Consider the following 57421-nt stretch of genomic DNA (forward strand, 5'->3'; position numbering starts at 1 on the left):
GCTGCGTGCCACCCATGCACCAGATCACTGTGCCGGGGCGATTGTTCACCAAAGTGCGCGCTACGCGCTTCAGTTGTGAACCGGGTACACCCGTCACGCGCTCGGTTTCTTCTGGCGTCCAGTTGGCGACCTCTTCGCGGATCTGGTCCATTCCCCAGACACGGGTGCGGATGAACTCTTTGTCCTCCCAACCGTTGTCGAAGATGTGCCACAGCATTCCCCAGATCAGGGCAACATCTGTGCCGGGACGGAACCGGACATACTCATCCGCATGCGCCGCGGTGCGCGTAAAGCGCGGGTCACAAACAATCAGCGGTGCGTTGTTCTGCTCTTTCGCGCGCAGAACATGCAGCAGCGAGACGGGGTGCGCCTCGGCCGGGTTGCCGCCGATGATGAAGATCGCCTTTGAGTTATGGATGTCGTTGTAGCTGTTGGTCATGGCGCCGTAGCCCCATGTATTCGCAACACCCGCAACCGTGGTTGAGTGGCAAATCCGGGCCTGGTGGTCCACGTTGTTCGTGCCCCAATAAGCGGCGAACTTGCGGAACAGATAGGCCTGTTCATTGTTGTGCTTTGCAGACCCCAACCAGTACACGCTGTCTGGTCCGGATTCCTGGCGGATGTTCATCATGCCGTCGCCGATCTCGTTGATCGCCTCTTCCCAGCTGATGCGTTTCCACTCTCCGCCTTCTTTTTTCATCGGGTATTTCAGGCGGCGCTCGCCGTGGGCGTGTTCGCGAACCGAGGCCCCCTTGGCGCAGTGCGCACCCAAATTGAACGGGCTGTCCCAGCCCGGCTCCTGACCGATCCATACGCCGTTCGACACTTCGGCAACCACGGTGCAACCGACAGAACAATGCGTGCAAACCGATTTCACTAGGTTGACCGCGCCGGTGGCTGTGGCGGCGGCATTGGCCTGTGTCACGGTTCCACCCGTGGCGCTGATCGCGGCAAGGCCGCCAATCGTCAGGCCCGAGCCACGCAGGAATGCGCGGCGATCGACGGTTTTCTCGCCGATTTGGGACAGGATACTTGTCCGCTGGGGGCGTCTCGCAACCCCGTTGGTCTTTTTCCTAAGCATTTTTCTCCTCCCTTGCTGGCCATGACCTGCATGGCTGGCTTGGTGCTGTTGATGCCGACGTCAGGGCCAATCGCAACCGTCTGCCGGGTGTGACAACGTCCGGGTCAGAACCGGGCGCTGTCGAGGTATGCGCGCGTGTGCGCGGTGTCCTGCATCCGGGTTTCGTCCGTAGGCAGTTCGGCTGCTTCGGCCTGTCCGGTCAGGCTGGCGGCGGCAACGGCAGCGGGTGCTGCGGTTCCGGCCAGTTTGAGGAAGTCGCGGCGCGTGGCGCCTTCTTCCTTGGTCTTGCTCATGGGCATCTCCTTTCCCATTTGCAGTTTGACGCCCAAAAAGGCGCCGGCGAATGACAGCGGTTCAGGCTGTCGTCATTCGAAACGCCTCGCGCTCGATCTCCATGAACACCCGACCGGCCGTGCCGACAGATGCGTAAAGAACCGATGCTTCGGCTGCTTCCAGATCCGCATAGAAATGCGTGGCCCACGGGCCGATATGTTTGTTCCAGAACGCCTTTTGATCAGCCAATGTGGCAGGCACACCAAAGCGGCCAACGATCATGCCCGCCATCATCTCCATCAATGAGGCGATATTGTCCTCTGGCTCGAACACGTTTTGGGCCCGCGTGATACTGCGTGCGGCCATGTCCTTGCGCAGCTGCGCCAAGGGTTTTTCGTTCAGAAAGCCGGTCAGGTAAAAGCTGGCATAGGGCAACAGCTCGCCACGTCCCAGTCCAATGAACAGCGCGTTGAACTCACGTTCCGCAGCGGCGGGTTTGGTGACTTTTGCCACACGCGCCATGGCCTGAATGGCCTGCCCCAGATCAGTATCGTCACCAGTCAGGCCAGCGACCTGATCCAGCAGCATCTGATCCGGCGGGGCAGCCAGAAGAAGTCCAAGAAAGTTGTAGAAATCCGCGCGCAGGCGATCCTCGGATGAGACATCAAGTTGTTGCGCGTTGTTTGCGGTCATAAGGCTATCCTTCAAACTCGAATTTCATGCGACGTGGGGTAGGGGCCAGTTCAACCTCTTCGGTGTCCTCAGCCACAGCGACAACAACGGGCGTCGGGCTGGGCTCTTCCAGCAACTCGGGGTCCGCGTCCGGCTCGGCTGTGTCTTCTTCCGGCTGTTCTTCTTCAGCTTGCGCCGCTAGCGCTTCGATATGGGCCAGCATGCCTTTGCCGACCTGATAGGCCGTAGAGATATTTTCGATCACGCACGCAGCGTCGGTATAATCTTCGCCGTAATCGACCAGCCCGTCGACATTGGCCAGAACCGGGTTCAGCCGCCACAAACGCCGCAGTGCGCGGCGGCGCAGGCGGTCCGGCACAGCCTTGGCCATAAAGCCCGAGACGTCATCCCCGGCTTGCAACTGATCGGGATCGGGCAGGTTGAACTTAGCCAATATCTCGGCGTCGCTTTTTTCCTCAAACTCGGCCTGTTGTGCGGCAATGGCTTGGTCTTCGGCCGCGATCACTTCGGCTTCGGCCTCGGCCTGAACGGCGGCCTTGCGGCGGGACCAGAAGTCGTGGGCTTGGGTCATTGCGCGATCCTCCGAGGAGCGCGGTAAACGTCTGAGGCCTGCCGGATACGGGCGTCCCCCTTGCCATCTTCCACAAGATCGGTTCGTTTTTTGTCACGGCGGCGTTTGACGAAAACTTCGTCTCGGTGATGTTCCAGCGCAAAATCCCTGACCCAGGCGATCAGGCCGTCGGTCATCGGGATTTTCTCGACTATCTCTTCCCCGGTATCGGCATAGTCCTGCCCTTCGAACGGGGATGCCGTAACAAGGACCGCATCCATCGGACGTTCACCATCCAGCGCGTCGCGCAGAACCAGATAGATTGAGGGTTTGCCGTCAGAGAGGTTGACCATATAGGCTTCGGTTTCATCCGCCCAAAGTGTCAGGGGCAGGGTGGCGGCATGGTATTCCACCGCGTCACCTTCACGGCGTAATTCACGCCAGTCTGCCGGTCCGGCGCCCGGTAATACCGCTACGGCACGCCAGTTCCATTTGGCCCAGCGGGTGACACCAGGTGTTTTGCGCACGACGACGCCGATTGGCATTTCGATCTGGCTTGCGGCCTTGGCCACTGGCTCCTCCCCGAAAGGCTCTCCCCTGCCTTCCCTTGCGTCCACTATGGTACACAATTCGGCTTTGTGCCAAGCATGAATTCTTTTGAAACATAATATTTTAATGTCTGTTCCTTACTTCAATTGTCGGGAACTGGTTTCGTAATTCACAAATTCATCAATGAATGATGCCAAGCGGATTGCCTGAGTGCCAATACGGTTTAATGTGCAAAGCATAGGGAATGTGTCCGGGGGAGGAAATGGGTACCAAACTATTGCTTTGTGATTGCGCAGGCAGTCAAACCGTAGACGGCGACCGGATTGCAGGTTCCTGCGATGTTGAATGCTCCAAACTGCATACGGCACTATGCACCGATCAGCTGGGGTTAGTGTCACAAGCCTTGCAAGAGGAAGAGCAAGTTCTTATCGCCTGCGGTCAGGAGCAAGATGTGTTCCGCACCCTTGCCAACGAACTGGAAGTCGACCCGCCAGCCTTTGTGGATCTGCGCGACCGTGCCGGGTGGTCTGAGCAGGACAGCGCAGCAGCCCCCAAGATGGCCGCCCTGACTGCCGAGGCATTGCTGCCTCAGCCAATCACGCGCAGCGTTGATGTTGTAAGCGAAGGCACCTGCTTTATTGTTGGCCCCGGTGAACCGGCCTTTGAACTAGCCAAGAGGCTGTCTGATACGCTGGCCGTTACAGTGCTGGTGACTGACAATGCACAGCCGATCACGCGCAACTTTGATGTGGTGCGAGGGCAGTTGCGGTCAGTGAGCGGTGCGCTGGGTGGGTTCTCATTGCGTTTTGATGGATTGCAGCAGCTTGAACCGGGCGGTCGCGGGGCCTTCGGCTGGTCGGAACCGCGCGATGGCGCGCTTTCCTCCTGCGACATGGTTCTTGACCTGACCGGTGGCACTCCGTTCGTTCAGGCCCCCGCCAAGCGCGAGGGGTATTTGCGCGCCGATCCAAAAGATTTGGTCGCGGTCGAGCGTCTTGCGTTCCAGGCGGTCCAACTGGTCGGCACGTTCGAAAAGCCGCTTTACGTTCGGTTGGAAGAGACGTTCTGCGCGCATTCCCGTGCCGAACAAGTTGCCTGCACCAATTGCCTGGATATTTGCCCGACGGGTGCAATCACCCCGGCGGGTGAGCACGTGTCGATCGACCCTATGGTGTGCGCCGGATGCGGAGCCTGCGCGGCACTGTGCCCCTCAACTGCTATCACCTACGAAGACCCGCCCGTTTCCGCCGTTCTGTCGCGGATGCATATTTTGGCACGCACGTATCGGCGCGCAGGGGGCGAAGCGCCTCGGTTGCTGGTGCATGATGCACACGGGGCCGAGATGATCCGGCTTGTCGCACGGTTTGGGCGCGGCCTGCCGGCAGACGTCATCCCGTTGGAGCTGAGCGTGATCTCGGGATTTGGTCACGCCGAAATGCTGGCCGCGCTGGCCCACGGCTTTGCACGTGTCGACATTCTGTTGGCCCCGACCACTGAACGCGACGCGCTGAACCAAGAGCTGGCGCTTGCGCAGGCGATTGCAGGACCGTACGGGATAGGGCTGATTGATGAGGCCGACCCGGATGCAATGTCAGAATTGTTGTATGCGCAGGACGTACCACTACCCTTGGCCGATCCAGTCTTGCCGTTGGGCAATCGCCGACAAATCACGCGGCTGTCGGCGCAGGCGCTGAACCCTCAGGCAGATGCGCCCTTGCCGCTGCCAGAAAACGCGCCCTATGGAGCCATTTCGGTAGATACCGATGCCTGCACGCTGTGCCTGAGCTGTGTCTCGCTGTGCCCATCCGGCGCGTTGATAGACAACCCGGACAAACCGCAACTGAACTTTCAGCAGGATGCCTGTCTGCAATGTGGTTTGTGCAAGGGCATCTGTCCCGAGGATGCGATCTCTTTAGTTCCGCAACTGGATCTCAGCGACGCCGCATTGTCGCAGCAGGTTCTGAACGAGGAGGAACCTTTTGCCTGCGTGGAATGCGGTGCCCTGTTCGGGGTGAAGTCCACGATCGAGCGGATCATGGAAAAGCTGTCGGGCACGCATCCGATGTTCGCCACCTCAGAACAAGCGCGGATGATCCAGATGTGCGACAACTGCCGCGTGAAAGTGCAGTTCCAGCACGACGACAACCCGTTTCAATCAAAACCGAAGCCCAAGGTCGTCACGACCGAAGACTACTTCTCAGACAGAAAGGATCACTGAAGCTGTAGCGGGGCACCGAGTTCAGCCGCCTTGATAACCGACACAAAAGCCAGAATCGCCTCAAGCTCTTCCAAGGTCATTTGGACCGGATGGATGGGTGAGGGGCGCTCGGGGTCGAAAGGCGGCGTCAACCCGTCGATCTGCGTAAAGGCGGGGTGGGGGTTAAGGGCAAAGAAGGCTTCAAACCGTTCGGACCAATCCGGCATCGCGCGCAGCACTGCGAAAGAGGGGGTTGAGCCCAGCCCGTTCATCCGGTTCCTTGGGCCTATCACGTGACACCGTCCGCAATGGGCCATCGACAATTCCTCACCCCGGAGTGCATCGCCATCGATAGCGGTTTCCTGCTGGGTCGCTGCGACTTCGAAGCTGGCAGAGAAGGGTGCGCCTTTTTCCGGCGCAAAGCTTTCAACCGTATTCTTGCCGATATCGGACAACAGCCAATCGCGGAATCTCTCATGCCGGGCGTCACTTTCAATCCGCAGGTGATAGACCACACCGGCGCGTGCAAAGACCGGATCACCCGGAGGAGCCGTTTCCAACACCAAAACACCCGCATCATCCGCAATAACGCGTATCCCGGTCTTGAGCGAGAAGCGTGGAAGAATATGTTGCAACAGACCGGACTCTTTCACCTCAGCCGGGGCGGCAAGCCCCAGTGCCTCTTGCGACAAAGAGGGGGTGGCAGAGAGCGTCAGGGTCAGGCACAAAAGGACAAAGCGCATGGCCTAATCTAGCGGCCCGGCCCCAAATGCGTCAATTGAACAGAAAAAGACGGAGACACATGCAATGAAAATCAGCCACAAGGTTGGGCAGACGAACGGGGTAAAGGCATGAGTGTTCGGGACACGGTTCTGGCAAACCTGAAAAAGATCACCGATCCTGTCTCTGGTCAGGATATCGTCAGTGCGGGTGTTGTACGTGCGTTGAACGTGGACGGCGGCACCGTGCGGTTTGTGCTGGAGATCGACCCGAAACAGGCCGAGCGTATGGAACCCGTACGGGCCGCTGCGGAACAAGCCGCGCAGATGGTTGAAGGCGTGGCCAACGTCTCCGCGATGATGACTGCGCATTCCGACAAGGCACCGCCGGATTTGAAACCCAAACCAAAACCTTCGCAAACCGGACCGCAGGCTGTGCCGGGTGTTGATCGGATTATTGCTGTTGCGTCGGGCAAGGGCGGCGTTGGTAAGTCGACCGTCTCGGCCAACCTTGCCTGCGCCTTGGCGGCCGAAGGACGGCGCGTCGGTCTGTTGGACGCGGATGTTTATGGCCCGTCGCAGCCTCGTATGCTTGGGGTCTCGGGCCGTCCGGCCAGCCCTGATGGCAAGACGATACTACCGCTGCGTAATCATGGCGTGACGATGATGTCGATGGGCCTGATGACCAACGAAGGGCAGGCGGTAGTCTGGCGTGGCCCAATGCTGATGGGTGCGCTGCAACAGATGATGAAGCAGGTACAATGGGGCGCGCTGGATGTGCTGATCGTGGACCTGCCGCCCGGTACTGGTGATGTCCAGTTGACGTTGAGCCAGAAATTCAAGGTGGATGGCGCCATTGTCGTTTCAACCCCGCAGGACGTGGCCCTGATCGACGCCCGCAAAGGGATCGACATGTTCAACCAGCTGAAAACGCCGATTGTTGGAATGATCGAAAACATGTCGACCCATATCTGTTCGAACTGCGGGCATGAAGAGCATATCTTTGGTCACGGAGGCGTTGCGTCCGAAGCTGAGGCGCTGGGCGTTCCATTGTTGGGGGAAATTCCGCTGCATTTGGACATTCGTCTGGCCGCCGACGGAGGTGCCCCCATCGTGGTCACAAAGCCCGACAGCCCGCAGGCCGAGGCATTCCGTAAAATCGCCCGCGATCTGATTGCCAAGGGCAACGCATGAACAAACCGGTCTTTCCTCCCTTGTTGATGGGCCATCCCGCGCAGGGTGGAGAGGACCCGTTCGAGCGTGCGCAGGCCATGGCGGCGCTTGGCTGCGATGGCGGTACAGTTGTCTATAACATTCAGGCCGACCACCTCCGCGCCGCCATCGTCTTTGCGCCCGAAGTGCCTTTGCAGGACGCCATGGTGATGTTGCCGCTATGTGCCGTTGGTTTTCAGAACGCACTGGGTGCATTGGCGCCACCCGAGGTTGCCGTACATCTGGGGTGGGATGGTCTGATCTATGTGAACGGTGCGAAATGTGGGATGTTCCACGTCGCCGCGTCGACCACCGATCCTCAGATCGAGCCTGATTGGCTGGTCGTCGGCTGGGAGCTGGCATTGCTGCAAACAGGCGGAGATCCGGGGAAAACGCCCGATGTGACAGCACTTTACGACGAAGGCTGTGCCGATGTCTCTGCTGTGCAGTTGGTCGAAAGCTGGTCGCGCCATATGCTGACTTGGCTCAACCGCTGGCAAGAGGATGGCAATGCCCCATTGCATGGCGAATGGATGGGGCTGTTGCAGGGTGTGGGTGAACCGTATGAGGGGGGCGTCTTCCTCGGTACGGACGAACGGTTCGGAATGTTGATCCGTGACGGTTCACAGACCAGACTGCGGCCACTGACCGAATTGTTGGAGAACTGATGATGAAACTGGCCCGAGCGATCCATTTCGACGAAAGCGATATGAACGTGTTTCACTCTCCGGCGCGAACCGGCGAGTGGTGCATCTCGGGCGGGTTCGAGTTCTCGAATTGGGGGCAGGCCGATCTGGAAGGTAAAGCGCGACAGGCCTTTTCGAATGGCTGGCTTGGTGTCGAAACCTTCGGACGTGTAACATTTGTCGCGGTTACGCAGATTGAAGAGGCCGAACTGGATCAGGTCACGAAAAACCTTGCCGAGCACTTTGTGCAATTCTACGGCGCGCCCTCAGTGGAGGCCGCGTTAGGAGTTGCACAGGCGGAAGTGGCGCAAATGTGCGATCTGTGTGAGGAACACGCGCCGAACACGTTGCTGACCGTGGCGCGGGAGCTCTCCGAAACCGGCGTTCATGAGGCATTCCGGATCATCACACCGCAAGAAACCCAGCTTGAGGCGCTGGCCGTTCACGGCTCGGCCGATGAGTGAGGGTTAAATCTGGTCCGCGAACCCGCCGAACTGGCCGCGTTTGAAAATCAGGCCTTTGCCCTTGCGGTACATCACGCGTTCCACCTCACCAATAATGATCAGGTGATCACCGGCCTCGTGTTTGGCGTGTAGCTTGCAGTCAAACCGCGCGAGGCATTCGGTCAATTGCGGACGCCCTTTGTGATCCAACGCCCAATCCATATGCGAGAAGTCCAGCCCATCGCGGGCGAACTGTAGTGCCTGTTCTTGCTGATCCTCGGCCATCACGTGAATTGAATAGTGCTGACACGCGTTGAAAGAGTTAAAGCGATGGGAATCCTTGGCCAAGCACCACAATACCAATGGCGGGTCCAGCGACACCGACGAAAAAGAGTTCACGGTAATCGCGCGTGGCCCATTCCCCGTATCCGTCGTAATTACCGTAACGCCGGTTCCGAAGCACCCCAGAGCCTCGCGATAAGAGCTGACTTGATCCGGTGTGGGGGTGAAGTTTTTTTCTGTCATTTTACGCTCTTGCAGTCGTCGTGACTCAGGTGCCACGACTTGCGAAGTTTGTCCATGAAAAGCTGACAACACAGTTGAATGTGTCGATGTCTAATTCATGTCTTCCAGCAGGCGGCCATGCTGGCGGGTCGCTTCGACGACGGCTCCAAAGGTCGCCATGCCGCGGGCTTGCAGCATTGGCAGCATCTTGACCAGGGCTTGCGCCGTCGCAACAGCATCACCCAGCGCCGTATGCCGCAACTCATTCGGAATGGTGATCTCAAGCCGAGCGCATAAGGCATCCAATGTGTGTTTATCGCTGGCCCCAAAAAGAACCGCAGACAACAGAACCGTGTCCAGAATGGGGTGATCCCATTCGACCTCCATCCGCTTGGCGTGGCGCCGCAAAAAGGCCATGTCGAATGGTGCGTTATGAGCGACGATCACCGCATCCCGGGCGAACTGATGGAAGGTACGACCTGCCTCGACAATATCCGGCGCACCCTGAACCATATGGTCGCTGACTTTATGGACTTTGGTCGAGGCTGGCGGGATCGGCATACCGGGATCGACCAGCATGTCTAAATGTTCGCCTTCGACAATGCGCCCATTGACGACCCGAACCGCTCCGATCTGGACAATCTCATCCTTGTGCGGCAGCAGCCCTGTGGTTTCAGTGTCGAACACCACAAAGCACAGTTCCTGCAACGCGAGGGATTCGAACTGGCCTCCGTCCGTGCTGTTCAACAGGTCAAAGTCGTAAACTAGCGGCCGCGCTTCTTCGGGTGAGATATTCACCGCGCTCTCGTCAAATATCAGCAAGTAACCGGGCGCATCGCCCAACGGCTTCATCCGCGCGGAATAGGTCTGCGCACCGTCGACGCTGGTGAGCGTACAGTCGACTTCAAACCCAGACTTCGACAGTTTCTTGTGGGCCTGCTCCAATGGTCCGCGCTGCAAGTATTCGAACAAAGACGCGTTCAGACGAGGATGCGCGATCTGGGCCAGAACACCGGCGGCCTGCCCGTCATAAAGGACGATCCTATGCGTCGGACTGGCGAGAACCATCGCCACAGGTATCTCGGTCAGCAGCGCCGTCAGTCTCTTTTTTTCGGCTGTCAGATAGGCGGTTTCGGCTGCAACGGCTTGGGCGACATCTAGGGTTTTACCAGAAAGTTGCTCGGCCAACCCCGCCGCAGCAGGCGCAAGATCGCCCAGATAGCGTGCGGCTTGCGTATCGACATCCGTGCTGACACCAGCATGAGCACGCGCGCGCAATTGTGCTGACAAGCGTTCGATGGGTTTCGCAACATTGTCGTCAAACAGAAGCCAAACAGCGATAATCAGGGCGATGAACCCAAATCCCATCAGGATTTCGGCCATGATGAACGCATTGACAAGGGATGGGTCAGCGACGCGCAGGTAACTGATCCAAAGTGCAACAGAACTAACGGCAAGCGCACCTACGGCCAAAAGGCAGAAGAACAGAAAAATGCGTACGCGCAGGCTTAACCGGTTTAGCATGTTACACTCCGCAGGTGACCTCGATGATTGGGTCGTGGGCACTGACACTCAGCCAGTCGGCGTTCACTATCCCGCCATCGTCGCCGAATTCTGCCCCGTCCGCCAGACTGGCGCGGCTATTTGTGGCGCAGTTAACAGCAATCGGAAGTTTCTCGACAGGCGCCCAACGACCAAAAAAGTACATGTCCACAAGCCTTTGTTCCGGAACTTGTTCATTGGTCTGAACAGACACCGTGTCGACTGCAGCGAAGCGATTGACGAAAGGCACCGCATAGGTCCAAGGGCGATAGAAGGCTTTGCTTTCGACCTCCTGCACAATTTCCATACCTTCGGGCAGGGCCTCGACTGTTCTGTCGTACCAGGAATACTCACTGGCGATCGTCACTCCGATCATGCCCAACCCCGCGGCGACAGGCGCTGACCAGCGGGGCAGGCGACCGCCCGTCAGTTTGTTCACCAGCATGGCCACTCCGGCAAAGGCAAAGCCCGCAAAGATTGTGCCGATCAGTTCCAGAAACATATATCTCTCCGAGTTACGGGCGATTACACCCGTTTATTTTCTTGCCTAGCCCAGCATACCTTTGCCATGGCCCACGGCAGATTGCATCGTTTTTACAACAACGAAAGCGTCGCGTAGATGACTTCGCTCAAAGTCCGACAAAGCGGATGGCGGAAGATAGTTGTTGGGTTTTTCACCGGACTTTACCAGCCTCACCTGATGTTCCAGCCGTGTTTCTGCTATCAGATCATAAGCATCCAGCAGATCGCGCGCACCGGACGGGCTGAGGACATTTGCCGCTTCGGCAGCTTTCAAACGGGCGCGCGTATTGGCCTCGGTCAGTTGTCCCTGCAGGCTGTAGACGCGGGCTAGATCGACGACAGGCACAACGCCATTGTGCTTGAGGTCCAGCGTGTTGCGATGCTCACCCGACCGGATAGTTGCGAACCCGCGCAGCAGGCCAAGTGGCGGAGTATGCTTCAACGAGTTTGAAATCATGTGCGCCACGAAGATCGAGTTCGCATTGGCCGCCGCCAGCGTGTCGGCCTGAAGGTCTTCGAACAGTTCGAACGCGCCACCGATTGGACGCAGATCGAACATCACCGACGCCAGCATCTGAGCTTCGGGATTGGGTTTCGCGATCCAGCCGCTGAAATAGTCGCGCCAAACGCGTAGTGGCTGGCACCAACGCGGATTGGTCGCCATCATGTCTCCGGGACAGTAAAAATATCCGCAAGTGTCCAACCCGTCGGAAACAAATTTCGCCAGATCCGTGAAATAGGCCATGTCGCCTTCGGTCACGCTGTCATCCAGCATCAGGCAGTTGTCCTGATCCGAGACTCCGGTCTGTTCCTGCCGTCCTTGTGAGCCGCAAGCCAGCCAAAGATACGGCACCGGCGGCGGGCCAAGTTTCTGTTCAGCCAAGGCAAGCAGACGGCGGGTGGCGGTATCCGCGATGTCGGTAATCAGGCGAGTGACGATTTCGTGCCGGTTCCCGCCAGCGACCAGTTGTACCAACAGCTGCGGAATCTCTGCAGTAACCTGCGCCATTTCATCCGCCGAATTTGCATGTGCGATCCGGCGCACCAACTCGGCCGAGTTCACAGCTTGATAATGCGTCAGGTCAGTCTGCGTCACGATCCCAATCAGCTTGCCGCCCTCACAGATCGGTATGTGACCAATCCCACGCTCCATCATCACGTGCAGAACGTCCGAGCCGATATCAGACGGAGATAGCGTGATAGGGTTTGGCGTCATGATTTCCGAAACCGGAGTACCCGCAGGCATCCCATCCGCCACGTATTTTCCTGATATGTCACGCAGGGTTGCTATACCCAGCAGGCCATCGCTTTCGGTCACGCATAGTGACGAGATATGGCGGTCGCGCATCAGTCGCGCGGCCTCGTTTACAGGCAAAGAAGGCGGGCAGGTGGCCGGGTTATGCGCCATCAGCACGTCGATCGAACTGGTTGCAAGGCTTTGGGGGCTGACCCGGTCGCCTCGTGTTCGGTTGAAAAACTTGGCGACGACGTCATGGTCGTCGATTAACCCGCGCACCACATTGGGGGGCAGCACCATCAGCACAGATGGCGTGTGCGCATGTGCGTGGGTGGCGGCTTTGCCGTCTTTCATCAGGCCGCGCTCGCCAAAGGAATTTCGCAGGCCCAGTTGCGAAACAACAGCGCCGTTTTCATCCGTGATCTGCACCTGTCCTTCGTAAATCACAAACAGGCCGGGCAGAGTGTTGCCAAGCTCGTAGACAGGGAAACCTTCGTCGACCTCCCACACCTCGACCTGTTTTGCCAGATCGTCCAGCGTTTCGGGCGGCAGGGCGTCGTACGGGTGTACGGATTTCAGAAACCGGGTGATCTGGTCATGGGACAAAGGCATCAGTCGATCCTTGGCTTCTGGTGGAAAAATCCCGCCCGGTGGAATGCCGGGCGGGAAAAGTTGGTCGAAAAACGCGGCACTTGGAGGTTATCCATATGCCGCATCATGCTCATTTATTCTGAGCTGCACCCGCGCCACGGGGAATACGGACGCTTTCGACCAGTTCCTTGATCTCCTGCGGAGTCTCTTTGGTCATACCGGCGACAACATATGCGACTGCAAAGTTGATCATCGCACCGATAGCGCCGAACGAGGTCGACTTGATCGGACCCAGCAGTGGGTCAGCATCGGTGAACGAGTTGGTGTCCGGAATGAACAACCAGCCTTTGTGCAGGAAGATGTAGACCAGGGTCACGACCAGACCAGCCAGCATACCGCAGACCGCACCGGTGTTGTTGATGCGGGTCGAGAAGATCCCCATCATCAGCGCCGGGAAGATCGAGGCAGCCGCCAGACCGAAGGCCAAGGCCACTGTTTGCGCCGCAAAGCCCGGTGGGTTCAGACCCAGGTAGGTTGCGACAACGATTGCCACGGCCATCGCGATACGAGCGGCCAGAAGCTCTCCCTTTTCCGAGATCTGCGGGTTGATCGCACCTTTGACAAGGTCGTGCGACACAGCCGACGAAATCGCCAGCAACAGGCCCGCAGCGGTTGACAGAGCAGCCGCAAGACCACCAGCAGCGACCAGACCGATCACCCAACCGGGAAGGTTGGCAATCTCGGGGTTGGCCAGAACCAGAATATCACGGTTGAAATTGGTCAGCTCGTTTCCGGCCCAACCTTTCTCTTCAGCGATCGCCTGCAGGTCGGCATTCTGATCGTTGTAGTACTGGATTTTGCCGTCGCCGTTCTTGTCTTCCCAGTCGAGCAGACCGGTTTTCTGCCACGTCTTCATCCAGTCGTAACGCGGATCATTGTCGATATCTTCGACAGCAACCGCACCACCTTCAATGCCGCCGTTGGGCCACATCATGTCGGTGATGTTCAAACGGGCCATTGCGCCAACCGCAGGGGCGGTCAGGTACAGCAGCGCGATGAAAACCAGCGTCCAGCCAGCGGACCAGCGGGCGTCAGACACTTTCGGCACGGTGAAGAAGCGCATGATCACGTGCGGCAGACCGGCCGTACCGATCATCAGCGACAGCGTGAACAGAACCATGTTCAGCGTGTTTGCGTGGTGTGCTGTGTATTCCGCAAAGCCCAGCTCGGTCACGATCGCGTCCAGCTTGGTCAGCAAAGGCTCACCACTGGCCGTGTCGCTGAACAGGCCAAGCGCCGGAACAGGCGTGCCGGTCAGTTGCAGCGAGATGAAGATCGCCGGGATGGTGTAGGCTGTGATCAGCACGCAGTACTGAGCGACCTGAGTATAGGTCACGCCTTTCATCCCGCCGAACACCGCGTAGGCAAACACCACACAGGCACCGATCAGCAGTCCGGATGTGTTGGACACCTCAAGGAAGCGGCCAAAGGCCACGCCCACACCGGTCATCTGACCGATAACGTAGGTCACCGACGCGACGATCAGACAGACTACCGCAACGATACGTGCGGTCTGGCTGTAAAAACGGTCGCCGATGAATTCCGAGACGGTGTATTTGCCAAACTTACGCAGGTAAGGCGCAAGCAGCAGAGCCAGCAGCACGTAGCCGCCGGTCCAACCCATCAGGAAGGTTGAGTTGTCATAGCCGGTAAAGGCGATCAAGCCCGCCATCGAGATGAACGAGGCCGCAGACATCCAGTCCGCCGCTGTCGCCATACCGTTTGTGACGGGATGAACGCCGCGACCGGCGGCGTAGAATTCCGATGTGGAACCCGCGCGGGCCCAGATCGCAATGCCGATGTATAACGCAAAGGATGCGCCAACAAACAGCAGGTTGATGGTAAACTGGTCCATTGGGTTTACTCCTCATCCACGCCGTGTTCGGCGTCCAGCTTGTTCATGCGCCAGGCGTAGTTGAAGATCAGCACCAGAAAGACCAGGATTGATCCTTGCTGAGCGAACCAAAAGCCCAGATCAGTACCGCCTATGGCGATGCCCGATAGCAACGGACGCAGCAGGATGCCGAATCCAAACGACACCAGCGCCCAGATCGCGAGGCTGATGTAGATGAGACGCAGGTTGGCCTGCCAATAGCCCTTGTCGGCCTCGGCAGTCTGCGCGGAGTTTGTTGATTGATCCGCCATTGCGGGTTCCTCCTTGTTCTCGTTTGGCAGTCCTTGCCCAACTCCTCCAGTGCGTCGGACCGCTTCTCGAATGTGCCAAACGCCCCGTGACGTCAGGCAAAACTTCTCTGGTCCGCCAAGGCGGGTCCATTGAAGTATTCTGTTGTTGGAGCAGAGCCTTGCGGCTCGTCTCCTCCCCTTAGGTCATAACCTCGCGCACAACCCCTTGCAGGTCGCGGGCGATGTCATCGATCTGGCCCATGGCATCAATGCCTTTCAGAACGCCTTGGGCTTTGTAATAGTCAATCAGCGGAGCGGTCTGTGCGTGATACGCGGTCAGTCGGGATGCGACTGTCTCTGCGTTATCATCCGCACGGCGCTTGAATTCGGTGTGGCCGCACTTGTCGCACTTGCCGTCTTCCACCGGCAGCTTGAACTTGTCATGATATCCTTCACCGCAGCCGGCGCAGGTATAGCGACCCGAGATGCGGATCACCATTTCCGCATCTTCAACCTCGAGGCTGATGGCAGAGTTGATTTTTTGACCGGACGAAGCCAGCAGGTCGTCCAGCGCCTCGGCCTGTACGGTGGTGCGCGGGAATCCATCCAGAATGACGCCTTTTGCACAATCCGGCTGGGCCATACGGTCGCGCAGGATGGCGATGACGATCTCATCACTGACAAGTTCACCGGCCTCCATCACGGCCTTGGCGGCTTTGCCAGCTTCGGTCTTTGCCGCGACAGCTTCGCGCAGCAAATCGCCGGTGCTGAGTTGAACCAGTCCGAACTTGTCTTCAAGCATCCGAGCTTGCGTGCCCTTCCCGGCACCCGGAGGGCCGAGAAGGATCAGAACGGCAGGAGATATGGTCGTGGCAGCGTCCATCACATCCTCACTTGTTCGCACGGTTTTCGATCAGATCTTCGACCACCGAAGGATCGGCCAGTGTCGACGTGTCACCCAGGGCGCCAAAGTCGTTTTCAGCAATCTTGCGCAGAATACGACGCATGATTTTGCCGGAACGGGTCTTGGGCAGGCCGGGGGCCCATTGGATCACGTCCGGGCTGGCAATCGGGCCAATTTCCGTCCGAACCCAGGTGCGTAGCTCTTTCACAAGGTCGTCCGAAGGTTCACGGTCATTCATCAAGGTGACGTAGCAATATATACCTTGCCCCTTGATTTCGTGCGGGTATCCGACAACGGCGGCCTCGGCCACGGCGGCATGCGCCACAAGTGCGCTTTCCACTTCGGCGGTTCCCATACGGTGGCCTGAGACGTTGATCACGTCATCCACGCGCCCGGTGATCCAATAGTCGCCATCCTCGTCACGGCGGCATCCGTCACCCGTGAAGTAGTAACCTTTGTAATCCGAGAAATAGGTCTTTTCGAACCGCTCATGATCACCCCAAACAGTTCGCATCTGACCGGGCCAACTGTCTTTGATGCACAGAACGCCCTCAACCCCGTTGCCTTCGATTTCGACACCTGATTGCGGGTCAAGAACGACTGGCTCAATGCCAAAGAATGGCTTCATCGCGGCACCCGGCTTCATCGCGTGTGCGCCGGGCAGGGGGGTCATCAGGTGACCGCCGGTTTCTGTTTGCCACCACGTGTCGACGATGGGGCATTTGCCTTTGCCGATAACCTCGTTGTACCAAGTCCAGGCTTCGGGGTTTATCGGCTCACCCACGGTGCCAAGCGTGCGCAGATCGCTCAGATCACATTTCTCGGCGAATTCATTACCCTGACCCATAAGCGCGCGGATCGCAGTCGGCGCGGTGTAGAACTGGTTCACGTTGTGCTTTTCGCAGACCTGCCAGAAGCGCGAGGCATCCGGATATGTCGGGACGCCTTCGAACATCACCGTGGTCGCACCGTTCGCCAGCGGACCATAGACGATGTAGCTGTGCCCAGTGACCCAGCCGACATCCGCAGTGCACCAATAAACGTCACCGTCATGATAGTCGAAGGTGATCTCGTGCGTCATGGCGGCATAAACAAGATACCCGCCTGTGGAATGCACGACACCCTTCGGCTGACCGGTCGAGCCCGAGGTATAAAGAATAAACAGGGGATCTTCGGCGTTCATCTCGGCAGGTGCGCTGTAGTCATCCGCCTCAAGCGCCATTTCGTTGTAGTCGTAGTCGCGACCGTCGACCCACGTTGTCTGACCGCCAGTACGCTTGACCACCAAACACTTTACGGTGTCTTTGCAGTGCAACAAAGCCGCGTCCGCGTTGGATTTCAGCGGTGTCTTGCGGCCACCGCGCGGGGCTTCATCTGCGGTGATGACAACCTTGGCATCACAACCATTCACACGAGCGGCCAGCGCATCCGGGGAAAAGCCGGCGAAAACGATGGAGTGAATTGCGCCAATCCGAGCGCAGGCCAACATCGCGTACGCGGCCTCGGGGATCATCGGAAGGTATATGATAACCCGGTCACCTTTACGCACGCCAAGGGACTCAAGGATGTTCGCCATCCGGCAGGTGCGACGGTGAAGCTCGGCATAGGTAATGTGCTGGGCTTCGTCATTTGGGTCATCCGGCTCCCAGATGATCGCGGTCTGATCGCCGCGTGTTTCCAAGTGACGATCCAGGCAGTTGGCGGACACATTCAGCGTACCATCGGCGTACCAATTGATACCGACCGAACCAAATTCGTAGCTGACATCCTTTACCTGGTTGTAGGGCTTGATCCAATCTACCCGCTTGCCTTGTTCACCCCAGAACGCAATAGGGTCTTCGATTGAGGCCTTGTACATTTCACTGTACTTTTCAGCATCTACATGGGCGCGTGCAGCGGTTTCGGCGGATGGCGGATACACTTTAGAATCTGCCTGGGCAGCGGTTGTCATACTGAGGCTCCTCCCTCTTGACTTCATTTCACTGGGCCGAATCTTGCCCGCGGAACGGGCGATGTCGACCCGTATCCTCCCCGACGAGGATAATAAGCAGTTCTGAAAACAATGAAATAAATTACCGATATCCTTGGTTTTATTTGTAAAGAAATTTTATCCCACTGTAAAAAAGTGTAAACTAATTTCTAAATAGGTTAAAAAAATAATAAAAAACAATCACATGGATGTTATGCTTCCAAGTGCGAATTTGGCAACCTTAAGCTTGGATTTTTTACATCCCTGACTCATCTTTTGGTTGTTAGCGCTGGCAGACACCCTGCTTGGACATCCTTGTCTGGGGTTGGCAGGTTTCGATGTTGGCGCTAGCCTTATCCCAAGCGTTTATGTAAGAAGCGCAAAAAAGGGAGAAATCATGATGAACAAATTGTTCAGCGGTGCTGCTGTCGCCGCCGTAAGCGTTGCATTCGTGTCCGAGGCCGCGGCAACCGAATGGAATGCATCGGTCTGGGGTAAGCGGCGCGCATTTACCGAGCATGTCGAAAAGCTGGCGGAACTGGTCAGTGAAAAAACCAATGGCGATTTTACAATCAACGTCAGCTATGGCGGCCTGTCGAAGCCGCGCGAGAACCTTGACGGGATTGAGATTGGCGCTTTCGAAATGGCGCAATTCTGCGCTGGGTATCATCGCGACAAGAACCGCGCGATCACCGTGCTTGAGCTGCCGTTTCTGGGCGTAAACACCCTGGAAGAGGAAGTGGCGGTCAGCCATGCGGTTTATGACCACCCAGCGGTTAAGGATGAAATGGCGCAGTGGAATGCGCGCATCATTATGACCTCGCCGATGCCGCAGTATAACTTGGTGGGCACCGGCGAACCCCGTGATGAACTGGCAGAGTTCGAAGGAATGCGGGTTCGCGCCACGGGTGGTCTGGGCCAGGCATTTGAAGCGGTCGGCGGCGTGCCGACCTCGGTCCCTGCAACCGAAGCTTTCAACGCGATGGAATCGGGCGTCGTCGATACAGTTGCTTTTGCGCAGCACGCTCACCTGTCATTCGGCACCATCAACGAGGCCGATTGGTGGACCGCCAACCTGAACCCCGGCACGGTTAATTGTCCGGTCGTTGTGAATATCGATGCGTATGAGTCGCTACCGGCTGAGCATCGTGAAGCACTTGATAGTTCCATTGACGAAGCGATTGACCACTATCTTGCCAATTATGGTGGCTTGCTTGAACAGTGGGACGGCGTTCTGACCGAAAAAGGCGTGAAGAAGGTGGAAATCGACGAGGCCGTACTGCAAGAGTTCCGGACCAAGGCAGCCGACCCGATCCGCGAGCAGTGGATCGCGGAAATGTCCGCACAGGGACTTCCGGCGCAGGATCTGTACGATCTTGTACAAACCACGCTAAAGCAGCAACGCGGCGGAAACTGATAGCCGGCTTCGGGTGCCTGACCGGGCACCCGAACACCAATACAAAATAGGGGATCACCGGAATGGCAGGACAGGCCACGGTGCTTGAAGACGACAGCCTCCTCAGTCGGCTGGATCGTCACTTGTTGAAGTTAGAGCAGTTTTTGGCATTGATCAGCGGTCTGGCCGTTTTTGGCCTGATGGTGCTTGCCGTTGTTTCCGTCAGCGGGCGTAATGCGATCAATGCACCTTTACCCGGCTATGTGGACTGGATTGAACAGGCCATGCCGTTGATAGCCTTTCTGGGTATTTCTTATGTACAGCGCAGCGGTGGGCATATCCGCATGGACATCATGATCGCGCGTTTGCACGGCCGCGCGCTTTGGCTGTTCGAACTGATCTCGGTGATCTTGATCCTTGTGCTCATGCTGGCGCTGGTCTGGGGCAGTTGGTCCCACTTCGACCGGTCGTTCGACTTTGGCGCCCCCATGTGGAGTCGCGACAGTTCAATCGACATCGGTATCCCACTCTGGCCTGCCAAGCTGCTGGCGCCGGTGGCGTTTTCGGTTCTGTGCGCGCGCCTCATGCTGCAGATCTGGGGTTATGGCCGCGCCTTTGTGTTGGGTCTGGAGAACCCGGTGGCCGTACCACTGATCCAGGATGCGGTGGCGCAAGCCGCTGCCGAGGCAGAACAATTCGAAGGGCAGGACTAACGCATGGACACGATAGACATTGGCCTGTGGGTCACAGGCGGTCTTCTGGTTTTGGTTGTCACGGGCATGCGGGTGGCTTTTGCAGCTGGTCTTGCCGGACTTATTGGGCTGATCTGGATATTTTGGGCCAAGTTCGGATACGAGCCGGATCGCTTCGGCAAGGCTCTGACAGTCGCTGTCAAAACGGCGGGGCAGGTGCCGCATTCGAAAGTAGCCGCCCATACGCTCAGCCTCATCCCGACCTTTATCCTGATTGGGTACCTAGCCTATTACGCAGGTCTCACCCGCGCGCTATTCGAGGCCGCAAAACGCTGGGTGGCGTGGGTGCCGGGGGGATTAGCTGTATCGACCGTGTTCGCAACGGCCGGGTTTGCCGCGGTATCCGGCGCGTCGGTGGCAACTTCGGCCGTCTTTGCCCGGATCGCTATCCCGGAAATGCTCAAGGTCGGGTATAACAAGCAATTCGCAGCCGGGGTCGTTGCTGCCGGTGGGACGCTGGCCTCGCTAATCCCGCCTTCGGCCATTCTTGTGATTTATGCCATCATTGTTGAGCAGGATGTAGGAAAGCTTTTGTTGGCGGGCTTCATTCCCGGAGCGTTTTCGGCAGTTATCTACGGGCTGCTGATCGTTGGCATCGCGGTCTTTTTCAAAACTGTTGGCCCTCCGGTCACAGGCTTTACATGGAAACAGCGCTTTGCCTCGTTGCCCGGTGCATTGCCGATCGTTGCCGTTATCCTGATCATCATCTGCTTTGTCTACAACCCGTTCGGTGAAAAAGCGTGGGGTACCCCAACAGAAGGCGGCGCAATCGGTGCTTTTATTGTCTTCTGCTTTGCCGTTTTCCACGGAATGCGCTGGACCGAGTTGAAATCCGCCCTGCTGGAAACTGCTAAGCTGACCGCGATGATCTTTTCGATCATCTGGGGCGTGCTGATCTATGTGCGCTTTCTGGGCTTTGCTGATTTGCCGGGGGCCTTTTCGGACTGGATCACGTCATTGGAAATGGCGCCAATGTTGATCCTGATCTGCATACTTCTGGCCTATGCAGTGCTGGGTATGTTCATGGACGCTATCGGAATGCTGCTGCTGACGCTGCCCGTTGTCTATCCGGCAGTTATGGCCCTGAACGGAGGCGAGACAGTCAGCGCCGCAGAAAGCACTTTTGGTATGTCAGGCCCGATGTGTGCGATCTGGTTCGGCATTCTGGTTGTGAAGATGGCCGAGTTCTGTTTGATCACGCCGCCCATCGGTCTGAACTGCTTCGTAGTTGCCGGCGTTCGCCCGGATCTGAGCGTTCAAGACGTGTTCAAAGGTGTGACACCGTTCTTTATCGCGGATGGTGTCACCATTGCTTTGCTTGTGGCGTTCCCTGGCATCGTTCTTTACCTGCCGTCATTGGCCGGATAGAAAAAGCCCCCGGCGATGGGCCGGGGGCTAAGTACTGCCATTTGCGGGTCTTTTCAGCTTGCCCGCATCAGCATCCCATACAGGTCGCGTGGATCGTCGGGGTCGGCCAGCATGTCCAATGGCTCATAAAAATCAGTGCCTTCGATTGCGGACTTGATGTAACGAAGGGCCGAAAAATCCTCGATCGCAAAGCCGACGCTGTCGAAAAGGGTGATTTGGCGATCATCGCGACGCCCTTCGGCTTGACCGGTCATGACCTTCCACATCTCGGTCACCGGGTGATCGTCATCTAATGCCTGAATCTCGCCTTCGATCCGTGTCTGTTCTGGATATTCGACAAAGATGTCCGACCGCAGAAGGATATCCTTGTGCAACTCAGTCTTGCCCGGACAGTCGCCGCCGATGGCGTTGATGTGCACCCCGGGGCCAACCATGTTGTCGGTCAGGATCGTTGCGTATTTTTTGTCAGCCGTGCAGGTTGAGATGATATGCGCGCCCTCAATCGCCTCTTCCGGGGTTGAGCAGGAGACGACGGTCAGCCCCGTTCCCTGAAGGTTTGCGGCGCATTTCTTGGTCGCGTTGCTGTCAGTGTCGTACAGGCGCACCGTTTTGATCCCGCACATTGCTTTGAAGGCGAGACACTGAAACTCTGACTGGGCACCGTTGCCGATCATCGCCATGACCGTTGAGGACTTGGGCGCCAGATAGCTTCCGACCAGCGCCGATGTCGCGGCTGTGCGCAGTGCGGTCAGCATGGTCATTTCGGTCAGAAGGGTGGGATAGCCGGTATAAACATCAGCCAGCAGGCCAAATGCGGTCACGGTCTGCAAACCTTCGGACGTGTTCTTCGGATGGCCGTTGACGTATTTGAAACCATAGGCTTCGCCGTCTGACGTGGGCATAAGCTCGATCACGCCGTGCGGCGAATGCGCAGGGATACGCGGAGTTTTGTCAAAGCTTTCCCACCGCTTAAAGTCGGATTCGATCTGGGCGGCGATCTGGGTGATCATCTGTTCGACCCCAACGTGATGCACAAGCCGCATCATGTTATCGACGGATACAAAAGGCACAAGCGCCTTGTCGGAAGGTTGCATCGGGGTCTCCTATCGGCGGGACAGGTGGAGATCAGCAATCATGCAGCGCATGGTTCCACCGTTCGTTTCAAGTGTTGGAACCGCCAGTGGCGGCGGAGTGGGGTGGTCGTGTTTTTCAAAACCTGCATGACGGTCCGCGGGGGGATGCATCAGAAGCTCCGGGTTGGGCGGTCAAAGATGCGGCGACCCAGTAACGAGGCCGCAAGATCAACCATCAGCCTTGCGGTGCGGCCGCGTTCGTCAAGGAACGGATTCAGCTCCACAAGGTCCAGCGCGCAGACGAGGCCACTTTCGTGTAACAGTTCCATGACCAGATGCGCCTCACGCTCGGTTGCACCGCCTGGTACGGTTGTTCCGACGGCGGGGGCGATAGAGGGATCCAGAAAATCGACATCCAGCGAGACATGCAAAAGGCCATTCGCTGCACGGACTCGGTCAAGGAAAGCGATCAGGGGGGCTTTGATACCGTGTTCATCAATGCTGCGCATGTCGGCCAGCATTGCGTGATCTTTCTCAAGCCGCGCACGCTCAGCGGGATCGACCGAACGCAAACCGATCATGCCCACGCGATCAGTCGGGACTGGATTGGTCACCGGGGGAAACGCGTCAAAACCGGGCTGGCCCGTGAAATACGCCACCGGGGTTCCGTGAAGGTTGCCGCTGCCGGTACTGTCGGGTGTGTGAAAGTCGCTATGGGCGTCAAGCCACAGCACGAATAGCGGGCGGCAAAGCTTTTTGGCGTGGGCGGCCATACCGGAAACAGTACCCATGGATAATGCGTGATCGCCGCCCATGAATATGGGTAGCCCTTTCGCAGCAGAGTCTTGCGCCGCGCGGCTCAGCGCGCGGGTCCAGCCGATGACTTCGGGCAGGGCAAACAGGTGATCGTGTACAGGCACATCTGTTTTGTCGGGTGAAACATTGCCGATGTCTGAAACCTGGTGTCCCAGATCAATCAAGGCCTGATCCAGACCGGCCACCCGATAGGCGTCTGGCCCCATCCGGCAGCCCTGACGGCGCTTTCCCGCATCCATCGGAGCGCCGACCAATATAACGTGTTTGTTGTCCATATGTTTGTTTAAACATTCAGTACGGGTTGCGAAAAGAGGTCAAAGTGTTCAAAAAGAAACCGATGCATTCAAAATGAGAAGGCACCATGGACGGTTTGGACAGTAAGCTGCTGAATGCTTTGCATCGGGATGCGCGGGCATCGCTCTCAGAATTGGCGGATACGCTTGGTGTGACGCGGACAACAGTACGCAGCCGCTTGCAGCGCCTGAAGCAATCTGGCGAGATCGTGGGCTTTACCGTGCTTACCCGGCAGGATGTTGCGGAAAGCCCTGTGCGTGGCCTGATGATGCTTGAGATCGAAGGCCGCGGGACCGAGCGAACGATGGCACGCATTGCCGCCCTGCGCCAGGTTCGTGCCGTGCATACAACCAACGGCAGTTGGGACCTGATCGCCGAGATCGGCACCGAGACGTTGGCGGAACTCGACGAAGTTCTTTTCCTGATCCGACGGATGGAGGGGATCACCCGGTCCGAGACCAATCTGTTTTTATCCACGCGAAAAGGCCGGGTCTGAACCTTCGCAGTGTTTTGAGCTTTAAGGAATTTGTGCAACAGTTGCTCCGCGTCGCCCATCCGCGCGCGGGATCGTTGCAGTGCCTCAGAGCAGAGGAAAACTATGACCACGCAGGAGATTGACAAAGAGCTGTGGGCAGTGCGTCTTGCAGAGCGCGCGGCTGGGTTTCTCGAAAAACCCGCAGTACGGATTGCGGTCCCGATACTGGTTACACTTATCGCGCTGGTCGTTCTGCATGAACTGTCCGAGCATGTGAAATGGGCCGACGTTCAGGCGGATGTGGCGAATACGCATTGGACAATCTTGGCAATCGCTTTGGGCTGGACCTGCTTCAGCTTCTTGTCGCTGTCCATGTACGATGTTTTCGCCGTGCAAAGCGTGGCGAAGGGAGAGGTGCCTCTGACAGTTGCTGGGATGGCCGGGGCAAGCGGGTATGCCGTGTCCAACTGCCTTGGGTTCTCGTACATCACCGGAACAGCGATCCGCTATCGCATCTATGCCTCGCTTGGGCTGGACCTTAGCCGTGTTGCGGGTGTCATTGCGACGTCATGGATTGCGTTTTGGTCAGGGCTGGTGCTTTTGCTGGGCATTTTGTTCACTCTGCATCCGGATGGCATATCAAAGATTTTGCCGATCAGCGATACGACCGAGACTGTGATCGGGCTGTGCTTGCTTGCCGCACTTGCGGCGCTGTTCATCTGGCTTGCAAAGGGCGGGCGTAAGCTGGCCTATGGCGGATTCGGATTCAGCCTGCCGGGCGGCAAGCTCGCAGGTCTGCTGACCCTGGCCGCAATCGGAGACCTGTTTGGCGCTTCGATGGTGCTGTACACCCTGTTGCCCAATGATCTGGGGGTCGGGTATCCCTATTTCTTTACGATTTTCATAGGCGCGATTGCGATCGGCATTCTCAGTCACGCGCCCGGTGGAATTGGCGCGTTCGAGGCGACGTTGATCGCAGGTCTGGGTGCCTCTGGCCGGTCTGACGTGATCGCGGCCTTGCTGCTGTATCGGTTGGTCTACACGTTTTTACCCTTTGTTGTAGCCAGCCTTGCGATTGCAGTGGCCTCGGCACTTACACACCGCCATCACATCAGCGGTGCAGCAACATGGATCTACCGTGCGATACGGCCGATCGTTCCTATGGTTGCTGCAGGTGTGACTGCCGTGGCGGGGATCATTCTGCTGGTTTCGGGGGCCTTGCCGTCCAGTAGCCAGAGCCTTGGCGTGCTGCGTGACGTGCTGCCGCTGTCCTTTGTCGAGGCGTCTCATCTGGCGGGCAGCACTATCGGCGTGTTGTTGATCCTGGTCTCACGCGGGTTGTTCCGCAAACTTTATCGCGCGTGGGTCGTTGCGATCCTGCTGATGGTGGCTGGATGTGTTGCCTCTTTGACCAAGGGGCTGGATACGCATGAAGCCATCGGCATGTTGGTCTCAACCGCCGTGCTCGCCACGTTTCGCGATGCGTTCTATCGTGTCAGCGGTGCTTCGATTTTCCGACTGAACATTCCGTGGCTGGTCAGCGTGATCGCCTTGTTAGCGGTCATCTTCTGGATCGGGTTATTTGCCTATTCGCATGTCGAGTACCAGAACGCATTATGGTGGGAATTCGCCTGGAATGGTGACGCCTCGCGCTTCTTGCGCTCTAGCCTGGTGGTCGCGATGATTGTTGGGGTTATTGCTGTGAACTCTCTGTTCGGGCGGGAAATACCTCAGCCAGTACGGACTGAAATACCACCAGTGGTGGAACGTTTGGCGTTAGAAAGCGAAGACACCGAGGCGCAGATTTCGCTGACCGGAGACAAACAGTTCCTGATCGCGCCAGACGATAGCGCGTTCCTGGCCTACGCTGACACCGGAAATGCCTTGATCAGCAAGGGCGAACCGGTAGGCGACGAAAAGACAGGTAAGCAGTTGATCTGGCAGCTTCGCGATTTGGCGGACCGGGAAGGTAAGCTTTGCGCATTCTACAGTGTTTCCACCAAATACCTGCCGACCTTCCTGGACCTTGGCCTGTCTATTCTGAAAATCGGTGAGGTCGCGCGGGTGCCGTTGAAAGACTTTTCGCTTGATGGGAAATCCCGCAAACGGTTCCGACAGGCAAAGAACCGGGCCGAGCGGGAGGGGTATGTGTTTGAAATCATCCCGAAAGAAAAACTGGCCGCGATTCTGCCCGAACTGCGCAAGGTGTCAGACGACTGGCTTGAAAACAAGGCGGGCGCAGAGAAAGGTTTTGCCCTTGGCGGCTTTGATGATGAATACCTGTCGTATTTTGATCATGCTGTGCTGCGCAATGGGGATACGGGTCAGATAATTGCCTTTGCCAATCTGTTTCAAGGCGGTCACAAATCCGAACTGTCACTGGACCTGATGCGGTATGAGCCCGACAGTCCCAGCTTTGTCATGGATGCCTTGTTTGCTGAAATGATGTCATGGGGGGCCGAGCAGGGGTTTCAGTGGTTTTCACTGGGGGCTGCACCGTTTTCCGGGATCGAGAACCGGCAGCTTGCCTCATTCTGGAACCGCGTCGGCGGTTTTGTTTATGAACATGGCGAACAGTTCTATCATTTTGAGGGGTTGCGGTCTTTCAAACAGAAATTCGACCCGGAATGGAGCCCGAACTATCTGGCCAGCCCAGGCGGATTGGCAGCGCCCCGGATTTTGTACGAAGTAAATGTCCTGGTCTCAGGCGGTCTGCGCGGTCTGACGAAATAGCGGCGAGTTGAGACTGGCGCGGGTGGGTGTGGTTTGCGACATGTCCTGTTCCAAGCCGCATTGGTTGCCTCCCATCACAATCCGATACTGATGGCCTTCGCGGAACGACTTCGAAACGCTGGGAAATCGCACAAGGTCACCGTTATGGCGGTCGGGCGAAAACTCGTCATTTTCGCAAATACCCTGTGCAAAAGGCGTCAGAAATGGGAAACGGGGCGGCCGTGTTAGATACAGTTGCTAGAAACTCTTGCTCTGGCAGGTATTAGTGGCAGCCACCGCATATCTACCGGCAAACCCACGAGGAACAAAAACAGCGCCAGTAACCTCGGGTCGTTATAACAGCCCAGCTACTGACCTAACAACCGCATGGTTAGTCCTTCTTTCGGGAGGGTTTATCCAATCTCAGCCGTTGAAACTGTTTTGAGATTAGGAACACAGCTTTACCTGTGTCTGCCACTCAGTGCATTTCACGGCCAATCCTGCAGGCAGAGGCTGATCTGTGTAGAACATGTCCACCTCAGACAGCGAGGCTATCCGTGCGGGCGCGGTACGTTGAAACTTGGTTTGGTCTGCCACCAAGCAGGTCTTGCGGGCTTGCGCGATGATGGTCTGGCTGACGCGCACCTCTTGAAAGTCGAAATCCAACAGGTCTCCGGCAGTATCCAGGGCAGAGCATCCTATGATCGCAAAGTCAAATTTGAACTGCTCGATGGTTGCGACCGTCAGATTGCCTACCAATCCCCCATCTGACCGCCGCAAAACACCGCCCGCCACAACGATCTGGCAGTTGGGGTTATCGACCAGTATGTTGGCGACATTCATGTTGTTGGTCACCACCATCAGGTCTTTGTGGCCCAGCAATTGCCGGGCGACGGATTCGGTCGAGGTGCCGATGTTCAGGAAAATCGATGCACCATCGGGAATATCCTGTGCACAGTGCTGCGCGATCAGGGCTTTGGACTCGGCGTTCATTGCGCGGCGGTCTTCGTAACCAATATTGGAAACGCCCGAGCGTAGAACGGCACCGCCGTGAACGCGGTCGAGTTTCCCCATATCCGACAGTTCGGACAGGTCGCGGCGGATGGTCTGAACCGTAACATCGAACCGAGCAGCAAGGTCTTCGACCATCACACGTCCGTCTTGCCGGGCAATGTTCAAGATATCCGACTGGCGAAAGGAAAGGGACACGGTCTGCTCCTACTGCTTGAGTTCGTTTATGTTCGTTTTTGCTGGCGGCGCAACATAATCTTCACCTTCAGCCGTAGATTTATCCTCAAATCGCGGCATAGCGAACATAAACGAAGAATCGCATTGACCAAACGAGGGCCTATACGGTTAATAAGCGCGCGTTTCGCGTTGAAGTGGGAATCATCCGGTTATGGAACAGACAAACGAACAGGTTTTGGACCTTTTCATCATTGGCGGCGGTATCAACGGCTGCGGTATCGCGCGGGATGCGGCTGGGCGCGGGCTTTCGGTGGCGCTGGCTGAGATGAACGATCTGGCGTCGGCCACCTCTTCGGCGTCGACCAAACTGTTTCATGGTGGGTTGCGGTATCTTGAGTATTTTGAGTTCCGCCTTGTCCGCGAGGCTTTGATCGAGCGCGAAACCCTGCTGCGTGCGATGCCGCATATCAGTTGGCCGATGCGCTTTGTCTTACCGTATCACCCGGATATGCGCTTTGATTCCGAAACGCCAACCTCGCGCTTGCTGGGCACTGTGATGCCCTGGATGAAGGGACGTCGCCCGGCTTGGCTGATCCGGTTGGGATTGTTCATGTATGACCATTTGGGTGGGCGAAAAATCCTTCCCGGAACTGCTTCGTTGGATCTAAAAAGCGCGCCTGAGGGGCGGCCTTTGCAGGACAGGTTCGAAACCGCCTATGAGTATTCGGATTGCTGGATCGAAGACTCACGGCTGGTCGTACTCAATGCCCGCGACGCTGAGGCGCGCGGCGCAAACATCATGGTTCGAACCGAGGTTCTGTCAGCCGAGCGCATGGGCAATCTATGGCAGGTTACGGTTCGCAATCGCGACAGCGAAGAAACGCGGGTGATCAAAGCAAAGATGCTGATCAACGCGGGTGGTCCTTGGGTTGGCGACATTATCCAGACGAAAATCCGTGTTAACTCGCGTGAGGGTGTCCGATTGGTTCGCGGCAGCCATATCGTGACTCGCAGACTATTCGACCACGACAAATGCTATTTCTTTCAGGGTGAGGATGGCCGGATCATTTTTGCCATTCCATATGAGCGTGACTACACCCTGATCGGGACAACAGATCAGGATCATCCGAACCCGTCCGAGCGTCCAGTCTGTACCGAAGCAGAACAAGAGTATCTGTGCGCCTTTGCGACGAAGTACTTCAAAACCCCTGTGACGCGCGATGAGATCGTCTGGACCTATTCCGGGGTGCGGCCGCTCTATGATGACGGTGCCAGCAGCGCGACTGCGGCGACGCGGGACTATACGCTTAAAGTCGATGCGCAGGGTGGGGCGCCCGTGCTGAATGTCTTTGGCGGCAAGATCACAACATACCGGCGATTGGCGGAAAGCGCGCTTGAGAAAGTGGCCGAGCATTTTCCGGATCTGCCCGGCCCGTGGACCGCAGGCGTTGCCTTACCCGGAGGAGACTTTCCGGTTGATGGGGTGCAGGATTTGGTAGCCGGTCTAGAGGAAGATTTTACCTTCTTGGATCGCGCTTGGGCTGAACGTCTTGTGCGTGCCTATGGGACTGAGGCCCGCGATATTCTGGCAGATGCCAAAACCGCCGAGGATTTGGGAGAAGATTTTGGTGCCACGCTGACCGCGCGCGAACTACAATGGCTGATGGACAAAGAGTATGCGCGTATGGCCGAAGATGTCGTCTGGCGTCGTAACAAGCTTGGTCTGCGACTAAGTGCAGATCAGGTCGCGCGCATTCAGGATTGGATGGACCAACATAGGCAGGCTGCCGCCTAGAATAAGACCCCGCCCGACAGGCGGGGTTTTTCTTTGGGCTTACGCTGTTTCCTCGGATGGTCCGGGATCGTTCTTTGACCCTTTGATCCATTCCCTGAGGCTTTGCATCAACGCGTATAGAACCGGCACCAGAATGACTCCAACCAGCGTCGCTGCCAGCATTCCACCAAACACCGCCACGCCGATGGCTTTCTGGCTGGCCGCGCCTGCTCCGCTGGCCGCCAGCAGGGGGACAACGCCAAGCAAGAACGACAGGGCGGTCATCATCACCGCGCGGAAACGCTGAAACGCGGCTTCGGCGGCGGCCTCTTTGATCGACAAACCTTGGGCCCGTTGCTCCATTGCGAACTCGACGATCAGAATGCCGTTCTTTGATGCGAGGCCAACAAGCATGATCATCCCGATCTGGGTATACAGGTTGATATCGCTGCCAGCGACAGCAACTGCAGCCACCGCGCCGAATAGGGCAACGATCACCGAAAGCAGGATGGACACCGGCATGCTCCAACTTTCGTACTGGCCAACCAAGAAGAGATATCCGAACATGATCGCAAGACCCAGGATCACAACCACAAGTCCACCCGTCGCCAATTGCTGTTGCGCGGTTCCTGTCCATTCGAACGCGTAACCCGGGGGCAGGGCAGTCGCGGATTCTTCGGTCATCACTGTGATGGCGTCGCCCGTTGAAAGACCTGGCGCAGGAACCGCCGTAACGGTGGCTGAGCGGAACAGGTTATGCCGTTTCAGCAGAACCGGGCCCAACACGTTTTCTACATCGACCAGTGTTCCCAGAGGAACCATCTCACCCGTCGTGGAACGAACATAAAGGTTCGATATATCCTCGACATTGTCGCGATAGCTGCCGTCGGCTTGGATCATCACGCGATAGACCCGTCCGAACAGGTTGAAGTCGTTCACATAGTAGGACCCAAGCTGCGCCTGCATGGTCTGGAAAACTTCGGCCACCGACACTTGCAGCGTTTTGGCTTTCTCGCGGTCCAGATCAACAAACAGCTGGGGAACGTTTGCCCGAAACGTCGTATAAGACTGACCGATCTCGGGCCGCTGGTTGGCCGCGTAGACAAACGATCCCACGGCCGCAGCCAAATCCTGCGGCGACCCGCCACCTGTTTGTTGAACCTCCATTTCAACACCGGCCGACATGCCCAGACCCTGAATGGGTGGCGGATTGAAGGCAACGACCGAGGCCGCGGACTCACCGTTGGCAATAGCCAGGATTTTCGCAAGAATGGCGTTGGCGCTCAGGTCTTCCTCCTGACGCTCGTCCCAGTTGATGAGGTTTACAAAGATTGCAGCTCCGTTGGTGATGGTCCCGTTCAGCATTGAGTAGCCGTTGATGAGAACCGTACTTGATACACCGGGGATTTGCTGAATCTGTTCATCCAACCGGGCCGACACGACCTCGGTCCGTTCCAACGTGGCCGCATCGGGCAGTTGGATGTCGACGAAAAGATAGCCGTTATCCTCAAGCGGCAGGAAGCCACTGGATGTGTTCGACATGATCGTCCCGCCGCCCATTGCCAACGCGACGATGATGCCAAGTCCAATAACAGGCAGGATCAGCAGTTTACGAACAATTGCGACATAGCCGCCCCGAACGGTGCCGATGAAGTTTTCGAAGACGGCCAGCAGTCCTTTGGGGGGACCGGAACGTGCCCGCAGCACCAGCCCGCACAAGGCCGGAGACAGCGTCAGCGCGTTGATGGACGAGATCACAACCGCGGTTGAAATCGTCACGGCGAACTGTGAATACAACCGCCCCGAAATGCCGGGCATAAAGGTCACCGGCACAAACACGGCCAGCAGAACCAACGTGGTTGCGATGACCGGGCCAGTGATCTGCCCCATCGCCTTTCGGGTTGCCTCGGCGGGCGGCAGCCCTTCCTCTGCGATGATCCGTTCCACGTTTTCGACCACAACAATCGCATCGTCCACCACGATCCCGATGGCCAGAACCAGAGCGAACAGCGAGATTGTGTTCAACGACATTCCGAACAACAGCAGGAATGCGAATGTCCCGATCAGTGAGACCGGGATTGCGACCGCGGGAATAATTGTCGCGCGCCAACTGCCAAGGAAGACGAACACAACGGAAATCACCAGAGTGAAGGTCAAAATCAGGGTTGAGACCACATCATTCAGGGATTGTTCCACAAAGTCCGTGGTGTTGAAGGGGACGCCATATTCCACATCGGATGGGAATGTGCGCGATAGGCGCTCTAGCTCTGCCTCGACGCGTTCGGAGACAGCCAGCGCGTTTGCTCCGGGGGCTTGATAGATGCCAATGACTGTTGCTGGAACGTTGTCGAAAAAACCCGAGGCCGCATAGTATTCCGCGCCCAGTTCCACACGTGCGATATCCCTGACCCGCACGATTGACCCTGCATCGCCTGTGCGAATGACAATCTCTCCGAATTCATCGGCCGAGGTCAGACGACCCTTGGTCTTGATCGTGTACTGAAAGGTTTGCCCCTCTGGAACCGGGGGTGCCCCGATCGACCCTGCCGATACTTCAACGTTTTGCTCGCGAATGGCGTTGATCACGTCGCCCGGAGTGATCGACAAGGCCGCCATCTGATCCGGGTCCATCCAGATCCGCATGGCATATTCCAGATTGGTCAGAACGTCCGCCTTACCGACACCTTGAACACGCGCCAGCGCGTCTTTGAGGTTGATCGACGCATAGTTCGACAAGAACACACTGTCATAAGTACCGTTCGGCGAAGTCAGAGTGACCAGCAACAGCATGTTGGTCGACGCCTTTTGCGTGACCACACCCGATGATGTCACCTCAGCCGGTAGCGACGACATCGCTTGCGCCACGCGGTTCTGCACGTTGACCGAGGCGATGTCGGGATCGGTTCCCACCTCAAAGGTAATATTCAGCGAATAGCTACCGTTGTCCGAGGACGTGGACGTCATATAGATCATGTCGTCCACACCGTTTACCTGCGCTTCAATGGGCGCGGCGACGGTATTTTCAACAGTTTCGGCGTTTGCACCGGTATACGTTGTGGACACACTCACAACCGGCGGAGTGATGTCGGGGAATTGGGCCACGGGCAAGACCAGATAGCCGATACCGCCCATGATTGTCAGGACAAGCGAAATAACAAGCGCCAGCTTGGGGCGGCTGATGAACAGGGCTGAGAACATCGGTTATTCTCCCGGCTGCTCAGATGCGACGACCGCATCAACGGCAACGCCAGGCCGGACCCTTTGCAGACCTTCGACGATCACGCTTTCGCCCTCGCGAAGACCGTCTTTGACGATAACTGCTGTGCCCTCTGTATTGCCGGTTGTGATATAGCGCTGCTCCACCATCTGTTGATCGTTGACCACAAGCACAAAATCCCCGCGTTGGTCACGTTGCAGCGCGGCTTGGGGGATCATAACCTCAAGCGTTGGTTCCAGCGCCTCAATTCGCACATTCAGGAAGGCCCCGTCGACGATCAACCGGTTAGCATTTGCGAACTCGGCGCGCATTGCAATGGCACCGGTCAAGGGGTCAATCCGGTTGTCTACGAACACGATCTTGCCCGTTTCATCCAGCTCCGTTCCGTTTGGTAGGTTTATGCGCACATTCGGGCTTTTGCCGCTTTCGGTGAGGGACGAGGGGTTCTCGCCCACAGCCTCAAGAACCGACGTGAATTGTTTTTCGTTTACCGAGAAGTTCACGTAGATCGGAGCCTCGCTGACGATATTGACCAGCGGTGGGTTGGTTGGCCCAACCACGTCACCGACACTGATCGCCACCCGACCGATGCGACCGTCGAAAGGCGCGTGAATTTCGGTGTAGCTGAGGTCAAGTTCAGCTTGCTGAATTGCCGCATGGGCAGCTTTCACTTCGGCCTCGGCCACCAATTCATTCGCGCGCGCGATGTCGCGCTCGGCTTCGGGGGTGGCATCTCGTTCGAAAAGCTCTTGTTTTCGCGCCAGTTCAACCCGCGCCAGTTCAAGGTTGGCCTCGGCCCGGTCAAGATCGGCGTTCCGCGCCTCAAGCGTTGCTTCGTAAAGATCGGGTTCAATAGTGAAGAGCAGGTCGCCCTGTTTGACCAACGCGCCATCTTCGACGTTCTGACTTTCAAGAAAACCGCTGACGCGCGCCACGATGTCAACCTTGTTCAGGGCTTCGGCCCGTCCGATGAACATGGCCTCTTCGGTGATCTCTTCGGTATAGGCTGCTGCGATCGACACTTTCGGCGGGGCGGCGTCACCTTGATCCTGCGCGGAAGCTATTTGCGCAATGGTCAGGCAGGCCAAGGCTGCAAGGGCGCTGCTGGGTCCGGTAAAACGGAAAAAAGTGTTCTTCAATGTAAGGGACATGGCAGGCGCCTCGTTGAAAATGCGATTTATTGCGCCAGAACGGTTGGCCACCCTGACGAGTCGACTGAATTTAAGGTCAGGATGGACGTTTTAAAATCATATCTCAAGCATCTTGAATGCGAGCCAGACGCAGAGAACGAGAAAATTTCGTCGGTGTAAGGCCGACTTAGATCAATCTGCTGATGTAAATGGGGCTAAAAAGCAAAAAACGGGGGCTGGACAACCCCCGCTTTCAAGTTCCGGTTTGCGCCAGATCAGGCGCGTGTGCCTGAAAACCGGCTTTGCCAGTCTTCGCGCTGTTCATCTGTAACCTTGGTGAACAACACATCAGGAACGGTGAAGGAATGGCCCGCAGGCAGGGCGTCAAGCGCAGCCGAGACGTCGTCGGGCCACCTTGTGTCCAGCGTGTTCATCGCGCTCAGCATCTTGGCTGACGTATCTGGAATAAAGGGCGCGCTAAGCACGGCATATAGGCGGATCAGATTCAGGCCCAAACGCACCTGTACCGCGGCTTGGTCCGGGTCCTCTTTAAAGGTCGACCATGGCGCTGCGGCTTGCAGATATTCATTGCCTGCAACCCAGATCGCCCGCAGTTCTTGAGCGGACTTGCGAACTTCCATTGCCTCCATGTGTCCTTCGTAGGCGCGGATGCGTTTGGTCAGGTCTTCGATCAGAGTTTGTTCACGCGCTCCAAGGGCACCGCCCTCGGGAACCGTTTCGCCAAATTTCGAGCGGCAGAACTTGGTAATCCGACTGACGAAGTTACCCAGAACGTCCGCAAGATCCTTGTTCACCGATTGCTGGAAGTTTTCCCAGGTGAATTCACTATCGCTGCTTTCGGGCGCATGGCTCAGCAGCCACCAGCGCCAGTAATCGGCGGGCAGGATTTCCAGCGCCTGATCCATGAACACGCCACGGCCTTGCGAGGTCGAGAACTGGCCGCCGTCATAGTTCAGGTAGTTGAAGGACTTTAGGTGATCGACCATCTTCCACGGCTCGCCCGAACCAAGAATGGTCGCGGGGAAGGACAGCGTGTGGAAAGGGACGTTGTCCTTGCCCATGAACTGCACGTAACGCACGTCTTCGGCACCCTTGTCGGTGCGCCACCAGCGTTCCCAGTCTGCGTCGCTTTTGCCGTTGGCATCGGCCCACTCCTTGGCGCAGGCGATGTATTCGATCGGCGCGTCGAACCAGACGTAGAACACTTTGCCTTCCATGCCGGGCCAGTCCTGTTCGCCTTTCTTGACCGGCACACCCCAGTCCAGATCGCGGGTGATGCCCCGGTCTTGCAGGCCGTCACCATCATGCAGCCATTTCTTGGCAATGGATGTAGTCAGGATTGGCCAATCGGTCTTGGAGTCGATCCACGCATCAAGCTGATCTTTCATTGCGGACTGACGCAGATACAGGTGCTTGGTCTCGCGCACCTCAAGATCGGTCGAACCCGAAATCGCTGAGCGTGGATTGATCAGATCGGTCGGGTCAAGCTGCTTGGTGCAGTTTTCACATTGGTCGCCGCGCGCGCGCTCATACCCGCAGTTGGGGCAGGTGCCTTCAATATAACGGTCGGGCAGGAACCGGCCATCCGCGTTGGAGTAGACCTGCTTCTCGCTCACCTCACGGATCAGGCCTGCATCATCCAACTTGCCTGCGAAATGCTGTGTCAGGCGTTTGTTCTGCTCGCTTGATGAACGACCAAAGTGATCAAAGCTCAGACCGAACCGTTTCGCGATATCTGCCTGCACGGCATACATATCGGCGCAGTATTCGGCCACAGGTTTACCCGCCTTGGCCGCGGCCAGTTCCGCCGGGGTGCCGTGTTCATCGGTGGCGCAGAGGAACATGACCTCATTACCCCGGCCACGCTGATAACGTGCATAAAGATCGGCAGGCAATTGCGAGCCGATCAGGTTGCCGAGGTGCTTGATCCCGTTGATGTAAGGGATCGCTGAGGTAATGAGAATCCGAGCCATTTTGCGTGTCCACGTATCTAACTTCGCGCCCGTCTACATGATGTAGGCGATCAGCAAAAGACCGGTTTCTGTCTTGTAGCCCTGCAAAACTGCACAAAGCCCGCAGCTGTCGCTATTCCTCTCGGGATCTTTTGAGCAGTCGCCCTATGGTGAACGATGTACGCGGCGCATAAACATAGTTCGTCCGCTCCTCTGGTGTTGGGCGTGAGCGCATCCGGGCCACACCGAACACGATCAATACGACATGCCCGGCGGCGACGAACGCAAACAGTGCGCCTGGACCATATTGCTGAATCAGAGTCGATGAGACGTAGGGCGATGCAATCGCCCCCAGCGCATACCAGAACATCAGAGCTGCAGAAAGTTCGACCCGCTCTTCGGTGGTCGCAAAGTCATTTGCGTGGGCCGACGAAACTGAAAAGATTGGAAAGGTTGTCAGACCAAAGACCACAGCCGCCAGCATAACGCCCACAGTGCCGGTATCACTGGCAGCCATCGTCACACCGCAACTGAGCACTGCCGCCACGGAAAGCCAGATAAGCACCCATCGCCTGTCATATTTATCTGCAAGCCAGCCAAGCGGGTATTGCGCCAAGGCTCCGCCCAGAACAAATGATGCGAGGAAAAAGGCGATCTGATCGACATTCAGTCCGACCTCTTGCCCGTAGACGGGGCCGACCATACGAAATGAGGCAGAGCTGAGTGCCGCGACGATTACGCCCGCAACCGCAAGCGGAGAGCTGCGCCAAGCCAGCTTGGGCCGCAGGCGTGGGGCGTCGGGGGTTTCCGGCTGATTTGCCTTGGTCAGGGTTAATGGCAGCAACGCCGCACAGCACAAAATAGCCAGAAGGTTATATGAAACATAAGATGCAGGGGGCAGAACCGCGATGATAAGCTGCGCGCAAAGGGATGCGCCCATGTCGACGAACCGATAAGTTCCCATCGCCCGCCCGCGTGTTTCGTTCGTGACTTTGGCGTTCAGCCAAGCCTCAATCACTGTATAGCATCCGGCGACGCACGTGCCCGAAGCAATCCTGAGCGCTGCCCAGATATACGGATTATCGGTCAAGGTGTGTCCAAGCAGCCCCATCGCGCCCAAGGCGGTGCAGACGGCAAACGCACGGGAATGCCCAACATTCCCCATCAGTCGCGGAGCCCACCAGCAGCCAACAAAGAATCCGATGAAATGGGCCGAACCTAGCAGACCGATCTGCCCGGTCGTGAATTCGAGCGTCAGACCCGAAATGGCGTCCAGCGGTCCAACGCCACCTGTTGAAAGCTGAAGCAGAATGACAGATAGGAAAAGGGCGGCAAAGGAAATGATCGTGCGCATAGTGGGGCCACCTTTACGCAATAAGTTTGCGATGCGCGCGTCTTATCGACACTGCGGCGTCGTTTTTTGTCTATTCGGCCCGTTTGATCTCGGCTTTGATATCCAGTCCGACGGTATCCTGTACCAGATCGGTATAGCCCGAGGCCCCAAAGTCGTGACGATTCAGGGCCCCTGTCAGACGGATAGAAAGCATGTCCAGATTGGCGGCGTCACTTCCGGGGGGACGAAACAGGTCCGCTTGCAAGGTGATCGGGCGGGTCACACCGCGCAGGGTAAGATCTCCGGTGATTGTTGCCCCGCGCGAGATTCGTCCACCTTCGCCAAGCTGCACTTCGGTTGAAACGAACTGAATGGTTGGAAATTGTTCCACGTCCAGAACGCCTTGGCCCAGCATTGCGCTGCGGGCAAAAGGCAATCGGGTCCGGGCTTCGGCAGCGTTCAGTGTTACACTTACTGTGCTGTTTGCCAGGTTGCTCAGGTCAATCTGAATATCCGCCGATTGAATTGGCATGGTGCCGGATTGGGCAAGCCCCGATATATCGAATGTAAAGTCCACGGACGTGCCCTCGGGGACCAATTCGTAGCGGGTGGTTGCGGCATGGGTCGGATGCGCCACGGAAAGGCTCGCGAGCCCCGCCAGCAGGATCCGGCGGGTCAACCCGGTCATGCCATTGCCTCTTGCCTGCGGGGGCGTGAGCGGTGAAGCAGTACAAGGAGTATGGCGATGTTCAGCCCGTTCCAGAGTATGCCGTTGATAAAGGCGAGCTGGTAGTTTCCGGTCACGTCGTAGATCCAACCGGACATCCAGCCGCCAAGCGCCATGCCAAGGATGGTCATCATCATGACAAAACCGACGCGTGCTCCGGCCTCTTGCGGGGGCATGTATTCGCGCACGACCAGCGCATAGCTCGGCACGATGCCACCCTGTGCCAAGCCGAACAGCAAGCTGACGATATACAGTGAAACCATCCCGTCATAGGGCAGGAACAGGAAAAGCGCGATGCACTGAAGCACCGATCCGCCCAACAAGGTCATGACACCCCCCAGCTTATCGGCCACGATGCCCGAGATCACCCGACTGACCACTCCGCCCATAAGCATCAGTGACAACATCTCGGCCCCCACGGCGGGACCGTAGCCCAGCCCGACGCAGTAGGAAACGATGTGTACCTGCGGCATAGACATCGCAACGCAGCACCCGATACCGGCCAGACCTAAAATGTATTGCAGGGCGCGTGGCGAGATTCCGACGCTTCGCGCGTTGATCTGAGCATTCGCAGCCGCCGTGCTATGCGCCTCAATTGGGACTTGACGACGCAGCAGAAGGGAGAGGGGAATAACAACAACCAAGGTGATTAAGGCGAGTGTCAAATAGACCTGTTGCCAGCCGTCCCGGGCCAGAATACCGGATAGCATCGTTGGCCAGATAGCTCCGGACAAGTAGTTGCCACTGGCCACCAGTGCCACGGCAATCCCACGCCGCCGCATAAACCAATGCGAGATATCAGCGATCAGGGGGCCAAACCCGATCGACGTCCCAAGCCCCAGTAGCAAATGCGCCACTGACAGCAGCAGGATGTTCGGTGCCCATGTCGCCAGTAGATAGCTGACCGCGCTCAGTACCGCTGCACCGATCAGCGCTTTGGTCACACCCAGCCTGTCGACCATCTGCCCCAGCCACATATTCCCAAGCGCAAAGCCGACCATAGCCAGAACATAGGGCAGTGAAGCCTCGGCCCGTCCGGCGCCAAACTGCGTCTCGATGGCAGGCATCACAACGATCACCGCCCACATGCCGACATTCGCCACCGTCGCAATGGCGAGTGTGATCAGCAGGCGGAGCCAGGAATAGCGGCTGTCATGGATCGGATGACTCATGCAGAGACGCTAGGGCCGGTGTCAAGCTTTTGCCAGTCACAAGTTATTTAACTTTACGAATTTTTTTCACGCTGCGGGATGTCACACCAATTCATCCGTGGTCTCGATCCAGGTCAGGTTCAGACCGGCGCGCGGTTTGGTTTGGGTGGCCTGCCAACTGACCGGGGGCAGGGCGCGGGCGCGGCGGCGGGTCAGGGTCCAGCGCCTTGCGTCGCCCTGATGATCTGCGGTCATGTGCCAGCGCGTCTCAACCCCTTGTGCGCCGCCATCTCCGGGGGTTAGCAGCAATCCCAGCGGCGCCCGCCCCATCAGCCCCCCGTGTTCGGCAGCCAAATGCATCCGCCGTACCGGCGTCAGCCCGGGTGCACCGGGCAGATCGCAGATGATCAGCGGAACCGCCCCGCTGCGCAATGCCTCTTCCATACACCACAACAAATCTTCGGCGCGGGTGGGGCGGACGAATAGAAACCGCGCCGGATCGGCAAACGGCATCATCCCGTCGGGGTTCAGTTGTGCGGGCTCCCACGCGGGGGCAATCCATAGTATCGGTCCCTGTGCCTGACCGGCCAGCCACATGGCAAAGCTGCGCCGGGCAGGGCCGCAGGCTTCGTGTACGCGGCCCAGTTGCAGGGTGATCTGTGACTGTAGAACCAGCCCCGGCACGTCGTGCGCGGGTTTACGGCCAAGCAGGTTTGTAGACATGCCGATAGGTTAGCATGTTCTTATTTTGTTCTCAAATTGTAAATGACGCTGCCAAGCCTTTAGCGGGACAAAATCAAACGGCCATCGGTGAACTGGATGTTTGAGAACCGGTGCAGGTAATCCATGCCCAGCAATGATTGACGCAGGTCTCCTTCGTTTACCCAGGCCGAGACACCCTTGTCGATGATTGGCCCCAGTTCAAGGCTGTCCAGTCGAACGGGTGCTGTCCGCACCTCTCCGTTCGCGGTGAAGGCGCGGCCGAGATAGTTGAGCTGCTCCGGGTCTATGCCGATACGTCTGGCATCTTGCTCGCTTAACACGATCTGGCTGGCACCCGTATCGACAAGGAAGGTGATCGGCTCTCCGTTTACCAGAACCGGCAGGTAATAGTGACCATCATAGGCGCGTGGAACCTCAATCGCCTCGCCCGTGATGGTCATCTGCGGTGCAGGGCCAACGGTCGAGCGGATATCGTCCCACAGCCCGACAACGGCGATCGCTCCGACAAAGATAAAAACCCAGGCCATGGCCTGCTGCACGGTTTTGTTCAGCGACTGACGGTTTTGTGAGACGAACCAAAACACAACCGCCGCGCCAAGCACGACCAGATAAACCAAGTGTCCTATGTTGTCGCCGTCCATGCGATTACCCTTACCAATATCACATCAGATATATGGGTGTTTATGAGGCAAAACCAAAGGCTTTAAGGCCATCCAGAATGAACTGAACCGACAGCGCTGCCAGCAGCATCCCCAACAGCCGAGTAAGGACGTTCAGCCCCGTTTTACCCAATATGCGCGCGATCAGGCCGCCGGACAGAAAGAAGGTCAGAACCACTGCCATGACCGCCAGCATCACCAAGGTCGCCTCGGCAATGCCCAGAATGCCCGGATGCTGACCCGCCAGCAGGATGATTGTCGCAATCGAACCCGGTCCGGCCACAAGCGGAATTGCCAGCGGAAACACAGACGGGTCGGGGTGCTCTTCAACCTCGGCCCGATCCTCACGGCGTTTGGTACGACGTTCGAACAGCATGTCGAGCGCGGTAAGAAACAACAGCGCGCCACCAGCGACCTTGAACGCCTCCATCGAGATGCCGACAAAACCCAGAACGGCCTCGCCGAAGGCGGCAAAGGCAACAAGGATACCAGACGCCACGGCACAGGTGCGGTATGCCGTTCTGCGGCGCGTACGCGCGTCCATTTCTTGCGTCATCGCAACAAAGATCGGGGTAGTACCGAAAGGGTCGATCACCACGAACAGGGTGGTAAACGCGGTGACGAAAAACGCCAGGTCCATCATGCGGCATTCTCGGCGTTTTCAAGGCGTTCGGCGGCCGCCACCCACAAGGCTTCGGCCTTTTGCATCGCTTCGACGACCTCGGCGAACTTGCGGTTCCAGGTTTCCAGATCGTTGACCCTGTCGTTTTCATACAGCGCCGGGTCCGCAAGCCTTGCCGATAGTTTTTCGTGCATATCCGTCAGCTTTTCGATCCGGTCCTCGCATTTACGCAGTTCGGCGCGCAGGGCTAGCATCGTATCGCGCGAGGGGCGTTTGGGCGTTACCACTTGCTGTTTTTCTTTAACCGGCTTGTCACGCGACAACAGCATGGCGCGATAGGCTTCAAGATCCTGCTCAAAGGGTTTGACCGTACCGTCCGAGACCAGCCACAGCCTGTCCGCGACCAGCGACAACAGATGCATATCGTGGCTGACCAGAACCACGGCACCGGAATAGGCGGTCAGCGCTTCGACGAGTGCCTCGCGGCTTTCGATGTCCAGGTGGTTGGTTGGCTCGTCGAGGATCAGCATGTGCGGGGCGTCGATGGTGGCGATCAACAGCGACAGCCGAGCCTTTTGACCACCCGACAGACGACCGACCAGTGTTTCTGCCTGATCGGCGTTCAACCCGAACCCAGCCAGACGCGAACGCCACTTTCCCGGAGCTTCGTCCGGGCGCAGGCGCCGCAGATGGTCCAGGGGCGTTTCGTCCACGTGTAATTCATCCACCTGATGCTGCGCGAAATAGCCAATGCGCAACCGGTTGCTACGGGTCATCTTGCCCGCCATCAGGGGCAGACGATCAGACAGAAGCTTGGACAGGGTCGATTTGCCCTGACCGTTCTTGCCCAGCAGGGCGATGCGGTCATCCTGATCAATACGCAGGTTCAGGCGTCGCAACACCTCGGTCTCGCCATATCCCGTGACGCCGCCTTCTATCTGAATGATCGGCGGCGACAATTCCTCGGGCTCGGGGAATGAAAAGGCGCGCAACGCGGCTTCTTGTGGGGTCGATACCAATTGGATGCGCTCGATCATTTTGAGGCGCGATTGTGCTTGAACCGCCTTCGATGCCTTATAGCGGAACCGGTCCACAAAGCTTTGCAAATGGGCGATGCGCGCTTTGGCTTTCGCATTCTCGGATTCGGCCTGCGCCAGACGTTCAGCTCGACGTTCGGCAAATTTGTCGTAAGGCACCGCGTAATAGGTGAGCTTGCGATCCTCAAGGTGCAGAATCGACCCAACCGCACGGTTCAGCAACCCCCGGTCGTGGCTGATGATGATCACGGTATGGGGGTATTTGGCAAGATAGCTTTCCAGCCAAAGCGCACCTTCTAGGTCGAGATAGTTGGTCGGTTCGTCCAAAAGCAGCAGGTCGGGTTGTGCAAACAACACCGCCGCCAACGCAACGCGCATTCGCCAACCGCCCGAGAAATCGGAACATGGGCGTAGTTGGTCATCGTCATCAAACCCCAAGCCTTTGAGGATCGAGGCCGCTCGGGCCTCGGCCGACCAGGCGTCGATATCGGCCAGACGCGTCTGAATCTCGGCGATGCGCGTGGGGTCTTCGGCAGTTTCGGCCTCGGTCATCAGCGAGCTGCGCTCGGTATCCGCGGCAAGAACTGTATTGATCAGCGAGACATCAGAGGACGGCACCTCTTGTGCCACCCCTCCGATCCGGGCGCGTTTCGGCAGGGCGATATTACCCGACTCCAAGGCCAACTCGCCTCGGATCAAACGGAACAGCGTGGTTTTTCCGGTCCCGTTGCGACCAACCAGACCAACCTTGTGGCCATCCGGAATGGTTGCGCTGGCACCGTCAAACAGGGGGCGGCCTTCGACCGCATAGGTGATGTCTTCGATCCGTAACATGCGCCGCTCTTATCAGAGCATCCGAGACGCCGCCAGCGGGTAGGCGTGTTCATTGCGAAACCTATGTGCTAGCGCTGGTCCGGTTGACTTTGGACGGATAAAAAATGCGCGCGGCTACTACGCCTCCTTCCCTGATTACTTTGGTGTTCGCGACTGCTTTGTCGGTTTTGACGCTGAATATGTTCTTGCCTTCGCTGGCAAGGATGGCCGAGGATTTTCAGGTCGATTATGCGTTGGTGAACCTCACAGTCGCCGGCTATCTGGCCGTGTCTGCCGTGCTGCAACTGATAATGGGGCCGTTATCGGACCGGTTTGGTCGTCGGCCCATCCTGTTGATCTGTATGACTGTTTTCGTGATGACCTCGGTCGGTTGCGTTTTAGCCGACACGATCTGGGGCTTTCTTGGGTTTCGATTGCTACAGGCTGCGGTCGTGGCCGGGCCTGTTCTGTCCAGCGCTGCCATACGGGACATGCATCCACCCAACGAGGCCGCCAGCAAGTTAGGGTATGTCACGATGGCGATGGCACTGGCCCCGATGCTGGGGCCGATGCTGGGCGGTGCGCTCGACAGCCTGTTCGGTTGGCGTGCGGGCTTTGTCCTGTATTCAATACTGGGGGCAGGGGTTCTGGTTCTGTTGTGGGCCGATATGGGAGAGACCAATGCCAATCGATCCTCTACCTTTGCGGCCCAGCTGAGTGAATATCCCCACCTGTTTCGCGCCCGCAGGTTCTGGGGATATGCCCTATGCGCGGCGTTTTCTATCGGAGGGTTTTACAGCTTTATCACCGGCGCGCCCCTTGTGGCGGCGGCGTGGTTCGATCTTAGCCCCGCCATGCTGGGGTTAGGAATTGGTATTATCACGGGCGGCTTTATGGTGGGCAATTTCATCACCGGTCGGATCGCAGCGCGAACAAAACTGACCACAATGATCCTGATCGGGCGTGTTGTCGCGTCGACAGGGCCGCTTGGGGGTGTGTTGCTGTTCCTAGCGGATCTCGGTTCGGTTTGGGTCTTCTTCGGGTCTGCCATCTTCGTCGGGTTCGGCAACGGTCTGACCAATGCCAACGCTAGCGCAGGTCTGATGTCCGTCCGCCCCAAACTGGCAGGTAGCGCTGCGGGTCTTTCGGGGGCGATGATCGTTGCCCTGGGCGCTGTACTAACCTCGCTAACCGGGCTTTGGGTCAGCCCCGAAAACGGTCCGTTCCTTGTATTGGGGATGATGTGGGCGTGCAGTTTCGCGGGTCTGCTGGCTGTCCTGTATGTGCGCTGGGTCGACAGGCGCGACCCATTGCCCGACGCGATCTGAGCCCCAGCGCATCATAGTGCTTTTCATATCGCAAATACCGTGATACGCGGCGCGCGATGGATTTCGGCGCGACCCCGCGCCTTAAGGTAAGGAGAGGCCAAAATGGCACTGGAACGCACATTCTCGATCATCAAACCCGATGCAACCCGCCGCAATTTGACTGGCAAGATCAACGCCAAGTTCGAAGAGGCTGGCCTGCGCATCGTTGCGCAAAAGCGCATCCACATGACCAAGGAACAGGCGGGCAAGTTCTACGAAGTGCACGCCGAGCGTCCGTTCTATGACGAACTGTGCGAGTTCATGTCCTCGGCTCCGGTCGTTGTTCAGGTTCTGGAAGGCGAAGGCGCCATTGCAAAGAACCGTGAAGTCATGGGCGCAACCAACCCCGCAGACGCGGCCCCCGGTACCATCCGCGCTGAGTTTGCCGAGTCGGTTGGTGAAAACTCGGTCCACGGATCAGACGCACCGGAAACCGCTGCTGTGGAAATCGCGTATTTCTTCTCGGGCATCGAACTGGTTGGCTAAACTGCCATCAGCTTTGATTTTTGGGCCGCTCCCGGTACTGGGTGCGGCCTTTTCTATAGGGGCTTGAGATCGGCTGCCGACACGCGCACGCCAACCGCATCCAAATCCGAGATTATCTGCGTTTCGGGCTTTAAACTGACACTGGCCTTTATTGCGTCAAATCGTTGGCGCAGCGCCTTTTTTTCATCGCCTTTGCAGTCGTTCCAAGGCCGGCCTTGCAGGCCCATGACCAGCACGTAATACCCAATGAAATGCGGTCGCGCACCGGCCTGAAGTATGCGCGCATAAGCTTCGTCCGGACCCATCTCGCGCAGGTGTTGCGCCGAGTGGATGCCTGCCTTTGCGCAGGCTTGCTCAAATGCCGGGCCGAGATTGCGGATCGAAGTGATGGGGTCAGACATGCGCATCTAATAGCCATGTGCTGCGGTGATGTCGACCTGACGCAGGATCAGAATTTCATCGGACTTGCCACATGCGGCGATGTGCGATTTCATGAGTTCGTGTCGTAATGGGGTTCGGATGTCAAAGAGTAGGTGTATCGGCGAAATATCCGGCAAAAGAAAAAAGAAAGCGTTGCTTGGGTTAAACAGCAAGACAACAAAGACCTTCAGACTCTGCTTGATAGACGTAGGTGCCAGTAATCAGAAAGTAACTGCGACACTAGGGAACGACTACCTTGATACTTGGAAAAAAGGTCGCTCGTTATGAAGCAGACAAGTGGTTTCTTTGTCCTTCCGGGTGGATTTGACGTAAACAAATTCGCTGGTGAGCTGAAAGGTTTGGCCCCGGTGTTCGACGCGCCGACAACTGCCCGCGTGTTCAACCTGCTGGACTGCCATGATCAGTCGCTGCGGGCAGACGGGCGGTTATTGCTTGAGGCAAACGGCAAGCTGCACCTGCTTCAAAGCGACGGGGATATGCTGATTCAAGACAGCGGCAAAGCAAGATTTGTGCAGGATTTGCCACGCGGTCCGGTTCGTGACGCCTTGGTTGAATTTCCCAAACTGCGCGCGTTGATGGGTATCGGGGCCGGAACAATGGAGAGCAGCGGTTTTGCGGTTCTGGACGACCTGCAAAAGACGCAGGTTCGCGGAAGTATCCTGTCACTGACGTCGGATAACGGGCAGGTCACGCTTGTGCATGTTCAGCCCATGCGCGGCTACGACCGGGCCTTTCAATCCGTTTGTTCAACACTGCAGGGCATGACCTCGGGAACGCCCGGTTTCGAGCCTGTGTTCCAAACCCTTTTCCCAGACACTGTTCCGTATAACGCCAAGCCCGAGGTTCAACTGGGTAAGAAAGAGCCTTCGATCGAAGTGGCCGTTGATATCATCCGAACTTTTCTGGCCGTTGCTCGACAGAATGAAGCGGGGGTCATTGCTGATATCGACACCGAATTCCTGCACGATTATCGCGTTTCGCTGCGGCGAATTCGGTCTGTTCTGAGCCTGTTCAAGGGCGTGTTTTCTCCAAAGCAGACAGACGCGTTGAAACGTGAATTCTCGGACCTGATGGCGCCAACCGGGCGTGTACGGGATTTGGATGTCTATCTTTTAGAGAAAGACATCTACTTCAATCTGTTACCCCCCGATCTTCATCCGGGCGTGCAAGCCATGTTTGAACAATTCGAAAAGGAAAGGACAAAAGCCCTTACAAGCCTGTCCAAACGCTTTCGAAGCGCGACTTACGAACGACAGATGAGCGATCTTTCAAAGTTGTTTTCTGATTCTAAAGGCTTGGAACCGGGCCCAAATGCGAAGCGCGGTGCCTATGACTACGCCTGTGCGCTGATTTGGAAACGGTATCGCAAGGTGTGCAAACTGGCGCGCAGCATCACTCCTGACACCCCGGATGAGATCGTGCATGACCTGCGGATCGATTGCAAAAAACTGCGGTATTTGATGGAGTTCTTTGCCCCTCTTTTCGACAAAGGTGATTTCAAAACGCTCATCAAGCCATTGAAAAAGCTTCAGGATAACCTTGGCCTGTTCAATGACTACTCGGTCCAGCAAGAAGCGTTGCATGCGTTTGTTGCGGCCCAAAGCAACGCGCAGGGTCGCGCGAATGCTCAGCTTGCCATGTCTGTGGGTGGCTTGATTGCCGTGCTGGATCAGCGCCAAAAAGCCGAGCGTGAGCGCGTGATCGCCAACTTCCAACATTTCGACAGTCCGGACATCCAGAACCTGTTCCGAACCCTGTTTCACCATAAGGAGGACTGAGGCGTGAAGATCATTGCCTGCTACAGCAACAAGGGCGGTGTGGGTAAAACCGCAACCTCGGTGAACCTGGCCTACGCCTATGCGCAAGCAGGGTTCAAAGTGCTGCTATGCGATCTTGATCCACAAGGGGCGTCTGGATTCTATTTTCGGGTGAAGCCCTCCAAGAAACTGACAGACGCCCGGTTTTTCGAGGACGTGCAGCGTTTTGTGAAATCGATCCGGGCCAGTGATTTTGAGGGTTTGGACGTGCTGCCTGCGAACCTGACCTTTCGCGATTTCGACGTGTTCCTTTCGCGGATGCGGAACAAACGATCACGGCTGAAAAAAGCACTGGTTTCAGCGGGCAGCGACTATGACGTGATCATACTGGACTGTCCTCCGAACTTTTCGACCTTGTCCGAGAATATCTTCAAAGCCGCAGATCTGATCGTTGTACCCGTTATTCCTACGACGCTGTCTGAAAGAACGCTTGAGCAATTGGTAAATTTTTTCAACGAACAGGGATTGCCCAGGAAAAAGATAAAGGCGTTCTTCTCGATGGTGCAGCAGCGAAAGACCTTGCACCTTGAGACGATGGAAAAGATGCGAAAGCTATACAAAAAACGGTTTCTTCAAACAGAAGTACCATTTGCAGCGGATATCGAGCGGATGGGGCAAAATCGCGCCCCGGTCAGCATCTATGCCGGTCGCAGCGTGGCGAACGCCGCCTATCAGACGTTGTTCGATGAACTGGAAAACGGAGTGGTTTCAACCAAATGAGTACGGAGATTGAGCGCAAGTTTTTGGTGGCAAAGTTACCCGATCTGAGCGGCGCAGCCAAAGCCGTTGTAAGGCAGGGCTATTTGACTGCACCAGACGATTCAACCGAACTGCGCCTGCGTCAGAAGAACGATAAGTTCTTCCTGACCCTCAAGGGCGGCGGCACGATGGTGCGGGTTGAGCGTGAGGCCGAAATCTCCTCTGAGCAATTTGAAACCTTCTGGCCCGAGACAGAGGGCCGCAGGGTGGAAAAGGAACGCTATACCGGTCAGTTGCCGGACGGGCGCGTGTATGAATTGGATGTATTTCTTGGGGGCTTGGCCCCGCTTCGATTGGTGGAGGTGGAATTTCAAACTGAGGCCGAGGCCAGTGCCTACACGCCCCCTGATTGGTTTGGGCCCGATGTCACCGCGGATAAACGCTACAAGAACAAGACGATGGCAACCAACGGTGTGCCTGCCTAGGTTTTTCGCGCCAGTTTGATCTTTGCCTCTAGTCCGGGATCGCAATTGCGTGCCTCAAACCCGCCACCGTGCATGTGAGAAATAGCGGCCACCAGCGCCAAACCCAAACCGGCGTTGCGTTCGGTACGGGCCGGGTCAAGCGTGACAAACGGCATTTGCAGGCGCGACAGATCCTGTTGCGGAACACCCGGACCCTGATCGCGGACGCTGAGGCATGTATAAGCGCCATCGTCAGACAGGTTGATTGTGACAGCCGTATCCTGCGGCGCATATCTCATCGAGTTTTCCAGCAGGTTCGACAGCGCTTGCGACAACAGAGGGCGATGCCCCGGTATGGGCGCGGCCGTTCCGGTGACCTTGAGTTGGATACCCTGGTCACTGGCAACAGGCTCATACAGCTCGACCACGTCTGCAACCAATTGCTGTAGGTCTACCGGTTCGAACTGTTCGCGTCCGACACCTGCCTCGGCCCGCGAGATTTCGGTCAGTTGCCCAAGCACGCGCAACACGTGGTCGATTTCCACACTGGCACGCGCGATATCAATCGCGCGCTCCTTATCCGTTTTGGAAGGATCCGACAGAGTTTCGACCCGTTGTTTCAGGCGTGACAGAGGCGAGCGTAGATCATGCGCAATGGAATTCGACGTGGTGCGCAGGTTGCTGACCAGTTCTTCGATCCGGTCCAACATGGTGTTGAGCGTCCCCGACACCTGATCGAATTCATCCCCGGTGCCGCGCAGGGGCATTCGCCGGGACAGATCGCCCGAAACGATATCCTCTGCCGTATTGGCGATATCGGACAAGCGGGCAAAGACAAGTCGGGTGAACAACCAGCCGGTCAGAACGCTCAGCCCCAGTGCAATGCCCAAGGCGATGCCAACGGTTTGCAGCAGCACGCGATCAAACTGTTGTCGTGCAAGCGCGTCCCGGCCGACCAAAAGACGCTCACCTCCGGGAAGGCGAACCGAAGCTGCCGAAATCGGCACCAGTTCGTCATTGTCTGCGCGGCGCAACTCAAGATCGACCCAGCCACTGCCGGCAGCGATGTGATCAGGCCATTGTTTGAGGTTTCCCGCCAGTTTGACGCCAAACGGATCTGTCAGCAGATACAGGGCGTCTCTTTCCGCTGCGGTCGGAATGCGCCGCTCAATTGCCCTGAGCAACCCAAGCAGGCCGCGACGTTCATATTCATCCGCAAGCCCGGTCAGTTCGGCTGAGACGACAGAACGGGTTTCACCCTCGATCGTGCGGTTCGCCGTGACATAGACCAGCGCCAGGATGGTGGCCGTCAACAACGTACTCAGAGCCATGCTGGCCAGAATAAGACGTGTACGGGAATTGTTGAAAGACAGTCGGATGTTATCCATCAGATATCATGTAACCGGCGCCCCGGACGGTTTCGATCATCGGCGGCTCGCCACCTTCGTCCAACTGGCGGCGCAGCTTCGAGATATGGACATCGACAACATTCGTGTTTGGATCAAAGTGATAATCCCATACGCCCTCCAACAACATGGTCCGCGACACCACGCGGTTTTTCCGGCGCAGGAAGAATTCCAGAATCTGGAATTCGCGCGGGGTCAGGGTAATCTCGCGCCCGTTTCGGGTGACCTTGCGGGTCAGCAAATCCATTTCAAGGTCACGGCAGGTCAGCGTCGGGCTTTCCTCGGCCTCTTGCGGACGGCGCAGCAGCGCCTCGATCCGGGCGTGAAGTTCCTGAAAAGAGAACGGCTTGACCAGATAGTCATCCGCCCCGGCGCGCAGCCCTTTGACGCGTTCGTCAACGGCGCTCATTGCTGTCAGCATCAAAACCGGTGTTTTCACACCTGCCGCGCGCATGGACTTGATCAGGGACAAACCGTCCAAGCCCGGCAGCATCCGATCCAGCACAACGGCGTCAAATCCGCCGTCAGTGGCATGGTACAACCCCTCACGGCCATCTTCGGCGGTCTCGACGATGTACCCTTCTTCACCAAAGCCTTTTGCGATGAACTCACGGGTGTCTTCGTCATCTTCAACGATCAGCAGGCGGCGGCTCATGATCCGAGTTCCTTTCTACCCAGATTTAAACATAAAATATCGGGTAAAGCACTTGGTTTTAGGGGCGTTACATGCCGGGTGCGTCGTTGCGCACCCGGCAGTCCCGGCAGTTTGCGGACAAATCAAACCACCGGGGAGGCGCCCGCCAATATCTCCCCGTCATGTGGCGCGCGCTTGTCTCAGATCAGGCGATTTTCACCGCGACGAAGATCTGGTTTCCGCCGCGATTGATCAGAACAAGTGCGGGATCGGTTTTTTCGCTGTCCAGCGCGGCTTTTAGCGCGTCCGGAGTTGCGGTTTCTTTGCCGCCCAGCTTAACGATCACATCGCCCCGCTGCAGACCGGCTTTGGCCGCCGGGCTGTCGGGTGTCAGGTCAGTGACAACCACACCGTCGACATTCTCACCCACACCCATTTCGGCACGATTGATGTCGGTCAGCGGAGCGACGGTGACACCCAGCGTGGTGCCAGAAATGCCTTCGTCCACAGGCGTGTCGATCTGGGCCGAGGCGCTTTGATGTTGGCCGATGGTCAGCTGAACCTGTTGTTCCTTACCATTGCGCAAAACAGTCAATACGCTCTCAGTGCCGACCTTAGTGGTACCAACAAGAAGCGGCAGATCGCTGCTGGAGTCGACCGGCTCATCGTTGAAAGTCAGAATGACATCGCCTTGTTGCAGCACGCCCTCGGCTGGGCTGCCGTCGACAACGTCCGATACCAGCGCACCGGTGTAGCTGTCGATGCCCAGTGCTGCTGCAAGGTCCGGGCTGACGTTCTGGATCGAGACACCCAACCAGCCACGGCTTACTTGGCCGTCATCGCGCAGGTCAGCAGCGATGTGCTCCACGATGTTTGACGTAACGGCAAAGCCAAGGCCCACCGACCCGCCTGTGGGCGAGTAGATGGCCGAGTTCACGCCGACCACTTCGCCGTCCATGTTGAACAGCGGCCCTCCTGAGTTGCCCTTGTTGATCGCAGCATCGGTCTGGATGAATTCAGCATATGGCCCGTCCGAGATGTTCCGCCCTTTGGCCGAAACGATTCCGGTAGTCACAGTCGCGTGGAGGCCGAACGGATTGCCGATTGCCACAACGTCCTCGCCGACGCGGATTACGTCGCTATCGCCCATCTCAACGGCTTGCAAGGCTTCGTCGGCGTCGATCTTCAGAACGGCAATATCGGTCAGCGGGTCGGTTCCGATGATCTCGGCTTGGTAGCTGCGGTCATCTGACAGGCGAACCGTCACAGACGCGGCGTTGTCTACAACATGGTGGTTGGTCACTATGTATCCGGCCTCATCCAGAACAAACCCCGACCCAAGACCCTGTGCCGGTCCGCGCTGCGGCGCGTTGAACCCTTCGGGCAGGCCAAAACGTTCAAAAAACTCTCCGAATGGGTGTTGATCGAAGTCGAACTGGCGCCCCTGAGCGGGAACCGGAGCTTCGCCTTGTTCGGCGATCACGGTAACAACCGACGGTGATACGGCCTCAACGAGATCAGCCACTGCTTCGTCGGCCAGAGAGGGCAGGGCGGTGGTCGCCAGCATGGCCGCGCCCAGTGTGCCGGCACCAACCCAACCGGCTGTCCCGGGCAAAAGTAGAGAGGATTTGCGAATGCTCATTTTTATCTCCTGTTTGTGCACGCGGTCGTGGCCGCGTGTTCAAGCAGGAGATGCGCCTTTAATCTGTGTGTTTTCTGTTTGAACTGTTAAAAATTCTTAATTTTGCCACAAACGTCTGTCCGCAGTTCGTGGTTTCAGGGGAGAAATCGGAGGATTTGTGCGAATCAACCCGGACGAATCGGTGGATTGTTGCCAGTTTAGGTGACAAAGAGCAAAAAGGGTTGAATTGAATGAAATTTGTTAACAAATCCGCCGCCCATAATTTCGGCTTAAAGACGATCATCTTTGAGTTGTAGTAATGCTCACGCGACGAAGATATGAGCGAAAACAAATCATACCAAAGACAGTAGATTGCCAAATAAGCATGTGCCTATTGGGTGGAATTAGATTCGAGCGACGGATGGCGGCTCACCTATAGGTAGATCGATGCCTTGGGGATGTTGCGGAAAAACCATTCTGAGACTGACAAAATCCACCGCTCCTTCCAATTTTACATTGTTTGATCCGGCCGGATCGGTGACGATGGATTTGCCCAAGCGAGGGGGAGCCGACGGCACTAGGGGGTGTCGAAGGCTTGTCACAGTCACTGGAAACGCTGAGCGGCATGTTAACGAGGGGGTCTTGTTTAGGTTCGGCGGCGGAACAGCCAAGGGTGTCTACTGACACGATTGGCCGCGTTTCCGGGATTGATGAAAAGTGGTAGTCCTGTTTTGGGTACCGGCCCGGTCGTTATCGACCGGGCCGCGTTACGTTTTGGGGCCACGTCTTGCGCGCCACCTTGCCCAGTCTTCAGGCGTGTCCAGATCAAGCAGAGCGTTTTGATCAGGCAGGGTTTGCAAATGCAGTTTGTCAGCCTGCGCGCGTACGATGGATTGCGCACCGTCATCCCCTGTTAACTCACCGAGTTGGTCAAAAAGGCGGCGGTCGAAAACCACAGGATGACCCGGTTTGCCGTCGGCTGTTGCCCCGCGCCATATCAGCTTTTCCCGGTGGGTCCTCACGGACGCAAGCACGGCGTTCAAATCATCGGTTGTAATCTCGGGCAAGTCCGCCAGCAACACCATGACCGCAGGAGCGTCAGGCGGTACTTGCGCCAATGCACCGCGCAGGCTGGCATTCATGCCTTCACTTGCATCCGCAATTTCAACTTTGCGTAGCGCCAGCCCGTCCAATACCTCATACCGGGGATGCGGAGCAGGGGGCAGGGCAACGATCACAGGTGCCGCGTCCCGCGCAATCATTGCTGTGCGTCGCAATAAGGGTTGGCCTTCGACGGTCTGCAGCAGCTTGTCCTGACCACCCATGCGGCTGGATTGGCCGGCTGCGAGCAGAATGATGGGTATATTAGCCATTAAACCACCATGCCGCCACAACCGGGCCGTGTCATCCCCGCATCCGCGCGCCGTCCGCATCAAAGAGAGGCTCCGAAATCACCCAAGCCTTACGCATTTGACCAAGGATCTCGATTTCAACCTCCAACCCGTCGGTTACCCGATCCACCGGCAGAAATCCAAGGGCAACAGATTTCTCAGCATAATGTGAATATCCGCCAGACGTGCAGAAGCCGACAACCACGCCATCCAGCCAGATCGGTTCGTACGCGTTGACATCGGCATCGTTGGCGTCGACCTCAAAGGCCACAAGTTTGCGTGTCGGACCCTGCGCTCGATCCTTTTCGGCTGCGGAACGACCTATGAAGTCAGCATTTTTCGTGAAGGAAATAAAACGGTCCAGACCCGTTTCGGCGGCAGTATAGTCGGGCGAGAATTCACGCATCCACGATCCGAAGAACTTATCCAGACGCAGGCTCATCATCGCGCGCATGCCGAAAGGCACCATGCCATGCGATTGGCCGGCTTGCCACAATGTCCACCAGAGCTGTCTTTGGGCCATCGGATCGCAGTAAATCTCATACCCCAGATCGCCTGTATAGCTGACACGTTGCACGATACAGTCCGTCATGCCGACCGTCATGCGCCGCACGTCCAGAAACCGCAGGTCCGAGATGTCATCTCGGGTGCAGGCCGACAGAACCGTTGCCGCGTTCGGGCCTGCGATCTGAAAACCGTTCAACCTGTCGCTGATATTTTCGACATGCACGCCCTCTTCCTGATGCTGCAGGAACCAACGCATGTGAAAGGCTTGGCTACCGTACGAGGCTGTCAGATGGAATTCACCTTCTTTCAGGCAGGAAACGGTGAAATCCCCGATCAGCTTGCCCTTTGCCGACAACATAGGGGTCAGTGATACACGGCCCGGTTTTGGAATGCGTCCAGCCATGATCCGGTCCAGCCAGTCGCGCGCCGAGTGTCCCGTGATGCGGTACTTGCCGAAATTGTGGACTTCGTTGATACCGACAGCCTTGCGAACTGCATGCACTTCGCGCCCTGTTGCGTCAAACGCGTCCGATCGGCGGAACGACGGCGTCTCATAGCTCGGCTCGTCGCCTTGAGCAAAATAATTGGGAACCTCCAACCCGTATTGCTGACCCCAGACCGCACCCAGATCGCTGAAGATGTCGTACATCGGGGTCGTGCGGTTGGGCCGTGCGGCGGGCAGTTCTTCGTTCGGGTAGGCGACGCTAAACCGCTTTTGATAGTTTTCGATCACCTTCGGGCGGGTGTAGCCGGGGCTGATCCACTCGCCGAACCTCGCGACGTCCATGGCAAAAACATCGCGTTCGGGCTCGCCTTCGATCATCCATTGCGCCAGAGTCAAACCAACACCGCCGCCTTGGCTGAAGCCAGCCATCACGCCGCAGGCCGACCAATAGTTCCGCACCCCTGGCACCGGCCCGACCAGGGGATTCCCGTCCGGCGCAAAGGTGAACGGCCCGTGGATCACCGACTTTACCCCGGTTTCGGCGAGGACCGGGAAGCGTTTGTACGCAAACTCGATACTGTCGGTGATCTTGTCATAGTCGTCCGGCAGCAGTTCATGCCCGAACTCCCACGGCGTTCCGTCCACCGCCCATGGCTTGCAGGGTTGCTCGTAAAAGCCGATGCAAAGACCGCGCCCTTCCTGCCGGAGATAGCTTTCGCCAGCCGGGTCCATCACATGCGGATGCTCACCGCCTGCGTCGATGATTGCTTCGATCTGAGGGATCGAATCCGTAACCAGATACTGATGCTCCATCGGGTGCAGCGGGAAGTAGATGCCGGCCATGGCTCCAACCTCGCGCGCCCAAAGGCCGCCTGCGTTTACCACGTGCTCCGCGTGAATGGTGCCTTTGTCCGTGACAACGTCCCACGTGCCATCGGGGCGCTGATTGGTTTCGCGAACCATGCAATGTGTTTCGATCGTGGCGCCGCCCATCCGAGCGGCCTTGGCATAGGCATGCGTTGTGCCTGATGGGTCAAGATGCCCGTCTAACGGATCGTAGAGTGCACCGATGATGCCGTCGGTATTGGTGATGGGCGCGATTTTCTTGATCTCTTCCGGCCCGACGATTTCGGTTTCCAATCCCATGAACCGATGCTTGGCGCGTTCAGCCAGCAGCATGTCGAACCGGTCTTGATTGTCGGCCAGCGTCACACCGCCCACGTGGTGCAGGCCACAGGACATGCCCGTGATTTCCTCAAGCTCTTTATACAACCGGATTGTATAGCCTTGCAGCGCCGCCATGTTCGTGTCGCCGTTCAAGGTATGAAACCCGCCTGCCGCATGCCAGGTCGAGCCGCTGGTCAACTCCGAACGCTCAAGCAGCATGACGTCTGACCAGCCAAGTTTGGTCAGATGGTACAGTACGGAACAGCCGACGACGCCGCCGCCAATTACCGCCACGCGGGTTTCGAGCTTCATGAATGCCTCCGTCAGTATTTCGGCCAGTCTGATCAGCACGGTCCTTGGCGCAACGCCGAATGCGACAGATCGTGTCGTTTCAGCAGTCTGTGCCGGGAAGAATGCAATACGGTTCGGTTTTTACCGACCCGTGCACTTGGAACTGCAGTCGAACTTGACCTTTCGCCGAACACTTGCCCTGCGCAACACGATAGTTTCCCCAAAAGAAGGCCAGTTTGTTTTCCAGAATTCGACCTAAAGCGGTCTGATTTTCAGTTCCGTCACCCGATTGCCATCCTTGGCGGTGACTTCGAACCGAAAGCCGTGGAACGAAAAGACCTGACCAATCACGGGGATCATCTGAGCCTCGTGAATGACGAGCCCTGCAAGCGTGTTCGCCTCATCATCTGGCAGGGACCAGTCCATCGCTCGGTTCACATCTCGAATGGTCATCGCGCCCTCGATGAGGAATTGTCCATCTTCGGTGCGGGTTACGGGGACGTCTTCCTCGATATCGAATTCATCGGCGATTTCACCAACGATTTCCTCAAGGATGTCTTCAAGCGTGATCAGACCCCGTAATGAGCCATATTCGTCCACGACCAGCGCAAAATGGCTGTGCATCCGAAGGAATTCCCGCATCTGGTCATCCAACGTCGTGGTTTCTGGAACGAAATAGGGGTCATTCGCCACTTTTGAGATGTCGAACTCCTTCAGCCTGTTGGCATCGCCCTGATTTCCCCCAGCCTGTGCATACATGGCGCGGAACAGATCCTTGGCGTGAACAACGCCAACGATGTTTTCAGGTTCATCGCGGAATACAGGCAGCCGGGTATGAGGGCTTTTAAGACATTGCTGCAAAATAGCCTCGGGCGCATCGTCCGCGTCGATCATTTCGATATTTGACCTGTGAAGCATGATCTCTTCCACTGCCCGGTCACCCAGGTCCAGCGCGCCGAGAATGCGGTCGCGGTCTTCTTTCTGAACCACGCCTTCGGAGTGGCCCAGTTGCAAAGCGCCTGCGATTTCCTCACGCACAGCAAGGATGTTGCTGTCAGGGTCGATCTGAACGCCGAACAGGCGCAGAACCCCGCGCACCAAAAGGCGCACCGCCGCCACAATGGGCGAAAAGACCGTAACAACGACGCTGATGATCGGAGCCACCGCAGAGGCTGCTTTTTCCGAGTTTGTAATCGCATAGGTCTTGGGCAGAACCTCGGCAAAGATCAGAACCAGCAGGGTCATCACCAGCGTTGCCAGGGCAACACCGCTTTCGCCGAAAAGCCGCGTAAACAGCGCAGTCGCCAGCGAGGCGGCGAGGATGTTTACCAGGTTATTGCCAAGCAGGACCGAACCGATCAGCCGCTCATTATCGTCGGTGATTTCAAGCGCCTTTTGCGCTCCGCGAGACCCCTTGTCGGCCTGCGCCCGCAGCTTACCGCGCGACGATGCGGTCAATGCCGTTTCAGAACCCGAGAAAAAGCCCGACAGGACGAGCAACAACAAAATGGCGCCTGTGGTTACCCAGAATGCGCCGTCGATCAAAGAAGAAGAGGGTTCCATCGGTCCTTGGTTGTTGGTTTTTCTGCAATGGTT

General features: G+C 57.3%; 49 protein-coding genes (1 of these 49 running past the window's edge). 15 read left to right on the forward strand and 34 right to left on the reverse strand.

Annotation, left to right across the window (positions count from 1 at the left end; translation table 11 throughout):
* The 5 genes from LCM21_RS09865 to LCM21_RS09885 form a co-directional block, all read right to left on the reverse strand.
* Positions 1-1081, reverse strand: partial view of a formate dehydrogenase subunit alpha gene (locus LCM21_RS09865; protein ID WP_224890442.1) — the beginning only. 1814 nt of this gene lie to the left of the window's left edge; only the first 1081 of its 2895 coding nucleotides appear in the window; the start codon lies at positions 1079-1081; its stop codon lies off the left edge, out of view.
* A gap of 104 nt (positions 1082-1185) precedes the next feature.
* On the reverse strand, positions 1186-1374 hold the full coding sequence (locus LCM21_RS09870; RefSeq protein WP_068334771.1) for a ubiquinol-cytochrome c reductase iron-sulfur subunit N-terminal domain-containing protein: 189 nt from the start codon (positions 1372-1374) through the stop codon (positions 1186-1188).
* A 61-nt stretch (positions 1375-1435) separates the two neighbouring features.
* The gene (locus LCM21_RS09875) at positions 1436-2047 is read right to left on the reverse strand and encodes a TorD/DmsD family molecular chaperone (RefSeq protein WP_068334774.1); all 612 of its coding nucleotides are present in this window, start codon (positions 2045-2047) and stop codon (positions 1436-1438) included.
* A 4-nt stretch (positions 2048-2051) separates the two neighbouring features.
* Positions 2052-2618, reverse strand: coding sequence for a DUF3306 domain-containing protein (locus LCM21_RS09880; RefSeq protein WP_224890443.1), 567 nt, complete (start codon positions 2616-2618; stop codon positions 2052-2054).
* Positions 2615-3169 (reverse strand): DUF3305 domain-containing protein, encoded by a 555-nt coding sequence (locus LCM21_RS09885; protein WP_224890444.1) that lies wholly within the window; start codon positions 3167-3169, stop codon positions 2615-2617. Before LCM21_RS09885 ends, LCM21_RS09880 begins: the two co-directional genes overlap by 4 nt.
* Before the next feature lie 239 nt (positions 3170-3408).
* Between LCM21_RS09885 and LCM21_RS09890 the strand changes: the two genes are divergently transcribed.
* Positions 3409-5364 (forward strand): 4Fe-4S binding protein, encoded by a 1956-nt coding sequence (locus LCM21_RS09890; RefSeq protein ID WP_224890445.1) that lies wholly within the window; start codon positions 3409-3411, stop codon positions 5362-5364.
* On the opposite strand, the gene LCM21_RS09895 is transcribed toward LCM21_RS09890, so the two are convergent.
* The gene (locus tag LCM21_RS09895; RefSeq protein ID WP_224890446.1) at positions 5358-6086 is read right to left on the reverse strand and encodes a c-type cytochrome; all 729 of its coding nucleotides are present in this window, start codon (positions 6084-6086) and stop codon (positions 5358-5360) included. The genes LCM21_RS09890 and LCM21_RS09895 overlap by 7 nt on opposite strands.
* Before the next feature lie 108 nt (positions 6087-6194).
* Between LCM21_RS09895 and LCM21_RS09900 the strand changes: the two genes are divergently transcribed.
* From LCM21_RS09900 to LCM21_RS09910, 3 genes are read left to right on the forward strand one after another with little or no spacing between them, the layout of a single operon-like run.
* Positions 6195-7256, forward strand: a complete 1062-nt coding sequence (locus LCM21_RS09900) for an Mrp/NBP35 family ATP-binding protein (protein ID WP_224890447.1) — start codon at positions 6195-6197, stop codon at positions 7254-7256.
* Positions 7253-7942, forward strand: coding sequence for a biotin/lipoate--protein ligase family protein (locus tag LCM21_RS09905; RefSeq protein ID WP_224890448.1), 690 nt, complete (start codon positions 7253-7255; stop codon positions 7940-7942). The genes LCM21_RS09900 and LCM21_RS09905 overlap by 4 nt, the downstream gene beginning before the upstream one ends.
* A gap of 2 nt (positions 7943-7944) precedes the next feature.
* Positions 7945-8424 carry a DUF6505 family protein gene (locus LCM21_RS09910; RefSeq protein WP_068335296.1) on the forward strand — a complete coding sequence of 160 codons (480 nt, stop codon included), beginning with the start codon at positions 7945-7947 and terminating at the stop codon, positions 8422-8424.
* A gap of 3 nt (positions 8425-8427) precedes the next feature.
* Here the strand turns inward: LCM21_RS09910 and LCM21_RS09915 are convergent, their stop codons facing one another.
* The 8 genes from LCM21_RS09915 to acs all read right to left on the reverse strand — a co-directional run bounded on the left by LCM21_RS09915 (position 8428) and on the right by acs (position 17838).
* Positions 8428-8928, reverse strand: coding sequence for a flavin reductase family protein (locus LCM21_RS09915; RefSeq protein WP_224890449.1), 501 nt, complete (start codon positions 8926-8928; stop codon positions 8428-8430).
* Between the two features lie 90 nt (positions 8929-9018).
* Positions 9019-10431 (reverse strand): 3'-5' exonuclease, encoded by a 1413-nt coding sequence (locus LCM21_RS09920; protein WP_224890450.1) that lies wholly within the window; start codon positions 10429-10431, stop codon positions 9019-9021.
* A 1-nt stretch (position 10432) separates the two neighbouring features.
* Entirely contained in the window at positions 10433-10951 is a 519-nt protein-coding gene (locus tag LCM21_RS09925) for a hypothetical protein (RefSeq protein ID WP_224890451.1), read from the reverse strand.
* 45 nt (positions 10952-10996) lie between these two features.
* Positions 10997-12820 (reverse strand): DUF294 nucleotidyltransferase-like domain-containing protein, encoded by a 1824-nt coding sequence (locus LCM21_RS09930; RefSeq protein WP_224890452.1) that lies wholly within the window; start codon positions 12818-12820, stop codon positions 10997-10999.
* A gap of 109 nt (positions 12821-12929) precedes the next feature.
* Positions 12930-14714: a sodium:solute symporter family protein gene (locus LCM21_RS09935; protein WP_224890453.1), complete on the reverse strand. Its 1785-nt coding sequence runs from the start codon at positions 14712-14714 to the stop codon at positions 12930-12932.
* Between the two features lie 5 nt (positions 14715-14719).
* A complete protein-coding gene (locus LCM21_RS09940; protein ID WP_224890454.1) occupies positions 14720-15004 on the reverse strand; it encodes a DUF4212 domain-containing protein in 285 nt (94 codons plus the stop codon).
* A 178-nt stretch (positions 15005-15182) separates the two neighbouring features.
* Positions 15183-15866 (reverse strand): adenylate kinase, encoded by a 684-nt coding sequence (locus LCM21_RS09945; protein ID WP_224890455.1) that lies wholly within the window; start codon positions 15864-15866, stop codon positions 15183-15185.
* 7 nt (positions 15867-15873) lie between these two features.
* The gene (gene acs, locus LCM21_RS09950; RefSeq protein ID WP_224890456.1) at positions 15874-17838 is read right to left on the reverse strand and encodes an acetate--CoA ligase; all 1965 of its coding nucleotides are present in this window, start codon (positions 17836-17838) and stop codon (positions 15874-15876) included.
* A 418-nt stretch (positions 17839-18256) separates the two neighbouring features.
* On the opposite strand from acs, the gene LCM21_RS09955 reads away from it, so the two are divergent.
* The 3 genes from LCM21_RS09955 to LCM21_RS09965 all read left to right on the forward strand — a co-directional run bounded on the left by LCM21_RS09955 (position 18257) and on the right by LCM21_RS09965 (position 21372).
* On the forward strand, positions 18257-19273 hold the full coding sequence (locus tag LCM21_RS09955) for a C4-dicarboxylate TRAP transporter substrate-binding protein (RefSeq protein WP_224890540.1): 1017 nt from the start codon (positions 18257-18259) through the stop codon (positions 19271-19273).
* Positions 19274-19335: 62 nt separating this feature from the next.
* On the forward strand, positions 19336-19965 hold the full coding sequence (locus tag LCM21_RS09960) for a TRAP transporter small permease subunit (RefSeq protein ID WP_224890457.1): 630 nt from the start codon (positions 19336-19338) through the stop codon (positions 19963-19965).
* A gap of 3 nt (positions 19966-19968) precedes the next feature.
* The gene (locus LCM21_RS09965; protein ID WP_224890458.1) at positions 19969-21372 is read left to right on the forward strand and encodes a TRAP transporter large permease; all 1404 of its coding nucleotides are present in this window, start codon (positions 19969-19971) and stop codon (positions 21370-21372) included.
* 53 nt (positions 21373-21425) lie between these two features.
* Here the strand turns inward: LCM21_RS09965 and LCM21_RS09970 are convergent, their stop codons facing one another.
* A complete protein-coding gene (locus LCM21_RS09970) occupies positions 21426-22466 on the reverse strand; it encodes an ornithine cyclodeaminase (protein WP_224890459.1) in 1041 nt (346 codons plus the stop codon).
* Positions 22467-22615: 149 nt separating this feature from the next.
* A complete protein-coding gene (gene rocF / locus LCM21_RS09975; RefSeq protein WP_224890460.1) occupies positions 22616-23536 on the reverse strand; it encodes an arginase in 921 nt (306 codons plus the stop codon).
* Between the two features lie 86 nt (positions 23537-23622).
* Here rocF and LCM21_RS09980 point away from each other — a divergent pair, with 86 nt between their 5' ends.
* Positions 23623-24051 (forward strand): Lrp/AsnC family transcriptional regulator, encoded by a 429-nt coding sequence (locus LCM21_RS09980; RefSeq protein ID WP_224890461.1) that lies wholly within the window; start codon positions 23623-23625, stop codon positions 24049-24051.
* Positions 24052-24153: 102 nt separating this feature from the next.
* Positions 24154-26763 (forward strand): bifunctional lysylphosphatidylglycerol flippase/synthetase MprF, encoded by a 2610-nt coding sequence (mprF, locus tag LCM21_RS09985; RefSeq protein WP_224890462.1) that lies wholly within the window; start codon positions 24154-24156, stop codon positions 26761-26763.
* A gap of 426 nt (positions 26764-27189) precedes the next feature.
* Here mprF and LCM21_RS09990 read toward each other — a convergent pair whose 3' ends face one another.
* Complete coding sequence (locus LCM21_RS09990; protein ID WP_224890463.1) at positions 27190-27951, reverse strand: DeoR/GlpR family DNA-binding transcription regulator; 762 nt, start codon at positions 27949-27951, stop codon at positions 27190-27192.
* A gap of 190 nt (positions 27952-28141) precedes the next feature.
* On the opposite strand from LCM21_RS09990, the gene glpD reads away from it, so the two are divergent.
* A complete protein-coding gene (gene glpD, locus LCM21_RS09995) occupies positions 28142-29725 on the forward strand; it encodes a glycerol-3-phosphate dehydrogenase (RefSeq protein WP_224890464.1) in 1584 nt (527 codons plus the stop codon).
* Positions 29726-29764: 39 nt separating this feature from the next.
* On the opposite strand, the gene LCM21_RS10000 is transcribed toward glpD, so the two are convergent.
* The 10 genes from LCM21_RS10000 to LCM21_RS10045 all read right to left on the reverse strand — a co-directional run bounded on the left by LCM21_RS10000 (position 29765) and on the right by LCM21_RS10045 (position 43110).
* On the reverse strand, positions 29765-32902 hold the full coding sequence (locus tag LCM21_RS10000) for an efflux RND transporter permease subunit (RefSeq protein WP_224890465.1): 3138 nt from the start codon (positions 32900-32902) through the stop codon (positions 29765-29767).
* Between the two features lie 3 nt (positions 32903-32905).
* Entirely contained in the window at positions 32906-34072 is a 1167-nt protein-coding gene (locus LCM21_RS10005; protein WP_224890466.1) for an efflux RND transporter periplasmic adaptor subunit, read from the reverse strand.
* Between the two features lie 254 nt (positions 34073-34326).
* Positions 34327-36045, reverse strand: a complete 1719-nt coding sequence (gene metG, locus LCM21_RS10010) for a methionine--tRNA ligase (RefSeq protein WP_224890467.1) — start codon at positions 36043-36045, stop codon at positions 34327-34329.
* A 112-nt stretch (positions 36046-36157) separates the two neighbouring features.
* The gene (locus LCM21_RS10015; protein ID WP_224890468.1) at positions 36158-37378 is read right to left on the reverse strand and encodes an MFS transporter; all 1221 of its coding nucleotides are present in this window, start codon (positions 37376-37378) and stop codon (positions 36158-36160) included.
* 70 nt (positions 37379-37448) lie between these two features.
* Positions 37449-38045, reverse strand: coding sequence for a YceI family protein (locus LCM21_RS10020; protein WP_068334853.1), 597 nt, complete (start codon positions 38043-38045; stop codon positions 37449-37451).
* Entirely contained in the window at positions 38042-39256 is a 1215-nt protein-coding gene (locus tag LCM21_RS10025) for an MFS transporter (protein WP_224890469.1), read from the reverse strand. The genes LCM21_RS10020 and LCM21_RS10025 overlap by 4 nt, the downstream gene beginning before the upstream one ends.
* Before the next feature lie 81 nt (positions 39257-39337).
* On the reverse strand, positions 39338-39958 hold the full coding sequence (locus LCM21_RS10030; RefSeq protein WP_224890470.1) for an ImuA family protein: 621 nt from the start codon (positions 39956-39958) through the stop codon (positions 39338-39340).
* 59 nt (positions 39959-40017) lie between these two features.
* Positions 40018-40599, reverse strand: coding sequence for a retropepsin-like aspartic protease family protein (locus LCM21_RS10035; protein ID WP_224890471.1), 582 nt, complete (start codon positions 40597-40599; stop codon positions 40018-40020).
* A 40-nt stretch (positions 40600-40639) separates the two neighbouring features.
* A complete protein-coding gene (locus LCM21_RS10040; protein ID WP_224890472.1) occupies positions 40640-41260 on the reverse strand; it encodes a MarC family protein in 621 nt (206 codons plus the stop codon).
* On the reverse strand, positions 41257-43110 hold the full coding sequence (locus LCM21_RS10045; protein WP_224890473.1) for an ABC-F family ATP-binding cassette domain-containing protein: 1854 nt from the start codon (positions 43108-43110) through the stop codon (positions 41257-41259). Before LCM21_RS10045 ends, LCM21_RS10040 begins: the two co-directional genes overlap by 4 nt.
* Before the next feature lie 104 nt (positions 43111-43214).
* On the opposite strand from LCM21_RS10045, the gene LCM21_RS10050 reads away from it, so the two are divergent.
* The gene (locus LCM21_RS10050) at positions 43215-44417 is read left to right on the forward strand and encodes a multidrug effflux MFS transporter (RefSeq protein WP_224890474.1); all 1203 of its coding nucleotides are present in this window, start codon (positions 43215-43217) and stop codon (positions 44415-44417) included.
* 102 nt (positions 44418-44519) lie between these two features.
* On the forward strand, positions 44520-44942 hold the full coding sequence (ndk, locus tag LCM21_RS10055; RefSeq protein ID WP_068334875.1) for a nucleoside-diphosphate kinase: 423 nt from the start codon (positions 44520-44522) through the stop codon (positions 44940-44942).
* Positions 44943-44995: 53 nt separating this feature from the next.
* On the opposite strand, the gene LCM21_RS10060 is transcribed toward ndk, so the two are convergent.
* A complete protein-coding gene (locus LCM21_RS10060) occupies positions 44996-45343 on the reverse strand; it encodes a TfoX/Sxy family protein (RefSeq protein ID WP_224890475.1) in 348 nt (115 codons plus the stop codon).
* Between the two features lie 303 nt (positions 45344-45646).
* Between LCM21_RS10060 and LCM21_RS10065 the strand changes: the two genes are divergently transcribed.
* From LCM21_RS10065 to LCM21_RS10075, 3 genes are read left to right on the forward strand one after another with little or no spacing between them, the layout of a single operon-like run.
* The gene (locus tag LCM21_RS10065; protein WP_224890476.1) at positions 45647-47161 is read left to right on the forward strand and encodes a CHAD domain-containing protein; all 1515 of its coding nucleotides are present in this window, start codon (positions 45647-45649) and stop codon (positions 47159-47161) included.
* Between the two features lie 3 nt (positions 47162-47164).
* Entirely contained in the window at positions 47165-47920 is a 756-nt protein-coding gene (locus LCM21_RS10070; protein ID WP_224890477.1) for a ParA family protein, read from the forward strand.
* Positions 47917-48384, forward strand: a complete 468-nt coding sequence (locus LCM21_RS10075) for a CYTH domain-containing protein (protein ID WP_224890478.1) — start codon at positions 47917-47919, stop codon at positions 48382-48384. The genes LCM21_RS10070 and LCM21_RS10075 overlap by 4 nt, the downstream gene beginning before the upstream one ends.
* Here the strand turns inward: LCM21_RS10075 and LCM21_RS10080 are convergent.
* The 6 genes from LCM21_RS10080 to LCM21_RS10105 form a co-directional block, all read right to left on the reverse strand.
* Positions 48381-49751, reverse strand: a complete 1371-nt coding sequence (locus LCM21_RS10080) for a sensor histidine kinase (protein WP_224890479.1) — start codon at positions 49749-49751, stop codon at positions 48381-48383. The genes LCM21_RS10075 and LCM21_RS10080 overlap by 4 nt on opposite strands.
* Entirely contained in the window at positions 49744-50424 is a 681-nt protein-coding gene (locus tag LCM21_RS10085; RefSeq protein WP_224890480.1) for a response regulator transcription factor, read from the reverse strand. The genes LCM21_RS10080 and LCM21_RS10085 overlap by 8 nt, the downstream gene beginning before the upstream one ends.
* Positions 50425-50608: 184 nt before the next feature.
* Positions 50609-52045: a Do family serine endopeptidase gene (locus LCM21_RS10090; RefSeq protein ID WP_224890481.1), complete on the reverse strand. Its 1437-nt coding sequence runs from the start codon at positions 52043-52045 to the stop codon at positions 50609-50611.
* Between the two features lie 746 nt (positions 52046-52791).
* Positions 52792-53397: a nucleotidyltransferase family protein gene (locus LCM21_RS10095; RefSeq protein ID WP_224890482.1), complete on the reverse strand. Its 606-nt coding sequence runs from the start codon at positions 53395-53397 to the stop codon at positions 52792-52794.
* A 31-nt stretch (positions 53398-53428) separates the two neighbouring features.
* Positions 53429-55846 (reverse strand): GcvT family protein, encoded by a 2418-nt coding sequence (locus LCM21_RS10100; protein WP_224890483.1) that lies wholly within the window; start codon positions 55844-55846, stop codon positions 53429-53431.
* Between the two features lie 234 nt (positions 55847-56080).
* Positions 56081-57388, reverse strand: a complete 1308-nt coding sequence (locus LCM21_RS10105) for an HlyC/CorC family transporter (protein ID WP_068334896.1) — start codon at positions 57386-57388, stop codon at positions 56081-56083.
* Positions 57389-57421 lie beyond the last annotated feature (33 nt).

The sequence above is a fragment of the Ruegeria profundi genome (assembly GCF_020171505.1).
GTDB lineage: Bacteria > Pseudomonadota > Alphaproteobacteria > Rhodobacterales > Rhodobacteraceae > Ruegeria > Ruegeria profundi.

What these genes read in the sequence shown, in the direction of transcription:
- rocF (WP_224890460.1), bottom strand. Translation starts at nt 23,536, where the DNA reads ATGGACAACAAACACGTTATATTGGTCGGCGCTCCGATGGATGCGGGA.
- LCM21_RS09945 (WP_224890455.1), bottom strand. Translation starts at nt 15,866, where the DNA reads ATGGACGCTGCCACGACCATATCTCCTGCCGTTCTGATCCTTCTCGGC.
- LCM21_RS10030 (WP_224890470.1), bottom strand. Translation starts at nt 39,958, where the DNA reads ATGTCTACAAACCTGCTTGGCCGTAAACCCGCGCACGACGTGCCGGGG.
- LCM21_RS10015 (WP_224890468.1), bottom strand. Translation starts at nt 37,378, where the DNA reads ATGCGCACGATCATTTCCTTTGCCGCCCTTTTCCTATCTGTCATTCTG.
- LCM21_RS10075 (WP_224890478.1), top strand. Translation starts at nt 47,917, where the DNA reads ATGAGTACGGAGATTGAGCGCAAGTTTTTGGTGGCAAAGTTACCCGAT.
- metG (WP_224890467.1), bottom strand. Translation starts at nt 36,045, where the DNA reads ATGGCTCGGATTCTCATTACCTCAGCGATCCCTTACATCAACGGGATC.
- LCM21_RS10060 (WP_224890475.1), bottom strand. Translation starts at nt 45,343, where the DNA reads ATGTCTGACCCCATCACTTCGATCCGCAATCTCGGCCCGGCATTTGAG.
- LCM21_RS10065 (WP_224890476.1), top strand. Translation starts at nt 45,647, where the DNA reads ATGAAGCAGACAAGTGGTTTCTTTGTCCTTCCGGGTGGATTTGACGTA.
- LCM21_RS10045 (WP_224890473.1), bottom strand. Translation starts at nt 43,110, where the DNA reads ATGTTACGGATCGAAGACATCACCTATGCGGTCGAAGGCCGCCCCCTG.
- LCM21_RS10035 (WP_224890471.1), bottom strand. Translation starts at nt 40,599, where the DNA reads ATGGACGGCGACAACATAGGACACTTGGTTTATCTGGTCGTGCTTGGC.
- LCM21_RS10025 (WP_224890469.1), bottom strand. Translation starts at nt 39,256, where the DNA reads ATGAGTCATCCGATCCATGACAGCCGCTATTCCTGGCTCCGCCTGCTG.
- LCM21_RS09895 (WP_224890446.1), bottom strand. Translation starts at nt 6,086, where the DNA reads ATGCGCTTTGTCCTTTTGTGCCTGACCCTGACGCTCTCTGCCACCCCC.
- LCM21_RS10100 (WP_224890483.1), bottom strand. Translation starts at nt 55,846, where the DNA reads ATGAAGCTCGAAACCCGCGTGGCGGTAATTGGCGGCGGCGTCGTCGGC.
- ndk (WP_068334875.1), top strand. Translation starts at nt 44,520, where the DNA reads ATGGCACTGGAACGCACATTCTCGATCATCAAACCCGATGCAACCCGC.
- LCM21_RS09980 (WP_224890461.1), top strand. Translation starts at nt 23,623, where the DNA reads ATGGACGGTTTGGACAGTAAGCTGCTGAATGCTTTGCATCGGGATGCG.
- LCM21_RS10040 (WP_224890472.1), bottom strand. Translation starts at nt 41,260, where the DNA reads ATGATGGACCTGGCGTTTTTCGTCACCGCGTTTACCACCCTGTTCGTG.
- LCM21_RS10085 (WP_224890480.1), bottom strand. Translation starts at nt 50,424, where the DNA reads ATGAGCCGCCGCCTGCTGATCGTTGAAGATGACGAAGACACCCGTGAG.
- LCM21_RS09870 (WP_068334771.1), bottom strand. Translation starts at nt 1,374, where the DNA reads ATGAGCAAGACCAAGGAAGAAGGCGCCACGCGCCGCGACTTCCTCAAA.
- LCM21_RS09875 (WP_068334774.1), bottom strand. Translation starts at nt 2,047, where the DNA reads ATGACCGCAAACAACGCGCAACAACTTGATGTCTCATCCGAGGATCGC.
- LCM21_RS10090 (WP_224890481.1), bottom strand. Translation starts at nt 52,045, where the DNA reads ATGAGCATTCGCAAATCCTCTCTACTTTTGCCCGGGACAGCCGGTTGG.
- LCM21_RS09960 (WP_224890457.1), top strand. Translation starts at nt 19,336, where the DNA reads ATGGCAGGACAGGCCACGGTGCTTGAAGACGACAGCCTCCTCAGTCGG.
- LCM21_RS10050 (WP_224890474.1), top strand. Translation starts at nt 43,215, where the DNA reads ATGCGCGCGGCTACTACGCCTCCTTCCCTGATTACTTTGGTGTTCGCG.
- LCM21_RS10095 (WP_224890482.1), bottom strand. Translation starts at nt 53,397, where the DNA reads ATGGCTAATATACCCATCATTCTGCTCGCAGCCGGCCAATCCAGCCGC.
- LCM21_RS10020 (WP_068334853.1), bottom strand. Translation starts at nt 38,045, where the DNA reads ATGACCGGGTTGACCCGCCGGATCCTGCTGGCGGGGCTCGCGAGCCTT.
- LCM21_RS09965 (WP_224890458.1), top strand. Translation starts at nt 19,969, where the DNA reads ATGGACACGATAGACATTGGCCTGTGGGTCACAGGCGGTCTTCTGGTT.
- LCM21_RS09910 (WP_068335296.1), top strand. Translation starts at nt 7,945, where the DNA reads ATGAAACTGGCCCGAGCGATCCATTTCGACGAAAGCGATATGAACGTG.
- mprF (WP_224890462.1), top strand. Translation starts at nt 24,154, where the DNA reads ATGACCACGCAGGAGATTGACAAAGAGCTGTGGGCAGTGCGTCTTGCA.
- LCM21_RS09915 (WP_224890449.1), bottom strand. Translation starts at nt 8,928, where the DNA reads ATGACAGAAAAAAACTTCACCCCCACACCGGATCAAGTCAGCTCTTAT.
- LCM21_RS10005 (WP_224890466.1), bottom strand. Translation starts at nt 34,072, where the DNA reads ATGTCCCTTACATTGAAGAACACTTTTTTCCGTTTTACCGGACCCAGC.
- LCM21_RS10000 (WP_224890465.1), bottom strand. Translation starts at nt 32,902, where the DNA reads ATGTTCTCAGCCCTGTTCATCAGCCGCCCCAAGCTGGCGCTTGTTATT.
- glpD (WP_224890464.1), top strand. Translation starts at nt 28,142, where the DNA reads ATGGAACAGACAAACGAACAGGTTTTGGACCTTTTCATCATTGGCGGC.
- LCM21_RS09955 (WP_224890540.1), top strand. Translation starts at nt 18,257, where the DNA reads ATGAACAAATTGTTCAGCGGTGCTGCTGTCGCCGCCGTAAGCGTTGCA.
- acs (WP_224890456.1), bottom strand. Translation starts at nt 17,838, where the DNA reads ATGACAACCGCTGCCCAGGCAGATTCTAAAGTGTATCCGCCATCCGCC.
- LCM21_RS09890 (WP_224890445.1), top strand. Translation starts at nt 3,409, where the DNA reads ATGGGTACCAAACTATTGCTTTGTGATTGCGCAGGCAGTCAAACCGTA.
- LCM21_RS09900 (WP_224890447.1), top strand. Translation starts at nt 6,195, where the DNA reads ATGAGTGTTCGGGACACGGTTCTGGCAAACCTGAAAAAGATCACCGAT.
- LCM21_RS09905 (WP_224890448.1), top strand. Translation starts at nt 7,253, where the DNA reads ATGAACAAACCGGTCTTTCCTCCCTTGTTGATGGGCCATCCCGCGCAG.
- LCM21_RS09925 (WP_224890451.1), bottom strand. Translation starts at nt 10,951, where the DNA reads ATGTTTCTGGAACTGATCGGCACAATCTTTGCGGGCTTTGCCTTTGCC.
- LCM21_RS09935 (WP_224890453.1), bottom strand. Translation starts at nt 14,714, where the DNA reads ATGGACCAGTTTACCATCAACCTGCTGTTTGTTGGCGCATCCTTTGCG.
- LCM21_RS10105 (WP_068334896.1), bottom strand. Translation starts at nt 57,388, where the DNA reads ATGGAACCCTCTTCTTCTTTGATCGACGGCGCATTCTGGGTAACCACA.
- LCM21_RS10080 (WP_224890479.1), bottom strand. Translation starts at nt 49,751, where the DNA reads ATGGATAACATCCGACTGTCTTTCAACAATTCCCGTACACGTCTTATT.
- LCM21_RS09970 (WP_224890459.1), bottom strand. Translation starts at nt 22,466, where the DNA reads ATGCAACCTTCCGACAAGGCGCTTGTGCCTTTTGTATCCGTCGATAAC.
- LCM21_RS09920 (WP_224890450.1), bottom strand. Translation starts at nt 10,431, where the DNA reads ATGCTAAACCGGTTAAGCCTGCGCGTACGCATTTTTCTGTTCTTCTGC.
- LCM21_RS09940 (WP_224890454.1), bottom strand. Translation starts at nt 15,004, where the DNA reads ATGGCGGATCAATCAACAAACTCCGCGCAGACTGCCGAGGCCGACAAG.
- LCM21_RS09880 (WP_224890443.1), bottom strand. Translation starts at nt 2,618, where the DNA reads ATGACCCAAGCCCACGACTTCTGGTCCCGCCGCAAGGCCGCCGTTCAG.
- LCM21_RS09930 (WP_224890452.1), bottom strand. Translation starts at nt 12,820, where the DNA reads ATGCCTTTGTCCCATGACCAGATCACCCGGTTTCTGAAATCCGTACAC.